53 protein-coding genes and 3 tRNA genes (2 of these 56 running past the window's edge) are annotated in these 57671 nt (G+C 55.9%); 18 read left to right on the top strand and 38 right to left on the bottom strand.

Going from position 1 to position 57671, the window contains the following annotated elements:
• The 5 genes from K8I84_RS14885 to K8I84_RS14865 all read left to right on the top strand — a co-directional run.
• Positions 1-450, top strand: partial view of an NAD(P)-dependent oxidoreductase gene (locus tag K8I84_RS14885; RefSeq protein WP_223795562.1) — the 3' portion only. It extends 423 nt beyond the left edge of the window; the window shows 450 of its 873 coding nt (coding positions 424-873); its start codon lies off the left edge, out of view; it ends in the stop codon at positions 448-450.
• 314 nt (positions 451-764) lie between these two features.
• The gene (locus K8I84_RS14880; RefSeq protein WP_223795561.1) at positions 765-2726 is read left to right on the top strand and encodes an FAD-dependent oxidoreductase; all 1962 of its coding nucleotides are present in this window, start codon (positions 765-767) and stop codon (positions 2724-2726) included.
• An 8-nt stretch (positions 2727-2734) separates the two neighbouring features.
• Positions 2735-4078 carry a cytochrome c3 family protein gene (locus K8I84_RS14875; RefSeq protein WP_223795560.1) on the top strand — a complete coding sequence of 448 codons (1344 nt, stop codon included), beginning with the start codon at positions 2735-2737 and terminating at the stop codon, positions 4076-4078.
• Between the two features lie 15 nt (positions 4079-4093).
• Positions 4094-4678, top strand: a complete 585-nt coding sequence (locus K8I84_RS14870) for a DUF3365 domain-containing protein (protein WP_223795559.1) — start codon at positions 4094-4096, stop codon at positions 4676-4678.
• A 27-nt stretch (positions 4679-4705) separates the two neighbouring features.
• Positions 4706-5119: a globin family protein gene (locus K8I84_RS14865; protein WP_223795558.1), complete on the top strand. Its 414-nt coding sequence runs from the start codon at positions 4706-4708 to the stop codon at positions 5117-5119.
• A 59-nt stretch (positions 5120-5178) separates the two neighbouring features.
• On the opposite strand, the gene topA is transcribed toward K8I84_RS14865, so the two are convergent.
• From topA to fadB, 3 genes are all read right to left on the bottom strand, one after another.
• On the bottom strand, positions 5179-7812 hold the full coding sequence (gene topA / locus K8I84_RS14860) for a type I DNA topoisomerase (protein ID WP_223795557.1): 2634 nt from the start codon (positions 7810-7812) through the stop codon (positions 5179-5181).
• 249 nt (positions 7813-8061) lie between these two features.
• Positions 8062-9237, bottom strand: coding sequence for an acetyl-CoA C-acyltransferase FadA (gene fadA / locus K8I84_RS14855; protein ID WP_223795556.1), 1176 nt, complete (start codon positions 9235-9237; stop codon positions 8062-8064).
• A gap of 33 nt (positions 9238-9270) precedes the next feature.
• Positions 9271-11418, bottom strand: a complete 2148-nt coding sequence (fadB, locus tag K8I84_RS14850; protein ID WP_223795555.1) for a fatty acid oxidation complex subunit alpha FadB — start codon at positions 11416-11418, stop codon at positions 9271-9273.
• Positions 11419-11897: 479 nt separating this feature from the next.
• On the opposite strand from fadB, the gene K8I84_RS14845 reads away from it, so the two are divergent.
• A complete protein-coding gene (locus K8I84_RS14845) occupies positions 11898-12716 on the top strand; it encodes a hypothetical protein (RefSeq protein ID WP_223795554.1) in 819 nt (272 codons plus the stop codon).
• A gap of 148 nt (positions 12717-12864) precedes the next feature.
• Complete coding sequence (locus tag K8I84_RS14840) at positions 12865-13302, top strand: universal stress protein (protein ID WP_223795553.1); 438 nt, start codon at positions 12865-12867, stop codon at positions 13300-13302.
• A 66-nt stretch (positions 13303-13368) separates the two neighbouring features.
• On the opposite strand, the gene K8I84_RS14835 is transcribed toward K8I84_RS14840, so the two are convergent.
• The 7 genes from K8I84_RS14835 to K8I84_RS14805 form a co-directional block, all read right to left on the bottom strand.
• Entirely contained in the window at positions 13369-14034 is a 666-nt protein-coding gene (locus tag K8I84_RS14835; RefSeq protein ID WP_223795552.1) for a DUF6901 family protein, read from the bottom strand.
• On the bottom strand, positions 14031-15968 hold the full coding sequence (locus K8I84_RS14830) for an ATP-binding cassette domain-containing protein (RefSeq protein ID WP_223795551.1): 1938 nt from the start codon (positions 15966-15968) through the stop codon (positions 14031-14033). Before K8I84_RS14830 ends, K8I84_RS14835 begins: the two co-directional genes overlap by 4 nt.
• 14 nt (positions 15969-15982) lie before the next feature.
• Positions 15983-16771 (bottom strand): MOSC domain-containing protein, encoded by a 789-nt coding sequence (locus K8I84_RS14825; RefSeq protein WP_223795550.1) that lies wholly within the window; start codon positions 16769-16771, stop codon positions 15983-15985.
• A gap of 127 nt (positions 16772-16898) precedes the next feature.
• Positions 16899-16974 (bottom strand) — tRNA-Gly (locus K8I84_RS14820).
• Positions 16975-17125: 151 nt separating this feature from the next.
• Positions 17126-17845 carry a murein L,D-transpeptidase catalytic domain family protein gene (locus K8I84_RS14815; RefSeq protein ID WP_223795549.1) on the bottom strand — a complete coding sequence of 240 codons (720 nt, stop codon included), beginning with the start codon at positions 17843-17845 and terminating at the stop codon, positions 17126-17128.
• Positions 17846-17985: 140 nt separating this feature from the next.
• Complete coding sequence (locus tag K8I84_RS14810; protein ID WP_223795548.1) at positions 17986-18714, bottom strand: TetR/AcrR family transcriptional regulator; 729 nt, start codon at positions 18712-18714, stop codon at positions 17986-17988.
• Positions 18715-18817: 103 nt separating this feature from the next.
• The gene (locus tag K8I84_RS14805; RefSeq protein WP_223795547.1) at positions 18818-19420 is read right to left on the bottom strand and encodes a DUF924 family protein; all 603 of its coding nucleotides are present in this window, start codon (positions 19418-19420) and stop codon (positions 18818-18820) included.
• A gap of 100 nt (positions 19421-19520) precedes the next feature.
• Between K8I84_RS14805 and K8I84_RS14800 the strand changes: the two genes are divergently transcribed.
• From K8I84_RS14800 to K8I84_RS14785, 4 genes are all read left to right on the top strand, one after another.
• Positions 19521-19892, top strand: coding sequence for a sirohydrochlorin chelatase (locus K8I84_RS14800; RefSeq protein ID WP_223795546.1), 372 nt, complete (start codon positions 19521-19523; stop codon positions 19890-19892).
• A gap of 53 nt (positions 19893-19945) precedes the next feature.
• The gene (locus K8I84_RS14795; RefSeq protein ID WP_223795545.1) at positions 19946-20857 is read left to right on the top strand and encodes a TIGR01777 family oxidoreductase; all 912 of its coding nucleotides are present in this window, start codon (positions 19946-19948) and stop codon (positions 20855-20857) included.
• 54 nt (positions 20858-20911) lie between these two features.
• Positions 20912-21430: a hypothetical protein gene (locus tag K8I84_RS14790; protein ID WP_223795544.1), complete on the top strand. Its 519-nt coding sequence runs from the start codon at positions 20912-20914 to the stop codon at positions 21428-21430.
• An 82-nt stretch (positions 21431-21512) separates the two neighbouring features.
• A tRNA-Glu gene (locus K8I84_RS14785) sits at positions 21513-21588 on the top strand.
• A 58-nt stretch (positions 21589-21646) separates the two neighbouring features.
• On the opposite strand, the gene ccoM is transcribed toward K8I84_RS14785, so the two are convergent.
• The gene (gene ccoM, locus K8I84_RS17020; RefSeq protein WP_317848222.1) at positions 21647-21793 is read right to left on the bottom strand and encodes a cytochrome c oxidase subunit CcoM; all 147 of its coding nucleotides are present in this window, start codon (positions 21791-21793) and stop codon (positions 21647-21649) included.
• A gap of 246 nt (positions 21794-22039) precedes the next feature.
• On the opposite strand from ccoM, the gene K8I84_RS14780 reads away from it, so the two are divergent.
• Genes K8I84_RS14780 through pta form a run of 3 tightly spaced genes read left to right on the top strand, consistent with a single transcriptional unit; the run spans position 22040 to position 27851 of the window.
• A complete protein-coding gene (locus tag K8I84_RS14780) occupies positions 22040-24454 on the top strand; it encodes an EAL domain-containing protein (RefSeq protein WP_223795543.1) in 2415 nt (804 codons plus the stop codon).
• Positions 24455-24474: 20 nt separating this feature from the next.
• Entirely contained in the window at positions 24475-25680 is a 1206-nt protein-coding gene (locus tag K8I84_RS14775) for an acetate/propionate family kinase (protein ID WP_223795542.1), read from the top strand.
• A gap of 17 nt (positions 25681-25697) precedes the next feature.
• Positions 25698-27851 (top strand): phosphate acetyltransferase, encoded by a 2154-nt coding sequence (pta, locus tag K8I84_RS14770; RefSeq protein WP_223795541.1) that lies wholly within the window; start codon positions 25698-25700, stop codon positions 27849-27851.
• Between the two features lie 24 nt (positions 27852-27875).
• Here the strand turns inward: pta and der are convergent, their stop codons facing one another.
• The 13 genes from der to trmJ all read right to left on the bottom strand — a co-directional run bounded on the left by der (position 27876) and on the right by trmJ (position 40872).
• The gene (gene der / locus K8I84_RS14765) at positions 27876-29297 is read right to left on the bottom strand and encodes a ribosome biogenesis GTPase Der (RefSeq protein WP_223795540.1); all 1422 of its coding nucleotides are present in this window, start codon (positions 29295-29297) and stop codon (positions 27876-27878) included.
• Between the two features lie 58 nt (positions 29298-29355).
• On the bottom strand, positions 29356-30525 hold the full coding sequence (bamB, locus tag K8I84_RS14760) for an outer membrane protein assembly factor BamB (protein ID WP_223795539.1): 1170 nt from the start codon (positions 30523-30525) through the stop codon (positions 29356-29358).
• Positions 30525-31178: a YfgM family protein gene (locus K8I84_RS14755; protein WP_223795538.1), complete on the bottom strand. Its 654-nt coding sequence runs from the start codon at positions 31176-31178 to the stop codon at positions 30525-30527. The genes bamB and K8I84_RS14755 overlap by 1 nt, the downstream gene beginning before the upstream one ends.
• Positions 31179-31221: 43 nt before the next feature.
• A complete protein-coding gene (gene hisS, locus K8I84_RS14750; RefSeq protein WP_223795537.1) occupies positions 31222-32502 on the bottom strand; it encodes a histidine--tRNA ligase in 1281 nt (426 codons plus the stop codon).
• 51 nt (positions 32503-32553) lie between these two features.
• A complete protein-coding gene (gene ispG, locus K8I84_RS14745; protein WP_223795536.1) occupies positions 32554-33672 on the bottom strand; it encodes a flavodoxin-dependent (E)-4-hydroxy-3-methylbut-2-enyl-diphosphate synthase in 1119 nt (372 codons plus the stop codon).
• Between the two features lie 34 nt (positions 33673-33706).
• The gene (locus K8I84_RS14740) at positions 33707-34978 is read right to left on the bottom strand and encodes a RodZ domain-containing protein (protein WP_223795535.1); all 1272 of its coding nucleotides are present in this window, start codon (positions 34976-34978) and stop codon (positions 33707-33709) included.
• The gene (gene pilW / locus K8I84_RS14735) at positions 34968-35732 is read right to left on the bottom strand and encodes a type IV pilus biogenesis/stability protein PilW (protein ID WP_223795602.1); all 765 of its coding nucleotides are present in this window, start codon (positions 35730-35732) and stop codon (positions 34968-34970) included. Before pilW ends, K8I84_RS14740 begins: the two co-directional genes overlap by 11 nt.
• 82 nt (positions 35733-35814) lie before the next feature.
• Complete coding sequence (gene rlmN / locus K8I84_RS14730; RefSeq protein WP_223795534.1) at positions 35815-36927, bottom strand: 23S rRNA (adenine(2503)-C(2))-methyltransferase RlmN; 1113 nt, start codon at positions 36925-36927, stop codon at positions 35815-35817.
• Between the two features lie 62 nt (positions 36928-36989).
• The gene (gene ndk, locus K8I84_RS14725) at positions 36990-37418 is read right to left on the bottom strand and encodes a nucleoside-diphosphate kinase (protein WP_223795533.1); all 429 of its coding nucleotides are present in this window, start codon (positions 37416-37418) and stop codon (positions 36990-36992) included.
• 68 nt (positions 37419-37486) lie between these two features.
• Positions 37487-38635, bottom strand: coding sequence for an IscS subfamily cysteine desulfurase (locus K8I84_RS14720; RefSeq protein WP_223795532.1), 1149 nt, complete (start codon positions 38633-38635; stop codon positions 37487-37489).
• Between the two features lie 20 nt (positions 38636-38655).
• On the bottom strand, positions 38656-39153 hold the full coding sequence (iscR, locus tag K8I84_RS14715) for a Fe-S cluster assembly transcriptional regulator IscR (RefSeq protein ID WP_223795531.1): 498 nt from the start codon (positions 39151-39153) through the stop codon (positions 38656-38658).
• 76 nt (positions 39154-39229) lie between these two features.
• Positions 39230-40012: a serine O-acetyltransferase gene (gene cysE / locus K8I84_RS14710; RefSeq protein WP_223795601.1), complete on the bottom strand. Its 783-nt coding sequence runs from the start codon at positions 40010-40012 to the stop codon at positions 39230-39232.
• An 8-nt stretch (positions 40013-40020) separates the two neighbouring features.
• Positions 40021-40872, bottom strand: coding sequence for a tRNA (cytosine(32)/uridine(32)-2'-O)-methyltransferase TrmJ (gene trmJ, locus K8I84_RS14705; protein WP_223795530.1), 852 nt, complete (start codon positions 40870-40872; stop codon positions 40021-40023).
• Positions 40873-41054: 182 nt separating this feature from the next.
• On the opposite strand from trmJ, the gene K8I84_RS14700 reads away from it, so the two are divergent.
• Positions 41055-41855, top strand: coding sequence for an inositol monophosphatase family protein (locus K8I84_RS14700; protein WP_223795529.1), 801 nt, complete (start codon positions 41055-41057; stop codon positions 41853-41855).
• A gap of 69 nt (positions 41856-41924) precedes the next feature.
• On the opposite strand, the gene secF is transcribed toward K8I84_RS14700, so the two are convergent.
• From secF to K8I84_RS14655, 9 genes are all read right to left on the bottom strand, one after another.
• Positions 41925-42881 (bottom strand): protein translocase subunit SecF, encoded by a 957-nt coding sequence (gene secF / locus K8I84_RS14695; RefSeq protein WP_223795528.1) that lies wholly within the window; start codon positions 42879-42881, stop codon positions 41925-41927.
• Positions 42874-44748, bottom strand: coding sequence for a protein translocase subunit SecD (secD, locus tag K8I84_RS14690; RefSeq protein WP_223795527.1), 1875 nt, complete (start codon positions 44746-44748; stop codon positions 42874-42876). Before secD ends, secF begins: the two co-directional genes overlap by 8 nt.
• A gap of 75 nt (positions 44749-44823) precedes the next feature.
• Positions 44824-45189, bottom strand: a complete 366-nt coding sequence (yajC, locus tag K8I84_RS14685) for a preprotein translocase subunit YajC (RefSeq protein ID WP_263283174.1) — start codon at positions 45187-45189, stop codon at positions 44824-44826.
• Positions 45190-45221: 32 nt separating this feature from the next.
• Positions 45222-46343, bottom strand: coding sequence for a tRNA guanosine(34) transglycosylase Tgt (gene tgt, locus K8I84_RS14680; protein WP_223795599.1), 1122 nt, complete (start codon positions 46341-46343; stop codon positions 45222-45224).
• Positions 46344-46375: 32 nt separating this feature from the next.
• Entirely contained in the window at positions 46376-47461 is a 1086-nt protein-coding gene (queA, locus tag K8I84_RS14675) for a tRNA preQ1(34) S-adenosylmethionine ribosyltransferase-isomerase QueA (protein ID WP_223795526.1), read from the bottom strand.
• Positions 47462-47548: 87 nt separating this feature from the next.
• On the bottom strand, positions 47549-48085 hold the full coding sequence (locus K8I84_RS14670; protein ID WP_223795525.1) for a hypothetical protein: 537 nt from the start codon (positions 48083-48085) through the stop codon (positions 47549-47551).
• 5 nt (positions 48086-48090) lie between these two features.
• Positions 48091-48729, bottom strand: coding sequence for a hypothetical protein (locus K8I84_RS14665; protein WP_223795524.1), 639 nt, complete (start codon positions 48727-48729; stop codon positions 48091-48093).
• A 197-nt stretch (positions 48730-48926) separates the two neighbouring features.
• Positions 48927-49013 (bottom strand) — tRNA-Leu (locus K8I84_RS14660).
• Positions 49014-49249: 236 nt separating this feature from the next.
• Positions 49250-49804, bottom strand: coding sequence for a nitroreductase (locus K8I84_RS14655; protein ID WP_223795523.1), 555 nt, complete (start codon positions 49802-49804; stop codon positions 49250-49252).
• A gap of 150 nt (positions 49805-49954) precedes the next feature.
• Here K8I84_RS14655 and K8I84_RS14650 point away from each other — a divergent pair, with 150 nt between their 5' ends.
• Both K8I84_RS14650 and K8I84_RS14645 read left to right on the top strand, forming a co-directional pair.
• The gene (locus K8I84_RS14650; RefSeq protein WP_223795522.1) at positions 49955-50266 is read left to right on the top strand and encodes a DUF962 domain-containing protein; all 312 of its coding nucleotides are present in this window, start codon (positions 49955-49957) and stop codon (positions 50264-50266) included.
• A 1-nt stretch (position 50267) separates the two neighbouring features.
• The gene (locus K8I84_RS14645; protein ID WP_223795521.1) at positions 50268-51704 is read left to right on the top strand and encodes an adenylate/guanylate cyclase domain-containing protein; all 1437 of its coding nucleotides are present in this window, start codon (positions 50268-50270) and stop codon (positions 51702-51704) included.
• Positions 51705-51738: 34 nt separating this feature from the next.
• Here the strand turns inward: K8I84_RS14645 and queF are convergent, their stop codons facing one another.
• From queF to K8I84_RS14630, 3 genes are read right to left on the bottom strand one after another with little or no spacing between them, the layout of a single operon-like run.
• Positions 51739-52557, bottom strand: coding sequence for an NADPH-dependent 7-cyano-7-deazaguanine reductase QueF (gene queF / locus K8I84_RS14640; protein ID WP_223795520.1), 819 nt, complete (start codon positions 52555-52557; stop codon positions 51739-51741).
• Between the two features lie 14 nt (positions 52558-52571).
• Positions 52572-53345 carry an ABC transporter permease gene (locus tag K8I84_RS14635; RefSeq protein WP_223795519.1) on the bottom strand — a complete coding sequence of 258 codons (774 nt, stop codon included), beginning with the start codon at positions 53343-53345 and terminating at the stop codon, positions 52572-52574.
• Positions 53342-54292 (bottom strand): ABC transporter ATP-binding protein, encoded by a 951-nt coding sequence (locus tag K8I84_RS14630; RefSeq protein ID WP_223795518.1) that lies wholly within the window; start codon positions 54290-54292, stop codon positions 53342-53344. Before K8I84_RS14630 ends, K8I84_RS14635 begins: the two co-directional genes overlap by 4 nt.
• A 256-nt stretch (positions 54293-54548) precedes the next feature.
• Between K8I84_RS14630 and K8I84_RS14625 the strand changes: the two genes are divergently transcribed.
• Complete coding sequence (locus K8I84_RS14625; protein ID WP_223795517.1) at positions 54549-55676, top strand: organic solvent ABC transporter permease; 1128 nt, start codon at positions 54549-54551, stop codon at positions 55674-55676.
• On the opposite strand, the gene K8I84_RS14620 is transcribed toward K8I84_RS14625, so the two are convergent.
• Both K8I84_RS14620 and K8I84_RS14615 read right to left on the bottom strand, forming a co-directional pair.
• Complete coding sequence (locus K8I84_RS14620; RefSeq protein ID WP_223795516.1) at positions 55677-56954, bottom strand: HD-GYP domain-containing protein; 1278 nt, start codon at positions 56952-56954, stop codon at positions 55677-55679.
• 194 nt (positions 56955-57148) lie between these two features.
• Positions 57149-57671, bottom strand: partial view of a hypothetical protein gene (locus K8I84_RS14615; RefSeq protein ID WP_223795515.1) — the 3' portion only. It continues 56 nt past the right edge of the window; the window shows 523 of its 579 coding nt (coding positions 57-579); its start codon lies beyond the right edge, outside the window; the stop codon is at positions 57149-57151.

Below are 57671 nucleotides of genomic sequence, written 5' to 3'. Positions count from 1 at the left end.
GACGAATCAAGCTTTGCCCGGGCAAGACCGGTAATGGATCACTACGCCAGAGCCGTCAACCTGATGGGGCCGGCAGGCAGCGGCCAGAAAACCAAAATGGTGAACCAAATTGCCATTGCCGGATTGGTACAAGGGCTGTCCGAGGCACTTCACTTCGCGGAACAGGCTGGACTGGATGCCGCGAAGGTGGTGGATGTTATCTCCAAGGGTGCCGCGCAGAGCTGGCAGATGGAAAATCGCTCCGGAACCATGATTGCGGGCGAGTTCGAACACGGTTTTGCGGTCGACTGGATGCGCAAGGATCTGGGAATCTGTCTCGATGAAGCACGCCGAATTCACGCCCGCCTTCCTGTCACCGCATTGGTAGACCAGTTTTACGGCGATGTACAAGAAATGGGGGGCAACCGGTGGGACACCTCCTCACTCATCCAGCGGCTACGCAAAAAGTAACCACACGCTCCAGGATAGCGCAGTCACTGCGCTATCTGCCCTATCCTGACTCCTCGGCGACGTAGCTCGCCTCTTTTTCCTCATGCCAACAATAATTCAAACCATTGATAGGTAATGGTTTTATTTCCCGTTGGCACGCACGCTGCTGTATACAAAATGTTCGCCAATGAAGGCGAACCAGAATTTTAACGAATGATTGAACCTGTGGCAGCTGCCACCTGAGTACCACGGACGATGAATCAGGGACAAAAGGGTCCATTCCGGAATACCGGAGTGGACCCTTTTTTTGTTTTGTTAGAACGAGAACCTAACACATGGGCACACAATTTCCTGCACAGCAGGCGCTGCACGCCCCGAATCGGTATCGGCCAGATGCGCCAGTCATCATCGTTGGTAACGGCCCGGTCGGCGTTCACCTGCTGACAGAGTTAAAGCGGCTGGGCTTCGATCGACCCATCGTCCAGTTCGGTCGGGAAGAAAGCCATCCCTATGACCGCGTCGCCCTATCGAGCCTGCTCCAGGGAAAAGTTACCCCAGACTCGTTAGTTTCCCCGCTGGGAAACCTCTCCAACGTCAGCTTCCAGTCCGGGACCGGAATCGTAGCCATTCACCCGGAACACCAGACAGTCACAGACCAGAATGGGCTGACGTATCAGTACAGCACCCTGGTACTTGCGCTGGGTTCCAGCCCCCACGTGCCCTCCATATCAGGCCGGGCATTACCGGGGGTTTACACGTTCCGAAGCATGAAGGACGTGGAGCGGCTTCGAACCAGACATTTTCGCAGTCGGCACTGCGTTGTACTTGGCGGGGGCCTACTGGGTATCGAAGCTGCCCTGGGCATGATGCGCTATGGCACACGGGTAACCCTGATCCATCACGCCCCCTTTCTGATGAACCGTCAACTGGAGTCTCGCAGCGCCGATCAGTTACACCGGGCGCTCGAAGCGAAGGGACTGAACCTTTGCCTGAACACGACCATCACTGAGATTGAGGGCGATTCTCGGGTGGAACGGATCCGCCTTCGTCTGGGCGAGGAAATGGATTGTGATACGGTCATTTTTTCAACCGGAATTCGCCCCAACATCAATCTCGCCCGAGAGGCTGGAATCGCCGTCGGCCGGGGCATCCAAGTAAACGACAGCCTGCAGACCTCATTCGACGACATCTACGCCGTCGGGGAATGTTGCGAGCACAACGGCGAGGTATATGGTCTTGTATCTCCCGGCCTGGAGCAGGCGGCCACCCTGGCCAGACGACTCACCGGAACCGATATCAGCTACCGGGGGTCAGTACTCAGCAGCTCCCTCAAGGTCTCAGACCTTCCCGTTAAAAGCATCGGATCCGTGAGTGATTACGGGCCGGCACTGATCGACTGCACCCTTCATCACACCTCCGACAAACATTCCAGGGTTATCACCTTGCACCGCGGAAAACTGGTTGGTGCCGCAGGAACGGGAGAATGGCCAGAATTTCATCAACTTCAGGATGCGGTGTCAAAACAGGCGCGAATCTACCCCTGGCAACGCAGGCGCTTTCTCAGGGAGGGTCGACTGCTAGCACAAGAGAACCAGACGTTTCCAGATAATGCCGTTCTCTGCAATTGCCGTCGCCTGAGTGCCGCAGACATTCGCTGCCACCTGCAACACGGGATGACTGCGCAGGAGCTTTGCAATGCCTCAGGTGCGGCCCAGGTATGCGGAACCTGCGAACCTCTGATTGCAAAACTGACCGCAACCCCAACCGAAGCGGGAGCGGTCAGCAAACTTCCCCTCGTCGCCGGGCTCACAGCGCTGATCTATGCCGTTCTGTATTCCTTTCTGCCAGCTTTCCCCGTTCAGCAAAGCGTACTCGACCCGGCATGGCCGAAACTCTGGACCAGCGGTATTGCACGCCAATGGACAGGTTACAGCCTCCTGAGCCTGATTGCGCTCAGTATGGTCGTAAGCCTTGCCAAACGAGGCCCCAACCGTCTTGTTCGGGGTTTCAGGCTCGCCCGAAATCTGCACCTGATCCTGACGCTCTCCATGGCCTTGCTTCTGTTAGTTCATACCGGTCTGCAACCGAGTACCAACCTGAACTTTACCCTGCTTTCCTGTGCCATTGCGCTGATCACACTGGGCGGTATCACGTCCCTGCTGGTCGCACTTGAGCCTCGCGTTCAGAGCGTTCACTTCAAGGCCTGGAAACGCCGGTTAGCTGGCCTGCATCTATACCTTGCATGGCCTCTACCTGTGTTGCTCGGATTCCACATTGTGTCGGTGTATTACTTCTAGGGCGCGATATGAGTACAAAATCACTTTGGTTCCTCTGGCTAATCTCCACCCTCGTACTGTCGGGGGTGCTGGGTTACGAGTTGTTTGCGGAAAGCCAAAAACCACACTTCCTGCCGGGTCAGACGTCTCTCGGCCACTTCCAGATTGAACTGGAGTGCTCGGCGTGCCACACCGAGTCTTTTGCCGACCAGCAAGCCATTCAGCAATCCTGTGTCGATTGTCATGGGGCCGAACTGGATGCTGTCCGGGACAGCCATCCCAGGAGCAAGTTCACCGACCCACGAAATGCCGATCGGCTTGCCCGGATTGATGCCCGCTACTGCGTGAGCTGTCACAGCGAGCACACCCCGGAAACCACCCGACTCATGGGCGTAACGCAGCCACAAGACTTTTGCGCCTACTGCCACGAAGACATCGCCGATGAACGCCCTAGCCATGAAGGTATGGGCTTCCAAACCTGTGCATCCTCTGGTTGCCATAACTACCACGATAACCAGGCCCTTTATGAGGACTTCCTGCTGGAACACGCAAGTGAACCTGCCCTCATCGTTGCCGGAAAGCTCCCGTTGACCAGCATGGAGGAACTGATACAGGTGTCGGGTGTTTCCTGGTCGCCTTATCAACCTGCGTCAGGGGAAACGTTAAAGCAACAAGGCTGGCAGGAAGCTCATGAACAATGGACGAGCAGCGCTCACGGTGCCGCGGACGTTGGCTGCGTCAACTGCCATCAACCCGATACTGACGAAGCCTGGGCGGACCAGCCAGGCACCGAGGTCTGCGCCACCTGCCACGAATCAGAGGCCAAGGGTTTTCTGGCAGGACGACACGGAATGAGGCTGGCCCAGGACCTGCCTCCCATGACACCAGCCCAGGCCCGGCTCCCCATGAAAGAAAATGCGTCACATAAGGAACTGACGTGCAACAGCTGCCATTCCCCACACGAGCAAAACACCACCACTGCCGCCGTTGAGGCGTGTCTTGGCTGCCACAACGACGATCACACACTGGCCTTTGAGCAGTCGCCCCATCACGACACGTGGGTCAGTTTCCTTGAGGGCGGGGTTTCCCGGGAAGAAGCGGTCAGCTGTGCCACCTGCCACCTGCCGCGAACCGAATACAAGCAGTTCAGTAACACCATCGTTCGGGTAGACCACAACCAGAACAATACCCTGCGCCCCAACGAAAAAATGATCCGAACCACGTGCATGCATTGCCACGGTTTGGGCTTCTCCCTCGATGCACTGGCATCCGAGGATCTTATTCAGTCCAACTTCACAGGCCTGCCGGCAACCCACATTCAGAGCATCGACATGGCCCTGGATCGGATTGAACCAAGCAACACCACCCCGTAAAAATGGAGAGAGACCATGAAGAAAGGATTAACCGCCAGCGCCCTGCTCGCAACCTCACTGCTCGGAGGTTGCGGAGGCTCGGAGGAGCCAGCCAAAACCGGCATTGCCCCGGAGGTGTTCACAGATTCCCTGTTTGCTGTGATGAACTCGGACCGGGCAAACTACACCAAACTTATCGTTCAGCGCCTCGGCCCTAATGGGGCTGACGCCATCAAGCCCAATGAGCACTGGGAGGATATGGAAGGTTCCGCACCTCTGCCCGCACAGATGTTCCGTTACGGTGCGGAAGGCGTTGCCGAGGTAACCGACACCTTCACATACTCACTGCAGTCTCTGTGGCCAGTGAACAAGCAGAACGCCCCAAAAACCGATGTAGAAAAGGAGGGCCTCCAGTTCATCGCCGATAATCCGGGCCAGAACTTCTACGGTGAGGAAACCCTGGGTGACACCACGTACTTCACCGCCGTCTATCCAGACGTCGCCGTATCGCCGGCATGCACCTCGTGCCATAACGATCACAAAGACTCGCCTCGCAGTGACTTTGAAATCGGCGAGGTCATGGGCGGCGTCGTTATCCGTCTGCCGTTACCGAAAACCTAAACGCTCGCCCAACCAAGAGGCATAGATATGAACGCACAGCAAATCACACTCGTTCAGGAGTCTTTTGCAAAGGTCGCTCCGATAGCCGATCAGGCAGCGGCGATGTTCTACAGCAAACTGTTCGAAATGGACCCGCAGCTTAAGCCACTGTTTAAAGGTGACATGACGGAACAGGGCCAGAAACTGATGAAAATGATCGGGGTGGCCGTCAACAGTCTTGGTCGACTGGACGACATTGTGCCAGCCGTACAGCAACTGGGTGTACGACATGTCGGTTATGGTGTTAAGGACGCGGACTACGACACAGTCGGCGGCGCCTTGCTCTGGACTCTGGAACAGGGCCTTGGTGACGACTTCACACCCGAGTGTAAAGAGGCCTGGACGCAAACCTATACTGTTCTGGCCAGCACGATGAAGGACTCGGCAAAAGCGCCTGTCTGAATTCCGATGTAATAAAAAAGGGGGGGCAGTCACCTGCCCCCTTTTCTATGACACATCAATTATTTGCTCTTGGGAACCCACTTACCGTCACGGTAGTGCGCTGTCCAACCGGTGGCCTTGCCATCCTTCTCGGACATGACGTACTGCTCCTTGAGCTTCCGGCTGTAGCGAATCACCGTGGGATTTCCCTCGGGATCCGCCGCAGGCGCCTCGAACAGGAACGAGTACTTGGGATCAATCTCCTTCCGGTGCGGCAGAATTTCCTTCACCAGTGGCGGTCGAGTCTCCCGATTCTTCGGAAACTTACTCGCGGCCAGGAACAGCCCGGACGCACCGTCTCGCAGCACGTAGGTATCGTCCACTTTCTGACATTGCAGCTCAGGCATGGGTACCGGATCCATTTTGGGCGGTGCAGGCTCGCCATTTTTCAGAAGCTTGCGAGTATTTTTGCAGTCTGCGTTGGTACAGCCAAAATACTTGCCGAAACGCCCGGTTTTCAGCTGCATTTCAGATCCGCACTTATCGCAATCGAGCGTGGGGCCGTCGTAGCCTTTTATGCGGAAGGTGCCTTTCTCCACCTCGTAACCCGAACAGTCCGGGTTATTACCACAGATGTGCAGCTTGCGCCCCTCATCCACCAGATAACTGTCCATGGCCGTACCGCACTTTGGACACCGCCGTTTCATGCGCAGCAAACGAGTCTCGCCCTCGCCTTCCACGTCATCATCAGCAGCCACAACATCATCGCCTGAGACAAGATTAATGGTGGTCTTGCAGCGCTCTTTGGGCGGCAACGCATAGCCGGAGCAACCCAGGAATACACCCGTGCTGGCAACCCGAATCTGCATGTTACGACCACAGGTAGGACACGGAATATCGGTTTCGGTCGGGGTATTGGCCCGCATTCCACCGTCACCAGCACCTTCAGCCGTTTCAAGTTGAGAGCGGAACTTTCCGTAGAAGTCGTTGAGCACCTTTTTCCAGTCAACATCCCCCTCGGCGATCTCGTCCAGCTCATCTTCCATTTTGGCGGTGAAATCGTAATCCATCAGATTCGGGAAGGACTCCGACAGGCGCTCATTGACGATCTCACCCATCTTCTCCGCGTAGAAACGGCGACTTTCAAGTCGAACGTAACCGCGATCCTGAATGGTTGAGATGATGGACGCGTAAGTAGACGGCCGGCCGATGCCCTGCTTTTCCAGCTCCTTGACGAGACTGGCTTCCGTGTAACGGGGCGCTGGCTTGGTAAAGTGCTGGCTTGGTTCCAGTTTTTCCAGACCAAGGACCTCATCGACCTTGATGTCAGGCAAGGCGATATCTTCGTCTTTCTTGGCTTGCGGAGCGGCCTTCAAGAAACCATCAAATTTGATGATGCGACCGCGTGTGCGCAATTCGTAATCACCATTGGCAACCATGATCGAGGTGCTTAAGAATTCCGCATCCGCCATCTGGCAGGCGACAAACTGACGCCAGATCAACTCATAGAGCTTCTCTGCGTCCTTTTCCAAACCAGTGATGTCAGCGGATCGCCGGCTCACGTCCGTTGGACGAATCGCCTCGTGGGCCTCCTGTGCGCCCTCCTTGCTGCCGTAGACGCGTGGCGTTTCCGGAAGGTACCGGTCGCCAAACTGGTCTTTAATGAAATCCCGACATCCGGTTACAGCATCCTGGCTCAGGTTGGTGGAGTCAGTACGCATGTAGGTAATGAAACCCGCTTCATACAGGCGCTGGGCCAGCATCATTGTCTTCTTGACGCTGAAACCCATCCGGTTGCTCGCTGCCTGCTGCAGGGTTGAGGTGATGAACGGCGCTGACGGACGTGAGCGGGTCGGCTTATCCTCTCGCTTTGCTACCTTGAAGTCACCGGCTTTGAGGCGCTCCAGGTGCGCGGTACTCTCGGCTTCATTAGTAGGCCGATAGGCCTTGTCACTGTATTTGGTGACCTCGAAGCGAACCGGGCGATTTCCCTGCTTCGAGGCCAGATCCGCGTGCATCTGCCAGAATTCTTCCGGAACGAATTTCCGGATCTCTTTTTCCCGCTCAACGATCAGGCGAACGGCGACAGACTGCACCCGGCCGGCCGAAAGGCCCCGAGCGATTTTGGCCCACAGCAGTGGCGATACCATGTACCCCACGACCCGATCGAGGAACCGGCGAGCCTGCTGGGCGTTCACACGGTTAACGTCCACCGAACCCGGATCATTGAACGCTTCCTTGATAGCTCGCTTGGTGATTTCGTTAAACACGACACGACGATACTTGTCGGGCTCACCACCGATGGTCTGCTGAAGGTGCCACGCAATGGCCTCCCCCTCGCGGTCCAAATCCGTTGCGAGATAGACGTGATCGGCAGACTTTGCCAGACGCTTGAGCTCGCTGACGACTTTTTCCTTGCCAGGCAGAATCTCGTATCGGGCGGACCAGTCCTGGTCCGGGTCAACCCCCATCCGGGCTACCAGCTGCTCACGGGCCTTACGCTTCTTGTGAGCTTCCTTTTCTTCGGGACTCATCTTGCGCGTCAGCGCCGCCTGGCGGGCTCGTTCCTTCGGGTCTGTCTGGGATCCACCGCCGCTGACAGGAAGATCCCGAATGTGGCCCACACTGGACTTAACAATAAAATCTGAGCCCAGGTACTTATTGATGGTCTTCGCTTTCGCTGGCGACTCGACAATTACGAGACTTTTACCCATAGCAGAGATCTGTATCCTTGGCGAAAAACAGTCGGCAAATCAGCGGACCGTAAACTCGTTGAAAAATCAATCGGCTAGAAAACAAACAGCTTGCCAACATCATATAGGCCCCCTGTTTTACAGGGTCAAGAATAGCAAGACAACCCATTCTTTCACTTACGATCGGCTTTTTTTCGCAATTCCCAAATAAAGAAGGCCCGGCTTTATGCCGGGCCTTCTTTTAACATATCACCACTACCGCCGGGAGACTTAAACCAGTTCCCAAACGGTGGCGATACCCTGCCCAAGGCCGATACACATGGTGGAAACACCAAGCTTACCGCCCTTGTCACGCATAACGTTCAGCAGGGTTGTGGAGATACGTGCACCGGAACAGCCCAGCGGATGCCCCAGGGCAATCGCACCGCCATTCAGGTTAACCTTCTCTTCCATAACGTCCAGCAGCTTCAGGTCCTTCAGAACCGGCAGGGACTGACCCGCAAACGCTTCGTTCAGTTCCCAGAAGTCGATGTCTTCAACTTTCAGGCCTGCACGCTTGAGCGCTTTTTTGGTCGCCGGAACCGGGCCATAACCCATGATCGCGGGATCGCAACCAGCCACAGCCATGGAGCGGATCTTGGCGATCGGCTTCAGGCCCAGGGCTTCAGCGCGCTCTGCGGACATCAGCAGCATGGCCGCCGCGCCGTCTGTCAACTGGGAGGATGTACCGGCAGTTACGGTACCGTTCTTCGGATCGAACGCCGGACGCAGCTGCCCCAGAGACTCAACCGTAGTCTCCGGACGAATGGTCTCGTCCTGCTCGATCAACACCTTGAAGCCATTCTCGTCGTGACCTTCGATGGGCACGATTTCATTCTTGAAACGGCCTTCCAGGGTCGCTTCGTGGGCTTTCTGGTGAGACCGTGCGCCAAACTCATCCTGCTGCTGACGGCTGATGCCGTGCATTTTGGCCAGCATTTCTGCGGTCAGGCCCATCATGTTGGACGCCTTGGCAGAGTACTTGGACGCAGCCGGGTTGTGGTCAAAGCCTTCGGTCATGGGTACATGACCCATGTGCTCAACACCACCGACCATGAACACATCACCGTTGCCGGTCATGATGGCCTGGGCGGCAGTGTGGATAGCCGTCATGGCAGAGCCACAAAGACGGTTGACGGTCTGGGCTGCAGACTCGTGAGGAATCTTGGTCAGCAATGAAATCTGCCGCGCCACGTTGAAGCCCTGCTCTTTAGTCTGGTTTACACAGCCCCAGATCACGTCTTCTACTTCTTTCGGGTTGAGCTCAGGGTTGCGCTCGAACAGTGCATCGATAAGCGCGGCGGACAGAGTCTCTGCACGCACATTACGGAAGCAACCATTCTTGGCACGACCCATCGGAGTCCGCACGCAATCGACGACGACAACGTCTCTCGGATTAAGGCTCATAGATCTTTCTCCGTTCGGAAATCTCGTTCAGGGTTAGCCAAAGAACTTTTTGCCAGTCTTGGCCATTTCACGCAGCTTCTCGGTCGGGTGGTACAGAGGACCCAGATCTGCATACTTGTCTGCCAGTTCGACGAACTTGTCGACACCCATGTCGTCGATGTAACGCAGGGCGCCACCACGGAACGGAGGGAATCCGATGCCGTAGATCAGACCCATATCCGCATCGGCCGGGTCTTCAACAATGCCGTCTTCCAGGCAGCGTACGGTTTCCAGACACAGAGGAATCATCATGCGAGCGATAATGTCTTCTTCCTCGAAGTCCTTCTTACCCTGAACCACAGGCTCAATCAGCTTGTAGGTTTCTTCGTCGACAACCTTCTTCGGCTTGCCACGCTTGTCGGTCTCGTACTTGTAGAAACCAACGTTGTTCTTCTGACCGTAACGGTTATTCTCGAACATCACATCGATAGCGGACTTGTTCTCGTCCTTCATGCGATCCGGGAAGCCTTCGGCCATCACTTCGTTGGCGTGCTTGGCGGTATCCATGCCGACAACGTCAAGCAGGTACGCAGGACCCATCGGCCAGCCAAACTTTTCCATTACCTTGTCGATCTTCTGGAAGTCCGCGCCGTCACGAACCAGGCCGGCAAAGCCGCCGAAGTAAGGGAACAGAACACGGTTAACCAGGAAGCCCGGGCAGTCGTTAACAACGATCGGAGTCTTGCCCATCGCCTTGGCGTAAGCCACGGTGGTAGCAATGGCGCGATCGGAGGTCTTCTCGCCACGAATAACCTCAACCAGCGGCATCATGTGCACCGGGTTGAAGAAGTGCATACCACAGAAGTTTTCCGGACGCTTCAGGTTCTTCGCCAGCAGATTGATGGAAATAGTAGAGGTGTTGGAGGTCAGGATAGCGTCTTCGCGAACCGCATCTTCGGTTTCACGCAGGACAGCGTCTTTAACCTTCGGGTTCTCAACAACCGCCTCAACAACCAGGTCGACACTCTTGAAGTCGCCGTAGTTGAGGGTCGGAGTAATGTTGTTGAGCACGTCCGCCATCTTGTTGGCGTCCATCTTACCCTTGGACACACGCTTGGCCAGCAGCTTCTTGGCCTCATTCAGGCCGAGCTTGATGCCGTCCTGGTTGATGTCCTTCATGACAATCGGGGTGCCTTTCAGTGCGGACTGATATGCCACACCACCACCCATGATGCCAGCACCCAGTACGGCAGCCAGATCAACCTTGGAAGCTTCTTTTTCCCACGCAGAGGCCTTCTTCTTGAGCGCCTGGTCGTTCAGGAACAGGCCAACCAGACACGCCGCAACGTTGGTCTTGGCCATCTTGGCAAAGCCCTTGGCTTCCACTTCGATCGCCTTGTCGCGAGTCATGCCGGCATGCTTCTGCATGACCTTGATGGCCTCTACCGGAGCCGGATAGTTACGACCCGCTTTGCCAGCAACAAACGCCTTTGAAATTTCGAACGCCATCATGCTTTCCATGGCATTCAGCTTGATCTTGCCCTTCTTCTCTTCACGGCGAGCTTCGTTGTCAAGCTTGCCTTCGTTGCACTGGTTAATAATGGCAACGGCGGCGTCCAACAGCTTGTCAGATTCAACAACCGCATCGACAGCGCCTACCTTCAGAGCGGCGTCAGCACGGTTTTCGGTGCCGCCACAGATCCACTCAACAGCGTTATCCACGCCAACCAGACGGGACAGGCGGACAGTACCGCCAAAACCCGGGAAGATGCCCAGCTTCACTTCCGGCAGACCAACCTTGGCCTTCTTGTCCATCACCCGGTAGTCGGTGGACAGGCACATTTCAAAGCCACCGCCCAGCGCGATGCCGTTAATAGCGGTCACGGTCGGGAACGGCAGGTCTTCAACTGCGCTGAACACCTCGTTGGCCTTGAGGTTGTTTGCAACGAGATCCTCTTCGGAACCGGCAAACAACTCGGTGAATTCAGTAATGTCAGCACCAACAATGAAGCTGTCCTTTGAGCTGGTTACCACCAGACCCTTCAGGTTCTTCTGTGCTTTAAGTGCGTCAGTCGCGGCGCCGAGCTCTTCAATAGTGAGACGGTTGAACTTGTTCACTGACTCGCCCTGCAAGTCAAAGTTCAACTGAGCGATCCCGCCTTCGATCTCTTTAACCGTGATGGCTTTACCTTCGTAAATCATCAACTGATCTCCAGTCTGTGTTTGGAACTGCTTCCAGCTTCCCCGACTACGGTTCCAGGTCGCAGCCAGGGAGGTGTCTGTGCAGCGAGAATTCTGTCACTGCCCGATTATCCGACCCAAAATTCATACAGTCGTTTGAATCGCGATGGCACACGATGAAAAAAAATCGGCCATTTGTCAATTTGTTTCTTCAGGGAAATTTGTGATTTGAGAGTATTCCGGTAACCCTCCCGCTGGCCCCAGAGGCCGGATTGGAAGCTCTGGCATCAGCACCTCTGGACAGGCAATCTACCGAGCTCGAAGGAGTGTAACAGAGTAAACCTGAATAAAATCCACTCAATGGTCCTTCTTCTTATACTTGTTGACTACTCACAAGGGTTGAGGCGGCAAAATTGCTTGATTGGCCAGCCCAGTTACTTTAACTTCGGAGAACGAGTTGTGGTTCACAATAATAAAACAGCATTACGGAGACTTATCCGATGAAAGACTCTCGCCTCCAGGTCCGCTCCCTGGTTGTTGCCTTGGTACTGCTTGTATTTGCATCCATGGGCGCCCGTGCTCAGGAAACCGCTGGTAACTTCCTTGCCAATCTTCATGAATTCCGGATTAACAACTATATGGCGATGGACGCTTACTACCGGTTCAGCGCCAGCGGAGATACCGAAACCCTGAATGAAATCGTTGCTGCCATCAATGGTGCCAACGATGCCATGAACGCCGTTATCGAAAGCACCAGCGGCATTCTGACCGAAGAGCAGATTGAGTCTTTGAATCAGGAGTTTGACAGCTTCAAGAATCTGATGCGAAGCAATGTGAATGATGTTCGGAAAACCGGCTACCCGGACCTCCGCCTGGTGTCAGACATGGCCAACCAGGCCCTGACAATGAATGACATCGCCACGGAGCTGTATTCCATTTCCCAGGAAAGCACTCAAACCGGGAACAACCCTCGCGTCGAAGCTGCACGGTCAGCGTCCGTCATGATGGCACAAATGATGGCGAAGTATTCGGCCCGCTCCAACTCCTCGGTGTACCAGACATTCCAGGGTGCCGAAACCGAGAAGCCCCTCGATGAGCAAGCCCGCGAATTCGACCAACTGTTGGCAGTGGTCACCCGCGGAGACAACGAAGACGCCGTAGAGGAAACCATCCAGAATGTTTCCTCTAAGTGGGAATTCATTCGCGGCTCCTACATCAACTTCAACGACCGTAACGTCAGCTTTATTATCGATCGCTATTCAAAAGGCATTATCGAAGGCCTCTCAACCACGATCGAACTGCTACAGAACAAAGCCTGATCCTTGCAAGCCTGACGGCCCTAACTACCCGTCAGGCTTGATTTCCATCACCCATCTTTATTGATACGCATCAGTTTCCCGCTACACTTTCTGAGATACATTGGACGTATTATCCAGAGCCTATCCACGCAGACGAAGGAGTGACGCGATGTCCACCTACAAAAACATTCTGGTTGCCATCGACCTGACCGAAGAAGCTCCACAGGTTCTCAAAAAAGCGCAGTCACTGGCACAGACCCACGGCGCCCAGCTTACCCTGGTTCATGTGGTCGAGCCGGTTGGCTATGCTTACGGCGGCGATATCCCCATGGACCTCACAGAACTCCAGGACCAGCTGGACAAGGCCGCGCACGACCAACTGGCCGCCTACGGCGAGGAATACGGCGTTGGCAAGGATCAGCAAATCGTGACGGTAGGCCGTCCGGAATCAGAAATCCACCGGCTTGCCAAGGAAATGGACGGCGACCTGGTCGTGGTTGGAAGTCATGGAAGGAAGGGGTTTCAGTTATTGCTGGGATCGACAGCGAACGGCGTATTGCATGGCAGCGAATGCGATGTACTGGCCGTGAGAATCGAGCAGGAATAAAGAAAAAGCCGGAGCGCCCATATGGGTACCCCGGCTCATCATTACCTAACGCCGGGCAAACTCTGATCACCCTTCCACGGTCATCTTCCCCTCAAGCTTCCTAAGCTGGGTTTCCAGCGAGAAACTGACGCTCGAAGCCATCGAGAAAAAGTTAAGCAGTGCCTTCAGGTTACTGTCCCCCTTGCAGACCGAGTGAATGCGCTGCCACAAAGCCTGGTTAACCAACTGTAATCGCCGGTTGCGCTCAACCAGACCTCTGAGCTCCCAATCGGGCTCACGGTGGTTCCGCTTGGCAAAATATTGCTGCAACAGGTAATGGGAAACACTGCGCGCAATAAATTCATCGGAGCTGGCGAAAGGCAGGTGATGAATGGCCATGGGTTTGAGCTCACTCAGCACCGGGCACCCACTGGTTGCCATCTTTAGCCCCATGAGGGACCGAAGAGCCTCTTCAAGCGTGGTGTCCTTGGAATAGCTGCGGCGATCATCAGTAACTTCAACATGAACCTTGTCGAACGCATTGTCGGCCTGGAAGGCCTCGACGACTGGCTGAATCTCCGCTGCGGCCGGACAGTATTCCATGGCGCCAGACTTAAGAGGGCAATTTGAGCACTTGCAATGCTCCAGCCTGGCCCACGCCGGCTGCTTGCCGGGAGGAACTTCGGGATGATCGGAAACAGCGAATTCAACGGTCCGGCCACCCTGAAACTCAAAGCGGTACTTTACATTCATTTATTCTGTTGCTCCTCGAGCTCCATCCACCTTTCGATCGCCGCCTCCAGAGATACCTGCTTTTCTGTCAGGTTTTCAAGAGTCCCAGACACCTCATCCGGTGGCCCTGAATAGAAATCAGCCTTGGCGATTGTACCTTCAAGTTCAGCGACTTCCTGTTCCAATGCCTCAATTTTGGCGGGCAGTTGCTCGAGCTCCAGTTTCAGTTTGTAACTAAGTTTTCCAGTTGCCGGCTTTGTGCGCTTTTGCTCAGAACCGGACTTGATATCGGCCTTTTTAGGCTGCGTTTTTTCAGTCTTCGCCACGTCCTGACGATCAGGACGATTGCCACTGCTCTCTGAGGGGAACCGTCCTCCCTGATGACGCCAGTCACTGTAGCCACCGACAAACGACCGGACCTCGCCGGAACCATCCAGAAAGAGCGTTTCCGTCACCACGTTATCCAGAAATTCCCGGTCGTGACTGATAACAATGACCGTGCCCTTGAATTCAGCCAACTGCTCTTCAAGCAACTCCAGGGTTTCCACGTCAAGATCGTTGGTTGGCTCGTCGAGAACCAGCACATTAGCCGGTTTACTGAACAGTTTTGCAAGCAGCAACCGGGCCCTCTCCCCGCCCGAGAACACGCGGACCGGAGAGCGCGCCCGCTCCGGTGTAAACAGGAACTCCTGCAGGTAGCCGAGGACATGCTTGTTACGCCCATTGATTTCGATGAACTCCCGGCCTTCGGACAGGTTATCCAGGGCGTTTCTGGTTAAATCCAGTTCCTCCCGGAGCTGATCGAAATAGGCAACCTCCAGATTGGTACCCAGCCGAATCCGACCTTCGGTGGGCTCCAGGCCGCCCAACAGGAGCCTCACCAGGGTCGTCTTACCAGTCCCGTTTTCACCTACCAGGCCGATCTTGTCGCCCCGACGAACTGGCAACTCCAGATTGCGGATGATGGTGGTTTGGCCGGCATAACCAAAACCTGCGCCGTGAGCTTCGACCACCAGATTGCCTGAGCGCGAGGCATCCTCAACCGCAAAGCTGGCGTTACCGGTACGTTCCCGACGCTGGCGCCGCTCCTCGCGCATGGCTCTCAATGCGCGAACACGCCCCATATTCCGGGTGCGCCGGGCCTTGATTCCCTGCCGGATCCACGCCTCCTCCTGCTTGAGACGCTTATCAAAGAGCGCGTTCTGTCGCTCTTCCTCCTCAAGCGCCTTCGCTTTGAGGTCGAGATACCGGTCATAGGTTGCGGCAAAACTGACCAACTGCCCGCGGTCCAGCTCCACTATCCGGGTCGCGATTCGACGGATAAACGCCCGGTCGTGACTCACGAACAGGATCGCTCCGCGAAACTGACTTAACGCGTCCTCGAGCCAGGCGATGGCGGGTACGTCGAGATGGTTCGTAGGCTCATCCAGCAGCAGGATGTCAGGTTCAGCAACCAGTGCACGGGCAAGTAACACCCGGCGCTGCCAGCCACCTGACAGTGTGTCAAGGGTCCGGTCCGGATCAATCCCGTACTGGCCGAGAATAGTCGTCACTTTCTGATCCAGCCGCCAGCCGTCCAGTGCCTCGAGGCGCTCCTGAACCCTCATGAGACGATCAAGACTGGCTTCGTCCGCCTTTTGTGAAAGGCCGTGGAATTCCGCGAGCAGATCGCCGGTTTCCGGAAAGGCACCCGCAACAACGTCGTAGGCGCTTCGCGTGTCGTCCGACGGAAGATTCTGTGGCAATACCGACAGCACCGCGCCATCTTCCAGCCTGACCACACCGCCGTCCGGAACCACTTCGCCGCCCACCACCTTCAGCAGAGTCGACTTTCCTTCACCATTCCTGCCGAGCAGACAGACTCGCTCCCCCTGCTCTACGGTCAGGCTGGCCTGATCCAGAAGCGGATGCATCCCGAAAGAAAGCGATATTGACTCAAGCGTTAACAAAGGCACGGACGCCTTACTCCTTATGCAATGACTGAAACCGGATCGCCAACCGACAGGCAACCCCTGCTCTGATGAATAGCGTTCATGCCGAAGATCACACCTTCCTTTTGCCGCCGATAGCCACTCAACGTTTTCAGAGGCTGACCATCACTGTCCTTTACCCCAACCTCCGGATCGACAGTCGTCATGACGCAGCGAGAACAGGGTTTCGCCAGACTAAGACGGACAGTTCCGACGCTGAGCTCCCGCCAATGCTCTTCCTGCCAAGCGGTGAAGCCGGAAACCACCACATTGGGCCGAAAACGCCGCATCTCGACCGGATCCCGGAGTCGCCCATTAAGCTCTTCCAGCGAACCCTGGTTGGCAATAAGGAGCGGATAACCATCGGCAAAGCCAACACGGCGCCGTGACGTTACGTAATCGGGATCAATCTGGCGAAACGAATCTTCGGGCATAAACACGAAACGAAGTGATCTCTGGCAAAACGCACTTACTGCAGCGCTGGCCTCCTCTGCACCCAATACCGTGTTGACCCGATCGCCCCAAACCTCCGCCTCCAATCGCCTTTCAGTCGGCTCAAGAGCAAAGCTCCCATAACCCGGTATCTCAACACCAACCTCGCCGGCAGCAAGGGATGTTTTGATTTTCGCGAGCTCGGGATGAGCGCGCTGGGTGACAAAACGCCCATTGTCGTCCACCAGCATCCAGCGACGGTCATGAGCTGGACCGAAATCATCGAGGTCCAACGCCTCAACACGGATACCGGCCAGTGACTTTACGGGGTAGACCCATAGAGACTGTACATTCATAGCGAGCTCATCCACTCCGATGGATTTCAGGGAGCATGATTATATCCGACGTCAACACACCCCGCCGATTCCTGCACGCCAAAAACGAAAAAAACCCGGCTTCATACGAAGCCGGGTTTCAAAAATCTGGAGCGGGAAACGAGATTCGAACTCGCGACCCCAACCTTGGCAAGGTTGTGCTCTACCAACTGAGCTATTCCCGCAAATCGTGTCGGTTGATGCCGACAACGGAGGCGTATTCTACGGATCACAGGCCGGTCGTCAACCACTTTTCTCAAAGTTTTTTTCGTTTTCTTCCAGGGGCCGCAAACACTTGATGAAAAAGCCAGCAAACTGATCAAACACCAATCAACCTCAGCCCGAGTTGCCGTCCTCGACGGTTGCTTCGGCAACCTCATTGCCCGAACAATTCAGCAACGATGACTCCGCCATCCACTGCTCATCCGGGTAATATTTGAACACCAGTTGCCCACCTTTGAGGTTATCGACCACCTGCTGGATAACCTGTCTGTCAACGGCCGGACAGCCATGACTTCGCCCGACTCGCCCGTACTGACCGACCCACGCGTCACTTACATAATCCGCACCGTGAATAACGATCGCCCTCTCCCGGGCACGATGGTTGAAACCCTGCTCCAGCCCATCGAGTCTCAGAGAGTATCCATGCTTACCGTAGTACGACTCGCTACCCAGAAAGAGACCAATGCTGGACTGGTGACTCCCTTCCACGTTGGAAAATGAGGTGGAATCGAACAGCCCCGAGTTTTTGCCGTGAGCCACAAGGTCACGAAGCAGGAGTCGGCCATCCGCCAGGTCAAAGATCCACAAACGCTCTTCACTGGAGGGGCGGGAGAAATCGATCACCGCCAAACGCTCGGGAACAGCAAGACCGTTGCGGATCGCGCATTGAGTGGCGGTTACCGCACGCCTTAATACAATGGGGTTCAGGTCTGGGGCGGAATCGGACAGAAGCTCAAGCAGTGATGGGGCATGAGATGTGCCAAAAGAAGCAACAGGAAAAAGCGAACCGACTATAGCCAGAAGAAATGAACGAACAACGTTGCCAGCCAGCATTCAGAATCCTCGGTCGTTTACTGCCGGCACGCGTGGTACCAGCTCAAATTTTCGACGCGGATTCTATCAATCGAATGGAAGGCCAGGACCCTCAGGTACACTTTTCATACAAAACACAATAAGCGGAAAGGTTTTCAGCGCTACTCGTAACCGACACCGAGGATCAGATTGACCATCCGGTCAACGCCCCGCTTGAGGGAAACCGCCTCTCCCCCGGGCAAGCCGAGCAACTGGTCATAACCCATACCGAACGCCAGATCGATCACGAGGGTTGCGTCTTCATGGGGGTGAGGCGATTCCAATCTCTCCAGAACACCCCTGAGACCCGCAATCCACGAATGACGATAACGGCGGGCCATTTCCGCCAGATGGGGCTCTCGCAGGGCTTCAATCAAAAAAACCTGCTCGACCAACATCCGGTCCCGCCCCCCGTTGACATGACTCTCAATAAACGCATTGGCAATGGTCCCCAGTCGACGAGCTAAAAGACCACGGCGCGGACTCTTCCTCGCCAGGTCTTCTGGCGGCTGATTGTCCAGAACCAGGCCAAGTGTGTCACAGAATGACTGAATATCGTGGCTGGCGCGTTCGGCAAACAGCAGAAAGGCATCGCTGATCAGTTCGTTGATATCACGAAAATAATAGGTGGTGGCAGCCAGGGGGACGCCGGCCTCTTGAGCGACAGAACGATGCTTTATGCCCCGAACCCCATCCCGTGCAGCAATTCGCAGAGCAGCCTCAAGAATAGCCTTTCGGCGGGCAGCGCTTTTTGCTCTCGCCACTTTTCGCCCCTGATAGGCGGGAAAGGCATCAACCAGCTCTGCCTGTGGTTTGACCTTGGTTCCTGTCGTCGGCTCCATTTGTCCCATGCTGGCGCTCCATCCTTGGTAACGGAAAACTGAAGGCCAGTATGAATAACCGGAGACCGTCAAACATTGATGAACTCGTCAAAAAGTGGGTACTCCTTTAGTCTTACTGCCCGAAACGACGGGCCTTTTTCAGGTACTCATTCTCCTCTGGTCGGGAGACGCGCCCCAAAGCAGCATTCCGATGGGGGAACCGACCAAAACGGTCAACGATATCCCGGTGATCACGCGCCGATTGGGCGAAGCTGGCCATCAACTCTTTCAGTACACCCTGAGTTGATGCAAACAGTTGTTCATAACAGTCCACCGACTCGCTCTGATCGTCGATACGTTCAGAGTGTTTCAACGGCATATAAAGGAATGCCCTCTGTACCGGCGGCAATTCCATATCATGCCCTGCGCGCATGGCCTGGTGACAGAGTTTCCTGGCCAGGGAGTCCTGTTCGAAAGCCAACGCAGAGCCACGAAAAACATTCCGGGAAAACTGATCCAGCAGGAGAATTTCTGCCAGCCTGCCCCCTGCTTCGACGCGCCAGTGCGAGAGGCCGCCCTCGGAGGCAAGCACAATCATGGACATGAACCGGCGGCGGAGCTCCTGGTCAAACTTTCGGTCGGCATGAAACCACCTGCTTCGGTGAAAGTGGTCCGGCAAGCCATGGTCATCAAGTTCACCAAACCAGAAATCCAGAATCTCTTTCCAATCGAACATTTACACACACCCTGCTATCTTAGAAGCCAGTGATTTCGGGAACTGAGCGCGCACTGGCTGTTACGACACGCCGATCGAAGTTGATTAACCTGGAGGAGCAATGAGCAACCGCATTATTCTGTTGGCACACGGCAGCAGTGACAAGCACTGGTGCCAGACCTTTGAAAAGCTCGCACAGCCAACACTGGATGCCGTCAGCGGTTCGAAAATCGCCTATATGGAACTGGCCAGCCCGTCCCTCGATGACGTGATAGCAGAGGAAGCCTCCGCGGGATTCACTTCCTTCACCATTGTGCCTCTCTTCCTGGCCGCCGGCAGACACCTGAGGAAGGACGTTCCAGCCATGGTCAGAGGCCTGGAATCCACACATAATGTAGAAATCCAACTAGCACCTCCAATCGGCGAGAGCCCCGAGATTGGCAATGCGATCCGAGATGCCGTTGTCAGCCATTTAGGTACGGATACCGGTTAAAGCGCGACTTTAAGCCAACCTCCCACAAGGAACGTCAATCGGAGGAAAACCCGATGTCTCAGCGAATACTTCTCACAGGTGGCACAGGCTTCATTGGCCAACGGCTCTGCCCTACGCTTCTCGAGCAGGGGTATGAGCTAACCGTACTGAGCCGCCAGCCAGCCAAAAGCGTTATGTCCCTGTGCGGTCCGGTAGAAACCACCCGGGACCTGAACCAACTGAGGAACCACCGCGGTTTCAACGCGATCATCAATCTGGCCGGCGAAGGCATCGCCGACAAACGATGGAGCGATGCCCGGAAGAAGGCACTCCGCGACAGCCGAATCGGCCTGACCGAAACACTGGTGGACGTTGCCCGCAGCTGGGAAACACCGCCGGCCGTCATGGTTTCCGGCTCTGCGGTGGGCTTTTACGGTAATCAGGATGACCAGGCCGTAACCGAAGACACACCACCCCGGGATGAATTTACCCACCAACTCTGCCGGGATTGGGAAAATGCCGCTCTTCAGCTTTCCGAACAAGGGGTCAGGGTTTGTTTGTCGCGCACAGGTATAGTCGCCGGACCCGGTGGCGGTTTTCTGCAACGCATGGTCCTGCCGTTCAAACTCGGCCTGGGCGGGAAACTGGGTCACGGGCAGCAGTACATGCCATGGATTCACCGGGCCGATGTGGTGGCTGCCTTAGTCTGGATGCTGGATAACCCCGATGCCAGCGGCCCCTATAACGTCGTGAGTCCTAATCCGGTCACTAACGAAGAATTTACCCGGACCCTCGGCGATGCCCTTAACAGGCCGACCGTGATTCCTGCGCCCGCCGTGGCGCTGAAACTCGGCCTTGGTGAAATGTCTAGGCTTCTGTTGACAGGCCAGAAGGCTTTACCAGAGAGATTGCTTAAGGAGGGGTTCTCATTCCAGTTCCCAGAACTGGGGGCCGCGTTAGCAGACTGCCTGAGGAAGGAGAGCTAGGATGGTGACGTCGCGCCGACGTCCTTTGTGACTTTCATCCTGGCGCCACTTCTCGTGACCCAGCCAAGTTTGGCCGGGGAAGCTTTTGCGTCACAGAGCTACGAATCCTGCAGCCTGGTTACCAGCGAGTATCTCACCGTATTGCAATTAGCAGACCGCGGCCTCGATCTCGAAACACTCAGTACCTCGCTTCTGGATCTGAGCGACCCGGGCGCCCAGCGGCTTGAGGCGATACTGGCGCTTGCCAACCGGGAAGGCATTGTGGAAGCCCACTCTGCGGTTCATTCCGAGTATGCCCGGTGCGCAAGAGGCATGTACGAATACAGGGGCATCCCCGCCGCTGGCAGCCGCGAACATCATTTCCATCAGTGTGCCGGTGAAAACAAATCGCGATATGAAGTCGGGCTCGCTGCGACCCTCCAGGCAAATCCGGCAAACGTAGCCGCACAGCTTTCACCAGAGCATAAGGATGCCGTTACCAAAATTTTCGACACCTTCGAAAGTCAGGGTGCAGGAGTGCTGTTTGACGCACTTGCGTCCGAACTAAAGCGCTGTCTGAAAAATTCGGGATAATTTTTAAAAAAGGCGTTGACAGGCCCGAGGCGCTTCCCTAATATACGCGCCACCTCGACGAGGCAAGGTTTGAAAACGTTGCGTCCCCTTCGTCTAGTGGCCTAGGACTCCGCCCTTTCACGGCGGCAACAGGGGTTCGAACCCCCTAGGGGACGCCATTTTCTTTCTTGTTCCTTCCCTGGAATTCTTTCTTCGAATACTCGTCTCGCAAGCTGCTTAAAGCCTCTGCCCTGCGTGATCTGATTTTGTCCGGGTTTCTGGACCGTGCTCTCTCTGGTCCTTGGCCACGAACAGCGCAACGCCACCAAAAAATCCAACCACCAACAGCACAACCACCAATCCCGCGATAACGACCGCATCCATATACATAAAGCACCTCCGAAAGTATCGAAATCTGATGCGTTCAGACTAAGCCTGCCCTCGAATGCCCGTATTGACCCACGTCAAACAACGAACGCCCTGCCCGTTATACAAAAACTCTGAACCTCGGCACACTTTTCCCCAGATTTCGGATATTTGCAGGACACTGGTAAAGCACTGCTGTTATATTCGGTTATCGGATAATACCTACTCCCGACACTGACCGGACCTAATAAAGCAGTTACAGGTATGCCAACACTGTCGAACCGATTCCAACGTTTCCGCCAGGCCTCCCCGCTTTCGTTCAGACTCCTTGCCTGGATTCTGCTTTTCAGTTCCGCGTTCTCGCTGATCGCCTCTGCGATCCAGATTTATTCCGACTATCGTGAGGACCTGAACCAGATTGAACGTCACCTGGAGGTCGTTGAATCCGGTTACGCATCCAGCCTTTCCAAAAGTCTCTGGTCCCTCGACAGCGCACTACTGCGAACCCAGATGGAGGGTATCCTGAGCCTGCCAGACATCGTTCACCTGCGACTTCGCCAGCCAGATTCCGAACTGGTGCTGGGCGACATGCCCCGGAACGCCAAAACCCGTTCCCATAGTTTTAAACTCACTCACGAAGGCGATCAGTCCATCAAGCTCGGAGAACTGACGGTTACCGCCGACCTCACCCGACTCCACCTGGAACTGAAGCGCAAGGTGGGTGTTATCCTGGCAACTCAGTTTCTGAAGACCTTTTTCGTATCCATTCTGATCATCTGGATATTCCGGCACTTTGTTACACGCCACCTGTCCGACATGGCCGATTACGCCCGGAAACTCTCTCTCAGTACCGCCTCGGAGCCCTTGCAGCTTCAACGGGCCGATACGCCGACCAATCGTATGGATGAACTCGGCCAGGTTACCGATGCGATCAACCAAATGCGCGAGCGCTTGCATGAAGACGTTAAGCGACAGGAACGGGATGCCGCGGAGATCCGCAAATTTTCAAAGGTCATCGAGCAGAGCCCATCTTCCGTGCTTATTTGTGATCGTCAGTGGCGGATCGAATTCGCCAACCACAAATTCATGCAGCTAACCGGCTACAAACCCGAGTCAATCCGGGGCAGGCACCCGGGCTCTCTTGATCCAAGTGCGTTCAACAGCCGTGAAAACCAGCAACTGTGGCAGTCCATCCGGCTTCAGGTGCAACGAGTGGGTGTCTGGCAGGGCGAAGTAAATAGCACGCGGAAGAATGGCGAGCGCTTCTGGGAGCAGCTCATTGTCACCCCCATCAAGGATAACGAGGGTAACACCAGCGGCTTCCTCATCCTTGGCGAGGACATCAGCATCCGGAAACGGTACGAACAGCAACTTTTACGCCAGGCAAACTACGATGTACTGACCGGCCTGCCCAACCGCATGCTGGCACTCGATCGCCTGAAACTGGCCCTGGCGCAGGCTCAGCGCGAACGTTCTATGGTCGGGGTAATGTTCCTCGACCTCGATAATTTCAAGCATATTAACGACACCCTCGGCCACGATGCCGGGGACAGCTTGCTGGTGGAAGCCGCTCGTCGCATATCGAGCTGCCTTCGGGGAACCAGTACCGTTGCCCGTCTGGGCGGGGATGAGTTCCTGGTAATCCTGCCCGGACTCCCCGAAAAAGAGTCCGCCGATCAGGTCGCTGAACGCATTCTGCAAACCTTTACACCGCCCTATGTGCTCAACGGGCAGGAAGTGTTCGTCACGACCAGCATCGGCATCGCGACCTTCCCAGACGATTCAAAGAATTGTGGCACCCTCCTCCAGCATGCCGACGCCGCGATGTACCAGGCCAAGCACAAAGGTAAGAGTGCCTTTGCCCACTTCACGCCTGAAATGACCGAGGTCTCCCAGGATCGACTGCAAATGGAATCGCGGTTGCGTCGGGCACTGGAGCTCCGGGAACTGGAGCTGAATTTCCAACCCATTGTTCACACCAAATCCGGTCACCTGTGTGCTGTCGAAGCCTTGTTGCGTTGGCGAAATCCGGCCATGGGCATGGTAATGCCTGACAGGTTCATCCCACTTGCGGAAGAAACGGGGCTGATCATTCCAATCGGCGAATGGGTGCTGGAAAACGCCTGCCGTGCCGCCGTGCGGTGGAAACAAATTAGCGGCCAGGACATTGCCATTTCCGTGAACGTGTCGCCCAGGCAGTTCCGTGATCCAAGTTTCCCGGAAGTGGTGATGCGAATTCTTGCCGAGTGCGGACTGGCTCCGGAACTGCTGGAACTGGAAATCACCGAACGGCTTCTTCTGGACAACTCCATCGAAACCGCAGAGATCCTAAGGGAGCTCGACCGTGCGGGCGTGCGGCTGTCAGTGGATGATTTTGGCACCGGCTATTCAGCCTTGAGCTACCTAAAGAGCTATCCTTTCGATACCCTGAAAATCGATAAGTCCTTCGTGCAGGATGTCATGAAGGAGCCTGAAGATGCCTCCCTCGTTAAAGCCATTATCAATATGGCTCACAGCCTCGGCCTTCGGGTGATCGCTGAAGGCGTTGAGGAGGAAGCACAGACCCATTTCCTCAGGCAGGAAGGGTGCGATTTCTCCCAAGGCTTTTTCTACAGTCATCCTTTGCCCAATCAGGACTTCGAAGAATGGCTCAGAACCAATGAGCGCGTTCAGGCCTGACCATCAGGAACCACAAGCCTATGCAAGCTAATACGCTCGTCGTTAACTGCGGCAGTTCGTCCATCAAGCTCGCACTCTTTGACCATCAGGAACAGAAGATTTCCTCCGCCCTGGTTGAGCGACTCAACACTGCGGATGCCTTCGCCCGTATTGAGGGAATCGATGCCCCCCTGCCGATTGAGCCCGAAGCTCGTTACGAGCAAGCCCTCAAAGTTGTGTTGTCCGCATTCGAGGAACTGGGTCTGCTTGATTCGGCACCGTCCGCCATCGGGCATCGGGTAGTACATGGGGGCGAGACGTTCCGGGAAGCCGTGCTGATCGACGACGATGTCATCGAAGGTATCCAGGCGTGTTCGGGACTTGCACCATTGCACAACCCGGTGAACCTTGCAGGTATTGAGGCCATGCGCAAGCTCTACCCACGGGTTCCGCAGGTTGCGGTATTCGACACTGCCTTTCACCAGACGCTACCACCCAAAGCCTACATGTACGCTGTTCCAGAGAGCTACTACCGGGATTGGGCTGTGCGTCGATACGGCTTTCATGGGACCAGCCATTATTTTATGTCCCGGGAAACCGCCCGACGACTGGACCGGACCCCCGCCACGACGTCTCTGATTTCTGCCCATCTTGGAAACGGCTGCAGCATAACCGCCATCCGCGATGGCCTGAGCGTTGACACCAGCATGGGGCTGACCCCTCTGGAAGGTTTGGTGATGGGCACCCGCAGTGGAGATGTAGATCCGGGGCTGTTTGACTACCTCGATGGCAAAGGCATCACCGCAGCGGCACTTAACGACGTACTGAACCAGCAAAGTGGTTTGCTTGGCCTGTCCGGACAAACCAATGACATGCGCACCCTGTGCGATCTGGCAGATCATGGCCACGAGCCCTCCCGATTAGCCATCGATGTATTTTGTTTCCGACTGGCCAGGTACATTGGTGCCATGATGGCCTCACTGAACCGGATCGATGCTCTGGTATTCACCGGTGGCATTGGTGAAAACAGCAGCCGTATCCGGGAGCAAACCTGTAATCACCTTGGACTGCTTGGCTTCGAACTGGAAGCGGATCTCAATTCCGCGCACGGTGGATTCAGCGACGGTATCATCAGCTCTCCCGAATCGCGCTTTCCGGTGATGGTGATCCCCACCAATGAAGAACTGGTCATTGCCAGTGAAGCCAAACGTTTGGCGGAAACCCCTACCCCCAGTGAACGCCCCTGACAGTAAGGATCGCCATTATGGCCAAAAGCCTGTTCATCGCCCCAACCTCCATGCATTCCGGCCTCACTTCCGTGTGCCTTGGCTTGCACCGGGCCCTGGAGCGGGTCGGGGTGAGCGTTGGCTTTTATAAACCCTTTCGCCAGGCAGTTCACCACGGCGAATCGGTGCACAACGATGGCAAAGACGCCTCGGTGGAGTTTGTCCGCGAGCACAGCCGGGTAGAACCACCTGAACCGATCAGCCTGAAGGAGGCCCAGCAACTCCTGAATCGGGGCAAATCCAATTACCTGATGGAACGCATAGTCGGCGAATACCAGAAAGTCGCGGAGCAGGTGGATGTCGTTGTAATTGAAGGCCTGGTACCTGACCGGAGCGAAGCCTATATCGCCAGACTGAATGTTGAGGTGGCCCGCAACCTGGCCTCCGACGTGATTCTGGTGGCCGCTCCAAGCGACGCTGAGCCTGCAATGCTGGATGACGAACTGGATTTTTCTGCGAGGCTGTATGCCGATCCTTCAGACCCTGATGTGATCGCCGTCATCCTGAATAAAGTGGGCCAGCCGGATGATTCCAATCTGTTCCTGAAAGGCATACCGGATCAGCCAACATCCGAACCGGACTACCGCCGGGCCTGCAATGTATTTCGCCAGAACCGCTTCAAATTACTGGCCGAAATCCCCTGGCTACCGGAACTTCTGGCACCCAGGGTTTCCGATATCGCCAGGGAACTGGACATACACGTCCTGTACGATGGGCAGATGAAGGTTCGCCGCATCCAGAAAGTTGCCGTGGTTGCCCAGAGCCTGAGAAACGTGGTGGAAACGTTGACCGCCGGAACGCTCATTGTGACTCCCGGAGACCGGGAAGACATCCTTGTTGCAACCGCCGTGGCCGCGCTCAACGGTGTTCCGCTGGCAGGGCTGATGCTGACCGGCGGCCTGATGCCCGATCACCAGGTTATCGACCTGTGCCGGCGAGCGGTTGAAACCGGTCTCCCGGTGCTCTCCGCGCAGAGCAACACCTACGAAACCGCCAATCGACTGGCTAACCTGTCAGCCGCCATACCGGTGGACGACAAGGAACGAATCGAACTGGCCATGGAAACCGTGGCGACGCGAATTGACACCGACTGGCTGCAGGACCATCTGAAAGTCCAACGTCAACGTCGTCTCTCGCCACCGGCTTTCCGCCATCAACTGTCAGAAAGGGCGCGTGCCGCCGACAAGCGCATTGTTTTGCCTGAAGGGAATGAACCCAGAACCGTCCAGGCCGCCATCATCTGCCACCAGCGTCGCCTGGCCCGATGCGTTCTGATCGGTCATCGCAACGATATTCAGGAAGTGGCGCGTTCCCAGGGACTCGAAGTGCCCGAGGATCTTGAAGTTATTGAACCTTCAGAGGTTCGGCCCAACTACGTCCAACCAATGGTGGAGTTGCGCAAACACAAAGGGCTAGCGCCGGACATGGCAGAAGCCATGCTGGAAGACAACGTCGTACTCGGAACCATGATGGTTGCGCGAGATGAGGCAGACGGCCTCGTGTCCGGAGCGATACACACCACCGCCAACACAGTCCGCCCTGCCCTTCAGCTGATCAAGACCCACGAGCACGCGAAGGTGGTTTCGTCGGTATTCTTTATGCTGCTACCCGAGCAGGTCGTGGTCTACGGTGACTGCGCCATCAATCCAGATCCAAATGCCGAGGAACTGGCAGACATTGCCATTCAGAGCGCCGAGTCTGCGGAAGCGTTTGGCATCGAGCCATTGGTGGCGATGATCAGTTACAGCACCGGGGAATCCGGGAGTGGACAGGATGTCGACAAGGTTCGGGAAGCCACCCGGATTGCCCGCGAGCGCCGGCCGGACCTGCTGATTGACGGACCGCTGCAGTACGATGCCGCTGCCATTGAAAGCGTGGCAAAAAGCAAAGCCCCCCACAGCAAGGTGGCGGGCAAAGCCACCGTGTTTGTGTTCCCTGACCTGAACACTGGGAACACGACCTACAAGGCGGTTCAGCGTAGCGCCAACGTGGTCAGCATCGGCCCCATGCTGCAGGGCTTGCGAAAGCCGGTGAATGACTTGTCGCGGGGCGCACTGGTGGACGATATTGTGTTTACCATTGCCCTGACCGCGGTTCAGGCCAGGCAAGCAGAGGACGTCAAACGGGGTTAATCCCCGTTTGACGAAAGACAGTAATCAGCGTTTGATGCTCTTCTGTCGGGTCTTCTTGACCCGACGTCCCTTCTTCAGGTCGTTGTCCTTTTTGACCCGCTGGCGAGGTGTCATTCGTTCCACCTTGTTCGCATAGGGGTTTTCGCCGGACTTGAATTCGAAGCGAATGGGTGAACCGGTCACATCGAGCACTTTCCGGAAGGTATTTTCCAGATAGCGCTTGTAGGAACCTGGCAGTGCCTCTACCTGGTTGCCATGAACGACAATTCTCGGCGGATTCGAGCCTCCCTGGTGAGCAAAGCGCAATTTTATCCGCCTGCCCTGCACCATCGGTGGCTGATGCTGGGCAACCGCGTCCTGAAGGATTGCCGTCAAGCGATTGGTCGGCCACTTGGCCATGGCTGAGTCGTAACAGGCTTGTACCGATTCGTACATAACACCCACGCCCGAGCCGTGCAGCGCAGAAATATAATGCTTGTCCGCGTAATCCAGAAAGTCCAGGCGCCGCTGCACTTGTTCCTTCACCCTGGCGCGCTCTTCGGGATCCATACCGTCCCACTTGTTGACGGCAATCACCAGCGATCGGCCGGCATCCAGAACAAACCCAATCAGGTGGAGATCCTGATCAACCAGACCCTCACGGGCATCAATGACCAGAAGAACAACGTGAGCATCTTCTATGGCCTGAAGGGTCTTGATAATGGAAAACTTTTCGACCGCCTCACGCACATTCTTACGACGTCGCACCCCGGCGGTATCAATGAGTGTGTACTCTTTCCCCTGCCGTTCATAGGGAATATACACGCTGTCTCGGGTGGTTCCCGGCATGTCGTAGACCACGACCCGGTCTTCCCCCAGCATTCGATTGACGAGTGTCGATTTACCGACATTCGGCCGACCAACAACGCCGATCCGAATACCGGGATACTTGCTGGCGCTATCCTGCTCGGCCCCTTCCTCGGGCGTCGGGAGCAGCTCTTCCAGCAGGGAGCGGATACCCCGGTTGTGGGACGCAGCAATCAGGAAAGTAGATTCGAAGCCGAGTTGGTAAAAGTCTGCGGCGGCAATATCCGGATCCTGGCCGTCTGTTTTGTTCACCACCAGGTGGGCCTGTTTGCCAGAACGGCGGAGGTGGTTAGCGATGGTTTCGTCACCGGCAGTGAGCCCGGCACGGGCATCCACCAGAAACAGGACGATATCCGCTTCTTCCACCGCTTGCAGAGACTGGCGCGCCATTTCGGCATCCAGCCCCTCTTCATCACCGGTCAGACCGCCGGTGTCGATCACGATAAACCTTTGGCCCTCGTAATTGCCGTCGCCGTATTTCCTGTCCCGGGTCAGACCGGGAAAGTCTGCCACCAGGGCATCACGGGACCGGGTCATCTGGTTGAACAGGGTCGACTTACCAACATTGGGACGGCCGACAAGGGCAATTACTGGGGTCATAGTGCTTCGCTACTTGAGATAGAAAACAGCCCGGTGTGGAAGCCGGGCTGATGGTCAGTTATTCGACGGGCTGGATTTGCAGGACCGACATCCTGCCGCCATTACCATAGATCAACAGGTTACCATTCTCCAGCCGCTGTGCCGGTACGCGGATACCGTCATCATCGAAATCGAGCTGGCCCAACAAACTGCCATCCTCTCTTGACAAAACGTGCAGGTAACCTTCGTAATCACCGGCCACCAGGTAGTCATCGGAAACAATTGGCCGGGTCAGTTGGCGCCACGCCAGACGCTCCTGGGTCCACAACTCCCGGCGATCCGAACCTCGCAGAGCAACAACATCGCCATTGGCCTCGGCCAGGTAAATATTGCCGCCCCCGATGGACGGCGAATAAAGGCTGGACGCCTTCTTGCTCCAGATTTCCTGGCCTGTTCGAACATCCACCAGGGCCAGCTTGCCCTGGTAGCCCACCACCATGATCGCGGTATCGATCACCAGGGGCTGACCGGTAATGTCCACCAGGCGTTCAAGCTCGGTGCGCCCCTGAGGCTCACCCACCGCATACTGCCAGAGCGGCTGGCCGTTCTCTGCCGACAGTGCAATCAGTTTGCCATTGGAGAACGATGAAATAACGACATCAGCCCCGACCAGCGGCGTCGCAGCCGCTCGCATGGAGAGAACCGGAACCACGCCATCATACTGCCAACGTTGAGCGCCACTTTCCGCGTCGAAGGCCAGTACGCGCCCATCGGTTGTTTGAGCCACGACCAGTCGGCCGTTGGACTGCGGGATCGACAGCACTTCAGTCGGAAGCTCCGCACGCCACAGTTCGGAACCATCTTCACGGGACAGCGCCAGCAGGTCGGCTTCCCGGGTTGTCAGGTATAGCTGTTCGCCATCACCACCCACGCCGGAGAAAATCCTATCATCCAGGGTTTTCTTCCAAACAACCTTGCCCTGCTCTGCCTCGACCGCATACACGGTGCCATCCGCAGAGGCTGCGTAAAGAATGTCACCCGCATTCAGCGGCGTGAGATACAGGTAATCCCCGTCATGACCATCACCCACTGACATGCTCCAGACCGAATCCAGCTCGACCGTAGCCTCGATGTCGGGAACCGGACGGGGCTGTTCAAAGGTATCTGGCGTACTGCAGCCAGCCGCCCCAACTAGGACAGCCAGACTCATCAGTCCGTGCTTTAGAAGCCTGTTGCGAGTTACCCGCATCAGGCGTCCCCTCCGACACCTAGGTCAGACAGTTTCAATTCCAGAATGCCACTTCGCCCTTCGGGACTCGCTTCACGAGCCGCCAGATAGGCCTTCTTGGCACCTTCTGAATCACCTTTCGCCAGCAGGATATCGCCCCGCAACTCAGAGAAAATGGGGGCAAAAGTCCCGGCTTCGTCTACCCCATCAATAGTAGCGAGCGCCTCGTCATATTGCCCGGCGTCAAATTGTGCACGGGCAAGACGGTTTTCAATGACCAGTTTCAGAGCCTGGTGATCCCCGGCCTGATCTTTCGCCCAGGTCAGCGAATCAATCGCCGACTCCGTCTCGCCATCCAGCAGATACTGCTTGGCCAAAATCAGGTTGCCATAGACAGCATACGCGCTGTCACCGTGCTCCTCACGGAGCGACTTGGCAACGAACTCGACGGTTTCACCAGCGGTTTCATCGGCCTGATTGCCGAAGGTATTCAACAAATTGGCAAACTGGGCAGCAGCCTCAGCCCGTTGCTGTGTCTGGTGGTTTTGCCAGGCTTGCCAGCCAAAGACAATTGCCAGGGCGGCACCGACACCAATCAGCAGCGAACTGCCATTATTCTTCCACCAGTCCTTGATTGCCTGGACCTGTTCTTCTTCGGTGCGCAATTCAGCCATTGTGACTCCTGTAATTCGATTTCGCGTTGTTGTTCGATTTGATTTAAAGATTGAAGGCTCGGGCCAGTGCTGACGCCAATTCGGCCTGGGCAATGTCCTGCTGGGGTTCGTCCGCACGCAGCGGTTTCAGGGCAGCGGTACCACTTGCCACTTCGTTTTCACCGAGGATGAGCGCATACCGTGCACCACTCTTGTCGGCCTTTTTCATCTGGCTCTTGAAGCTACCGCCTCCGCAGTGGGAGACAATGGTAAGCCCTGGCAACGCGTCCCTGAGAGTTTCAGCCAGGGCCATCGCCACCGGTATTGCGCTGTCTCCCATGGCCGTGACGTAGACATCCGCATCAGTGGTGACATGCGCAGGAATCAGATCCAGGGTCTCGAGCAACAGGATGAGACGTTCCAGCCCCATCGCGAAGCCCACCGCCGGTGTTGGCTTGCCCCCCAGTTGTTCTACCAAACCGTCATATCGCCCTCCGGCACAAACGGTTCCCTGAGCGCCAAGACTGTCGGTCACCCACTCGAAGACGGTCTTACCGTAGTAGTCGAGCCCCCGAACCAGCGCCGGATTGACCGTGTACTCTACACCAGCCTCTTCCAGAAGGGACTTGAGGTGTTCAAAGTGCTCCCTGGAATCGTCATCCAGGTAGTCGTCGAAGCTTGGTGCACCTTCCAGGATTTTCCGCGTTTCCGAAACCTTGCTGTCCAGAATCCGCAGGGGGTTGGTGCCGAGACGACGCTTGCTGTCTTCATCCAGTTCTTCTTTGTACTCCTCGAGGTAGGCAACGAGGGCCTCACGGTAGACTTTGCGCGCATCGGACGTACCGAGTGAGTTGATCTCCAGGCGAGTATGCCCGGCAAGCCCAAGAGCTTTCCAGAGACGCGCGGTAAGAACCAATAACTCGGCGTCGATGTCCGGGCCGGTCATACCAAAGCATTCCACACCAATCTGGTGGAACTGGCGATATCGGCCTTTCTGCGGACGTTCGTGACGGAACATGGGGCCGGTGTACCAGAGCCGGCGTGTCTGGTTGAACAGCAGTCCGTGCTCTTCCGCCGCCCGCACGCATCCGGCGGTGCCTTCCGGCCGAAGCGTCAGACTGTCGCCGTTGCGGTCTTCAAAGGTGTACATTTCCTTTTCAACGATGTCGGTCACTTCACCGATAGAGCGCTTGAAAAGATCGGTCTGTTCAACGATGGGCATACGGATTTCTTGATAACCGTACTGCCCGAGCACCTTGCGAACGGTGTCTTCAACAAACTGCCAGACCGGCGACTGGTCCGGCAGGATATCGTTCATTCCACGAATTGCCTGAATCTTAGCCAAGTGAAACCCTTAAACGTAACTCTATGAACTTAATCGGATAGCGGCCGGCGATCAGCCTTCGGATCGGGCAATAACTGCCTCGTCCTGCTCCTGTCTGCGAGCAACCTCGTCTCGAATCAGGCGCTCGAGATCGTCGGTCAACGTGGCGTTATCAAGCTTCTGGTTGGGCTTGCCGGACAGGTAAAACAGGTTTTTGGGGCTGCCGCCGGTCAGACCGATATCGGCCTCCTTCGCTTCACCAGGTCCATTCACCACGCAACCTATGATTGCCACGTCCATTGCGGTGTTAACGTCTTCCAGACGAGCCTCAAGATCATTCATGGTCTGAATCACATCGAAGTTCTGACGCGAACAGCTTGGACAGGCGATGAAGTTGATACCCCGACTGCGCAGACGCAGGCTCTTGAGGATATCGTAGCCAACTTTAATTTCCTGAACGGGATCTGCAGCCAGAGAGACCCGGATGGTGTCACCAATTCCGTCCATAAGCAGCATGCCGAGTCCAATGGAGGACTTGACGGTACCAGAGCGGAAGCCGCCCGCTTCGGTAATACCCAGGTGCAGCGGTTGTTCGATCTGGCTGGCGATCTTGCGATAGGCAGCCACCGTCATGAACACTTCCGATGCCTTCAGACTTACCTTGAAGTCCTGAAAATCATGGCGATCCAAAATATCGATGTGGCGCATGGCGGATTCAACCAACGCGTCTGGCGTTGGTTCGCCGTACTTACGCTGAAGTTCTTTCTCCAACGAACCTGCGTTCACTCCAATCCGGATCGGGATGTTGCGATCTCGGGCAGCACTGATCACCGCACTGACCCGATCTTCACGACCGATATTGCCCGGATTGATGCGCAGGCAATCCACACCGAGTTCTGCGACACGCAAAGCTATCTTGTAATCAAAATGGATGTCCGCCACCAGCGGAAGCCCCACTTTCTGCCGAATCTGCCCGAAGGCTTCCGCAGCGTCCATCGTCGGTACGGATACCCGAACAATATCCGCTCCGGCTTCTTCCAGTGCCTTGATCTGACCCACCGTTGCGTCAACATCGCAGGTATTGGTGTTGGTCATACTCTGCACGGCAATCGGCGCATCGCCACCGACGGGCACATTGCCGACCATGATTTGACGGGACTTGCGTCTTACGATCGGAGATTCCTGTTTCATAGGGTATTGACCAATAACTCTGAGTTAATGAAGTTCACTGGGGCAACGTAAATTCGGAACGGTTGTTAACAATACGGAAACCGTCAAGATCGACAGGCCGGCCCTCGAACTGGATGGCACTGACGGCATCCACAGCACCAATCACTACGCGCAACGGGGCTTCCCCCGCGACCTGTAACCGGTCTCCGCTGCGTTGGAGCGAGCTCGCCAGACGATTTCCCGACGCGTCAGTAACCTGAACCCAGCAATCGCCAACAAAACTGATATCAAGGTTTGCCGTCGACGCTTCAGGTGCTTCTTGAGTTGCCGTAGGGCCAGCCTCGACCGCGTCGCCGGAATTGTCAGTAGTCGGCGCCTCCGAAATACTGTCCCCGGCCACCGGCTCATCTTGAACGCCAGCCTCATCAGCAAAAACCGGAGCCTGATCAGCGGATTGCACGTCCGACTCCGGCTGTTCATCGGCGGTCAACTGCACTTGGGACTGACCACTGGCCAACGGTTCCTGCGCACCGGAGACATCAGAAGACGATTCGGCGTCAGCACGGCCCTCTTCAATGCCCTGCTCTTCCAGGGCCTCATCATCGGCGCTCTCTGCCACATCTGGTGACGGCGATTCACCGAGGGTCGGAACATCCTCTTCAACAACCGCGGTTGAATCTTCTTCGGCAAGGCTCGATGTGTCAGGCGCAAAAACAGTGGCGCCATCGACGGCGGGTTCTTCAAGACCTGCGGCGGTATCCGGTTGCTGCCGTTCTGCATCCGGACTCGGTGCACTGCTTGCTGGCTCTTCCGTTTCGACAGTGGCACCGGAGTCGGACACGCCGGTTGGCTCACTCTCCTCAATCGAGGACGTAGTGAAGAGATTCCCGGGCAATTCAAAATCAGTCTTTGGCAGGACGAACGTAAACGCGAGATACCCGGCAAGACCGACCAGGGCGGTATAGAACACGCCTCGAGCTACCCGGCGCTTTTGCTCCCGTCGCCGCTCAATGCTCACCAGGGGATTGGCTTCCACAGCCTGCTTTTCGGCGACCCTCATGGGCTCCAGTTCTTCATCGAGGCCGGCGATGATCTCATCCGCATTCAAGCCAACCATCCGGGCGTAGGCCCGAACGTACCCCTTCAGGAAGATTTCACTGTCAACCTTGCTGTATTCACCGGCCTCAATGGCCTGGATAACGCCGGTCCGCAGGTGTTGTGCGTTGGCAACATCGGTCTCTGTCAGGCCTCGCTGTTCGCGAGCCCGCTTAAGAGTTTGACCGATTGGCTCTTTGGTCTCTGGCTGAACTACTTCATCACTGGCCATTAGAAATCAGCACCTTATATTGTTCGTATTCGACTGACTCTGGATAATTATTCTTAAGCTGCAAGGCCAGGCTGGCCTCTTTGTCACGGTCGTTCAGATTATGGGCAATGCGGATGCCGGTAAGAAGGCTTTCCGGGGAATGGCGAAGACGCTGATTTCTCTGCATGACCGACATAAGACGCGAGTAGTACCGCGATGCCGCGCTGTAGTCTCCCTGATCCGCCAGAACACGGGAAAGCGCCAGCAACGAACGGGCATCTCCGCGAGAAAGCTCTACCGCCCGACGATAAGCGCTTTCAGCCTGGACCGGATCATTGAGTCGTTCTTCGGTCATGCCAAGGTTATAGAAAACCGAGCCCCGGTCTTTGTAGTCCGTGTCGCGGGAAGCCGACTTGAACTGATCCCGGGCGTCTTCATAGCGATCCTGGCCAAACAGGAAGGCGCCATAGTAAACCCGGCCCCGTGTGTATCCGCCATCGGAGTCGATCGCATCCTGAAAGCTCTCTTCGGCGAGTTCAGGTTCGCCTTCCGAGTTGTAGACCAGCCCCATGGCCGCCAGTGCTGAGGCGCTGTCTTCATCCAGCTCTAGAGCCCGGTCCAGATGGTGACGCGCACGCTCCATGTTGCCCTGCCCTATGTAGGCGGTAGCAAGTTGAACGTAGTCTTCAATAGCTTCCTGACGATCTGCTTCCCGGGAGAACCGGCTGTCTACCGTGGTCACACAACCTGTGACAAAAAAAGCAGCCAGCAACATGGCTACAGCCCCAATACGCCAATTTGCCTTTCCGGATGTCACAGTGTCACCTACCTCTTACAGGCTTTCTCGCTTGTTCAGATCAGGGGTTTACCTGCTGAACTTGAATGTATCGTTGACTTCGACGGGTACGGTCTTCGACCCGGCCAACGAGCTGACCGCAGGCCGCATCGATGTCGTCACCCCGCGTGGTCCGAATCGTGGTCACGTACCCTGCCTCATTCAGAACCGTCTGGAAACGTCGCGTGGCGTTCATGCTTGGGCGCTTGAAATCGCTCTCCGGGAACGGGTTAAAGGGTATCAGATTTATCTTGCACGGCAGGCCTCGCAACAGACCAACCAGCTGCCTGGCGTGTTCGGGCTGGTCGTTCACACCCTCAATCACGGTGTACTCGATGGTTGCCTTGCGCTTGTCAGGAAGGCCTGAGAGGTAACGGCGAGTAGCCGCCAACAACTCTGAGATCGGATACTTCTTGTTAAGCGGCACCAACTGGTTACGCAGTTCGTCGTTCGGCGCATGCAGGGATATGGCGATCGACACGTCAGTGACTTCGCCCAGTCGATCGAGAGCGGGAACCACGCCTGAGGTGCTCAATGTAACCCGGCGCTTGGAGATTCCGTAGGCCAGGTCTTCCATCATCAGGTTCATGGCGTCAACAACGTTGTCGAAGTTAAGGAGCGGCTCGCCCATTCCCATCATCACGACATTGGTGATCGGGCGATCGGAGCCATTATCAAACGGCATAAACGCCTTACGGGCTACCCAGACCTGACCAATAATTTCCGCTGCCGTCAGGTTACGGTTAAAGCCCCGCTTGCCCGTCGAGCAGAACGTGCAGTCCAGGCTGCACCCTATCTGTGACGACACGCACAGTGTGCCGCGCTCTCCGTCTGGAATCAGGACGGTTTCTACACTGTTGCCGTTATCCATGCGCATGACCCACTTCCGGGTACCGTCCTTGGAGGTTTCATCGTACACAACCTCCGGACCACGAATTTCGGCAACAACTTTAAGCTTTTCACGCAAGGCCTTGCTGACATTACTCATTTGATCGAAGTCATCGATACCCCGCTGATGAATCCACTGCAGGATCTGAGTGGCACGAAAACGTTTTTCCCCCAGGGATTCAAAAAAAGCCTCCAGCTTTGACTTGGGCATCCCTAGCAGATTCGTTTTTTCAGCAGCCGCTGTCATTACATAACCTCGAACAAATAACCAATGCGGAGGCGGCTGAACGCCGCCTCCTGACAACCGAATTAGCCGCGCGGGCAGATTTCGTTGTCATTGAAGAAGTACGCCACTTCACGCTCAGCAGAAGCTGCGGAGTCGGAACCGTGAACAGCGTTCGCGTCGATGGAAGAAGCGAAATCCGCACGGATCGTGCCGGCATCGGCTTCTTTCGGGTTGGTGGCGCCCATCAGGTCGCGGTTTTTCAGGATCGCGCCCTCGCCTTCCAGAACCTGAACCACAACCGGACCAGAAGTCATGAAAGCAACCAGGTCGTTGAAGAACGGACGCTCTTTGTGCTCAGCGTAGAAGCCTTCCGCCTGCTCCTGGGTCAGGTGCATCATCTTGGCAGCAACAATTTTCAGGCCCGCTTTCTCGAAGCGGCTGTAGATTTCGCCGATCACGTTCTTTGCTACTGCGTCGGGCTTGATGATCGAGAGCGTACGCTCAGTTGCCATGGTATTTCTCCATTAAGTTCAGGGTTAAAATTCAGGCCTGCGATTATACGCAGTCCAAGGCCGGCTGCCTACCGCACTGAGCGCAGGCGGGATACAACATCAATGATGTGCTTCCCGGCAAATTCCACGTCATCGGCGGAGGTAAAACGGCCAAATGAAAAACGAAGTGCGCGGTGGGCCTGCTCGTCATTCAGGCCGATACCACGAAGAACAAACGACGGCTCCATCGTGGCAGATGCACAGGCGGAGCCGGAAGAAACAGCCAGCTCGCGCAGGCCAAGCATCAGGGATTCGGCTTCAACACCGTCAAACGAGAGGTTTACGATGCCCGGCACACGGTGGTCTTGACTTCCGTTGAGGCGAACGCCCTCCAGCGCAGACAACCCCGTCAGAAAACCGGAGCGCAACTGTTCGAGCCTCTCGATTTCCTCACCAAGGCGCTCCCGGGCAATCGCAAATGCCCTGCCCATACCCGCAATCTGATGAGTGGGCAGAGTACCCGAACGCATTCCGCGCTCGTGCCCACCACCATGAATCTGTGCCTCAATACGAACCTCGGGCGAGCGGCGAACGTACAAGGCCCCCACCCCTTTCGGGCCGTATACCTTATGACCGGACACTGACATCAGATCCACAGACATCTCACTGACATCCACCGGTAGCTTGCCGGCGGCCTGGGCAGCATCCACGTGAAACAGAATCCCCCGCTCCCTCAGCATGGCCCCAATGGTAGCCACGTCGGTCACACAACCAAGCTCGTTGTTCACCATCATCAGGCTGACCAGGACGGTATTGTCCCGCAAGGCTTCCGCCACCTGCCCCGGCAGCACCCGACCATCTCCCTGCGGCACCAGCCAGGTGACGTCGACACCCTGCTGCTCAAGCCACTTGCAGGTATCGAGAACCGCTTTATGCTCAATAATCGAGGTGATGATATGAGGATTATCGTGCCCGGCAACCGCGCCCTTGATTGCCAGGTTATCCGATTCGGTGGCACCCGATGTCCAGACAATTTCCCGCGGGTCCGCTCCAATCAGCTGTGCAACCTGGCGGCGGGCATTTTCCACTGCCGCCTCCGCCTGCCAACCGTACATATGGGAGCGCGATGCCGGGTTGCCAAATACGCCATCCATCGTCAGGTACTTCGACATTTCTTCAGCAACAGCAGGATCAACGGGCGTCGTGGCCGCGTAGTCAAGGTAGACGGGCTTCTTCATGGTATGTTTGGGCTTGAATTTCAGGCCGGCGCCTGGCTCGACAGGCGGTCGGTATTGATCGTATCAGAGTCGCTGTCTGACTGACGGCGATTCTGGCGGTCCGCAACCTGGCGGATTTCATGTTTTTTCATCAGATCCTTCAGACTGATTTCGCTCAGGAACTGATGAATCTGGTCGCTCAGATCAGACCAGAGGTGATGCGTGAGGCACTTCTCGCCCTTCTGGCAGTCACCCTTGTTGCCACAGCGCGTGGTATCGAGGGACTCACTCACCGCATCGACCACCTCGGCAATGTACACATCACCGGCGTCCCGACTGAGACGATATCCACCTCCGGGACCACGGATGCTGATCACGAGATTTTCTCGACGAAGGCGCGCGAACAACTGCTCCAGATAGGACAGGGAAATTTCCTGGCGGGCTGAAATATCTGCGAGACTCACCGGCCCCTGGTCTGCGTGCAGAGCCAGATCCAGCATTGCCGTTACGGCATAGCGGCCTTTGGTCGTGAGTTTCATTACGTCAGCCCGAGCTTGGATATGAGTCCCGTAAAACAGCTGCGAGTATGAATTGACCCACTAAAACAGTCAAGTATTACCCCTGCCGTTGACTGGGCTCATCCCTCACGCAATCGAAGTCCTCTTCTGCCAGCGGAGGCAGCTCGCCGTTGGGATAATCGGCATTTAGCTTCTTCAGAGCCTGACACATGTTTTCAATACGGTCGTCCACCGCATGCATGTGATCCAGGAGCGCGCGAACGGAACGCGCCACCGGGTCCGGCATTTCCTCAGTTACACCGTAGGCATCGAATCCCATTCGCTCTTCCATTTCCTTCCGGCGCTGATTATCACCCTCCTCTTCCGGTCGCTTGACAATGACGCGACCCGGAATACCGACCACGGTCGCACCTGCCGGAACCTCTTTGGTAACCACGGAATTGGAACCTACCTTGGCCCCCTCGCCTACTTCAAACGGCCCCAGGATCTTGGCGCCAGCACCCACAACCACCCCGTTGCCTATGGTTGGATGCCGCTTACCTTTGTTCCAGCTGGTGCCACCCAGCGTGACACCCTGATAAAGGGTTACGTCATCACCGATAATGGTGGTTTCGCCGATCACCACCCCCATGCCGTGATCGATAAAAAACCGGCGACCGATCTTGGCGCCCGGGTGAATCTCAACCCCGGTAAACCACCTTGCAAGAGTGGAAATGGTCCGCGCAATCCACTTTAGGCCGAGCCCCCAGAGCCAATGGGACATCCGATGGAACAGCAGTGCATGCAAGCCTGGATAGTTGGTCAGAACCTCGAACGTGTTCCGGGCCGCCGGATCACGATGAAAAACGCTGTTAATGTCTTCCCTTAAACGCTCGAAAATGGCCATCTTTATTCCTTTTTCTGGGCCCCGGAATCCGCCGAAGCTGATTTTACAGATCCCTTGGTACCGACTGCTTTCTGGATGGATGACAAGATGCCCCGGAGGATATTCACTTCCATCTGATCCAGTTTTGCCCGCTGGAACAGACGTCGCAAGCGAGTCATCAACTGCCTCGGGTTCTCCCTTCGATGAAAAGAGACATCCACCAGAACCTGCTCGAGATGGCTGAAAAAGCCCTCGACATCGTTAACCGATGCGAGCTCAACATCCCAGCCTTCATCTCCGGGCATCGTCATAGGCTTAAGATTGGGGTTCTCCTCACCCCCTTCAAGACCTCGCAGGTAATGCATTCTTAATTCATAGCATATCACCTGCACCGCCATCGCCAGATTCAGCGAGCTGTAGTCCGGATTCGAAGGGATATGAATATGGAAATGACAACGTTGCAACTCTTCATTGTTCAGACCGGAGCTCTCACGGCCGAACACCAGCGCAACCGTCCCTTTCGCGGCATGTGCTCCGGCGGTCGCTGCCGCTTCGGGCGGTGCAATGACCGGCCAGGGCACCTTTCGACCCCGGGCACTGGTCCCCATGACCAGGACGCAATCGGAAATCGCTTCATCCAGGGACCCGACAACCTGCGCATTATCGAGAACATCCGATGCGCCCGACGAACGGGCATAGGAGGCTTCATCGGGGAAGGAACCGGGGTTAACCAACCAGAGATTTCCCAACCCCATATTTTTCATCGCACGGGCAACCGCGCCAATGTTGCCGGAGTGGGAGGTTTCGACCAGGACAATCCGAACCTGATCCTGAAACGTGTCAGTGCTTTCCTGAGGAAGCGCCGGTTTATGCATCGCTACGACATCCAGACCTGATGAGAAAGCGGCAATGGTACCAGAAAAGCAACCGGTGCCGGTTATTGTAAGTTGCCGTAATCCATTGCTATCCGTGCTATTGCTGAGTCAAAAAACATACAAGCCACAGTAAGTTTTGCTATGATAGCCGGCCTTCACACACTCGGACATTGAACACTCAGATGCAACCAGCGATCAAAATGGCCCTGCGCGTTGCGCGCCAGGGTTCAGACTATCTGAAAGCCCACTTCGAGCGTCAGGAACCCAACACCAAGAATGATGGCGAACTCCGCCGTCAGCTGGACCGGGTTGAACAGTCTATTTACGACAATTTCAGCGAGCAGTTGGAAAAGGCCTACAAGGACCACGCCATCGCGCCGCTGAACGAGGCTGATGCAGGTTCCAACGAGCGTAGCTGGCACATCTTTCCGCTGCTCGGAAGCGAGAACTTCCTGCGGGGCATCCCTGACTTTGTCATCGCCCTGGCGCAGAAAAAGAACAACCGCACCGAAAACCTGCTGATCATTAACCCGGTTACCGGCGAGGAGTACTCTGCCAGCCGGGGGCACGGCGCAGCGCTAAACAGCCGCCGCGTTCGGGCATCCCAGGTCAAGACACTCGATCAGGCCGCGATTGCTTCCAACCTTCTGGCACAAGCGAAGAAAAGTGACGACGCCCAGCTCTGGGGTGAGATGTCTGCAGCTCTGGCCAGTGAGGCCGCCATGATGCGTACCTCCGGTTGCCCGGTACTGGATATCGCTCGCGTGTCCGCCGGCCATCTCGACTCCGCCGTACTCTTCCGCCCGCAAGCGGTGGATCTGGATCTTGGTGGCACCCTGGCGATGGAGTCCGGCGCATTGGTTGGGGACTTCTCCGGAAACCCGTCTACCAGCAATGCCCGGCAGCTGGTCGTTGCCAATCCGAAGCTGTTCCGTGAAGTCCTGAAAGCGCTTCACCCGTTCCGGGGTCGCCTGCCCCGCTGATAAAACAGCAGCCATAAAAAAACCGCCAGTCCCGAGGGATGGCGGTTTTTTTGTGCCGGAACGGCTGAATCACATCCGATTCAGCCACTCGGGTGGCTCTTCTTCCTCCACCTCTTCACCAACAGCCCCCTCTTTCTGCGGCAACTGCAGGTCCTCACGGGAAATGTGCAGCGCAAGCAGCATATTGGCCGCTACGTAGATAGAGGAATAGGTACCCACGACAACACCAATGATCAGCGCCAGTGAGAAGTTGTTGATGGCCTCACCCCCGAACAGGTAAAGGGCCAGCAACACCACCAACGTGGTACCGGAGGTGTTGATCGTCCGACGGATCGTCTGGTGGATCGAGGCATTAATGATGTGCCAGGAGTCGCCCTCACGCATCTTGCGGAAATTCTCCCGGATGCGGTCAGCCACAACGATGGTGTCATTCAGCGAGTAACCGATAACCGCGAGCAAGGCCGCGAGTACGGACAGGTCAAACGTCCACTGGAACAGTGCGAACACCCCGAGAACAATGATGACATCGTGGGCCAGCGGAACCACCGAAGCGATACCAAACTTGAACTGGAAGCGCATACCAACGTAAATCAGCACCACCGCCAGCGCCAGGAGCATGCCCAGGCCACCGTCCTCGCGTAACTCTTCCCCCACCTGGGAGCCGATAAACTCGGAACTGATGAGCTCAAGCTCGGCACCACTGGCTTTCAATGCCTCAGCGACTTCAAGACCTACCTTGTCGTTATCCGCTTCGGCAAGGCGCACCAGGACCGTGGTGTCTGAACCGAAATTCTGAACCACAAACTGTTCATAACCCGCCTCTGTCAGAGTGGTCCGAACGTCCTCCAGCGCAGGAGCCTCCGTGTACTCGAACTCCACCGATGTACCGCCGGTGAAATCGAGCCCCAGATTCAGGCCGCGAACCGCCAGCAACAGGATCGAGGCGACGACCAGCGCGATCGAAAGCACGGAAGCAGCCTTCCGAAGCCCCATAAAATCAAATGGCTTTTTCTCTTGATCAGACATTTGCCAGCTTTCCTCCGATCGACAGCTTTTCGACCTTTCGACCACCGTATACCAGATTCACAATCGCCCGGCTGACCATCAGGCCAGAGAACATGGACGTCAGGATACCGAGGCACAGAGTGACGGCGAAGCCCTTCACCGGGCCGGAGCCCATGGCAAACAGAATCACGGCCACCAGCAAGGTGGTGATGTTCGCATCAAAGATTGAGACGAAGGCGCGGGAATAACCAGCGTTAATGGCCGACTGAGGGGGGGCCCCGCCCTGCAATTCTTCACGGATCCGCTCGAATATAAGAACGTTGGCGTCAACCGCCATACCCACGGTAAGAACAATGCCGGCAATACCGGGCAGCGTGAGCGTGGCCGACAGAATCGACATGCAAGCTACCAGCAACATCAGATTGAGGGTCAACGCCACATTGGCGATCAGGCCAAAACCGCGATAATTCACCAGCATGTAGGCCAGAACCAGAGCAAAGCCAAGTGCAACCGACATGACGCCCGCATCGATGTTTTTCTGACCCAGGCTCGGGCCGATGGTCCGTTCCTGCACAAAGTACATCGGTGCCGCCAGCGCACCTGCCCGCAGCAAGAGCGCCAGCTCTGCTGCTTCCGGAATGGAATCCAGACCGGTGATCCGGAAACTGCTTCCAAGCGCCGACTGAATGGTCGCCAGGCTGATAATGCTCTTCTCGACCACCCGCTTATCAACTTCCGTCATTTCTCCGTCAACCATGCGGTTTTCGGTCTCGGTACGGAACTCAATAAACAGCACGGCCATCCGGCGGCCAACGGCGCTGCGTGTTGCCCGGTGCATCTGATCACCACCAATGGAATCCATGGTGATATTGACCTGAGGCTGACCATTTTCGTCGAACGCCTGCTGGGCATTGGACACGTTGTTACCGGTGGTGATCACCTCTTTCTCAAGGCGAGCGGTTCGACGGAGATTGTCCCGGAAACCGAACTCTTCCACTTCGCTGGCGTTGGCATCAGAGCGTGCTTCCAGACGGAATTCCAGGTTGGCAGTCGCGCCAAGAACACGCTTGGCCTGAGCGGTATCCTGCACACCCGGCAGCTCAACGATAATTCGATCGGCACCCTGGCGCTGGACCAGCGGCTCAGCGACACCCAGTTCGTTAACCCGGTTGCGGATGGTGGTGAGGTTTTGCTCCAGGGCGTATTCCTGGATGGATTTCACTTCGATCTCAGACAGGGACAGAACAATCTGCCGTTCGTCATCAACGGTACGCTCGTTCATCAGGAACTGATTGTAGCGATCGCGAATCAGATCAAACGCTTCCGAGCGCTGGGCTTCATCGCGAAAGCTGAGAACAATCTGTCGGCGACCTTCGACGTCACCGCCCCGGTAACGAATGCGTTCTTCACGAAGCTCTCGCTTGATCTGGCTCGACATCGCCTCAAGGCGCTGATTGACGGCCGTATCCATATCCACTTCAAGTAGGAAGTGAACACCACCGCGCAGGTCCAGACCCAGTTTCATGGGGCCGGCACCCAGACTCTTCAGCCAGTCGGGAGTGGAAGGCGCCATATTCAGGGCGACCAGGTAATCTCCGCCCAGTGCTGACTGAACCACAGGCCGGGCCTGCAGCTGGTCTTCCGCACCGGTCAGACGAATCAGGGCATCCCGATCCTGGAGAGAACTGTCTTTAACCTCAATTCCTTCAGATTCCAGCGCCTTCACGGCTCGCTCGAGAACCGAGGCATCCACCTCGGTGCTGCTGCGGGAACCGGTAATCTGGATGGCGTAGTCGTCCGGAAAGAGATTGGGGAGTGCATAAATAAACCCGACCACCAGGGCGATCAGGATTATCAGATTTTTCCAAAGCGGGTACTTGTTCAGCATGGGATCCTTCAAGCCGGCCGGCTGGCCGGCCGTGGTGTTTCAGCCAGTTAGACTTGTTATCGGCAAGGACCTGGCTCAGATGTCCTTCAGGGTGCCTTTCGGCAGAGCGGCGGCAACGGCGACCTTCTGAACCTTGATTTCGACGTTGTCAGCAACTTCAACAACAATGAAGTCATCGGTGACCTTGGTGATCTTGCCGGCTACGCCACCGGAGGTAACCACTTCGTCACCCTTGTTCAGGCCAGACATCAGAGCCTTGTGCTCCTTCGCACGCTTGGACTGGGGACGCCAGATCAGGAAGTAGAAAATCAGGATAAAGCCGGCAAAGAAGATGATCTGTCCCATGGCGCCCATACCCTGAGGAGCCGCCGGATCCTGAGCCATAGCGAGTGCAGGCACCAGGGCCATCAGGCCAGCGATGAGCGTTTTCATTGCTTTCATTGATATTCTCCGTTGGTTTTTTTCTGGATTTTTCAGGCGGCCCCCAGCGGTGGAACGGATTCCCCGCGCAGGGCATAGAAGTCGGCTACAAAGTCGGACAATGTACCTGCTTCAATGGCTCCACGCAATCCGGCCATCAGGTTCTGATAGAACCTCAGGTTGTGGATCGTATTAAGCTGGGAACCAAGCATTTCTCCACATTTATCCAGATGATGCAGGTAACTTCTCGAAAAGTTCTTGCAGGTATAACAGTCGCAACGTTGGTCCACCGGGCCCGTATCGTGGCGATGCTTGGCGTTGCGGATTTTGACGATACCCTCGGAATTAAACAGATACCCGTTACGGGCGTTCCGCGTGGGCATGACGCAGTCAAACATGTCGACACCGCGCCGGACCGCCTCGACGATGTCTTCCGGCCGCCCTACCCCCATCAGATAACGGGGCTTGTCCTCGGGCATCTTCGGCGGAAGATGGTCCAGGATCCGAATCATGTCTTCCTTGGGCTCTCCCACGGACAGCCCGCCGATCGCGAAACCATCGAAGCCAATGTCGGTCAGACCTGCCAGGGACTCATCGCGCAGTTGCTCGTACATGCCGCCCTGGACGATGCCAAAGAGCGCTGCAGGGTTACCCTCGTGAGCCTTTTTGCTCCGCGCTGCCCAACGCAGCGATAACTCCATGGACTGCCTGGCTTCTTTCTCCGTTGCCGGGTACGGCGTGCACTCGTCAAAGATCATCACGATGTCCGAACCCAGGTCACGCTGAACCTGTATAGCGATTTCCGGATTCAACTTGACCGGAGAACCATCCACCGGCGATCGGAAGGTTACCCCTTCTTCTGTGATCTTGCGCATTTCCCCGAGACTGAACACCTGAAAGCCACCGGAGTCGGTGAGAATCGGACCCTTCCACTGGGTGAAGTCGTGGAGATCGCCGTGGGCCTTAATGACCTCCGTCCCCGGCCGAAGCATCAGGTGAAAGGTGTTGCCCAGGATAATCTGGGCCCCAATTTCGTGAATGTCCCGCGGCAGCATGCCTTTTACGGTGCCGTAGGTGCCCACCGGCATGAACGCTGGAGTTTCGACGGTGCCACGGGGAAAGGTCAGCCGACCACGACGGGCCCGGCCGTCTTCCCCGAGCTTTTCAAAGGACATGAAGCAGGATTCGCTCAAAATAGTTCCCCGACTCAATCTCTGTTGACGTTGTCAGCGGCATTCGCCGGGCCGATCAGCATTCCGCGACTGGGCTCCTGACAAGTGATAAACATGGCATCGCCATAACTGAAGAAGCGGTACTGCTCGGCAACGGCCTCACGATACGCCCCCATGACGTTTTCATAACCGGCAAAGGCACTGACCAGCATGATCAGCGTGGATTCCGGAAGGTGGAAATTGGTGATCAGGGCATCCACCGTTTCGAACCGGTAGCCCGGACTAATGAAAATGTCGGTCTCGCCCTGGAACTCCCGCAGCCGCCCTCCCCGGCTGGCAGACTCCAGGGAACGAACCGATGTCGTGCCGACGGCGATGACACGGCCACCGCGGTGCCGGGCATGCTCGACAGCCTCAACGGTCGCTTGCGGGACATTGACCACCTCACTGTGCATGACGTGATCCTCCACCCGATCCACCCGAACCGGCTGGAAGGTGCCCGCTCCCACGTGCAGGGTTACGAACGCCGTTTCCACGCCCATGGCACCGATTTTTTCCAGCAAGGCATCATCGAAATGCAAGCCAGCTGTGGGCGCTGCCACTGCGCCAGGCTCCCGGGCGTAAACGGTCTGATAGCGTTCCCGGTCGGTGGACTCATCCGGACGGTCGACGTAAGGCGGCAATGGCATGTGCCCGATTCGCTCAAGAACGTCCAGCACGGGCTCGGTTGCCATACAGGTCAGATGGAACAGCGCATCGTTCCGGCTAGTCATCCGCATCTGGGTGCCATCCTCGAGGGTAATCATCTGACCCTCTTTAGGGGACTTCGAGGCCCGGACATGAGCCAGAATCTCATGTTCACCCAGTACACGCTCCACCAGAATTTCGACCTTGCCGCCGGTCTCCTTGGTGCCAAACAAACGGGCTGGAATAACCCGCGTGTCGTTGAACACCAGCAGGTCGCCCGGCTGAAGCAGGTCAGTGATATCGGAAAACTGCCGGTGCGCTGTCTCGCCCGACATGCCGTCGAGGCACAATAACCTTGATGCGGACCGTTCAGTCAGCGGGTAGCGGGCAATGAGTTCGTCGGGTAATTCAAAATGGAAGTCAGAAACGTTCATAGACAAGGCGAGGTCTGGGCACCGCGTTGATTAAAAAGTGGTGCGGAATTTACCACGGAATGCCCCGTGCCTAAAGCGCAAGAGCGTTTAATCGGGTGCCGGCGTTTTCTGTGCGGAGCCGATGTAGAGGTAGTTGCTGCGCAAAGAACGGTATGACCCTGGCGGCACGATGTTCTGTACCGAAATCGCGAGTCCGGGGTGAGCATCAGAGGAAAAGCCCGTGGCCACACCAAGATAACGCCCGTCCCGCTCCCGGGTAACAGAATCTTCCTGCCAGGAATCCCCCAGGCATTGCTGCACGGTCTTCAGGCTGTTGCGATACCGCTGGGCTGCAATCTCACCATCCGGTGTATTGGCAGAGCAAACGTAGGCACTGTCGCCGTCGTTCCACACCCAGATTTCACAATGACCTTTCACCAATTCCTCTTTGGCAGCGTAAACCGTGAGCGACGCAAAGTCATTGCGCTTGCCCCGAAAGCTCTCAAACCCGCTGCCGAAATCCGCAATGATGCCTTTCATAGTGGTACACGGATCATCCGTGCCTGCTTTCAGGTTGGCATCAGTGGCACAACCGGTACCCAGGGCCATCGCAACACCTGCAACCCAGAGCCCCCTCCTGTTCATGCTGATCATTCTTCAGCTGGCCTCGGCAGGGTTTTCCGTAAGGCACTTACAACCGCTTCACCAAATTCTTTAGCGGCTTTGTCCAGCGACTCCGGATCCACTGTTGTGGAATACATCTGCCAGACAGGGTTCGTGGATTCGGTGTCGAACAGGGTCGATTTCAGCACGTAACTGGTGGATTCCTGATAGGTCTGGGGAACGACGGTCGTATCCATGTAGGTTGTGGACGCGAGGGGACCGACCGAAGTAGTGATGGGCTGATACACCACCTGTTCAGGGACATAACGAGCTTCGCGGTCTTTGCTCACCAGGGAAACCACCAGAACGCCATCGTACTGGCCCGCAACGGCACTCTCTGCAACCAGAGTTTGCAGCTGTTCAGCATCTTCCCAGGGAACATCCGCATTGGCCATACCGAAGCGCCCGGACTCGAATTCGCTCTCGTTCATCTCGGCGACAATCTGGCGTTCCACCACGTCCCGGACGGTTTGCTTGGCACTCACCACGAACACCAGCACCTTTTCATAACTCTTGCTGACCGTAGGCGCGGCCTCGATCCGGTCAACCCTTGTGCCGGACGATCCCCCACACCCGATCATAAGCAGTGGAAGTAAAAGGCAGGCCAATCTCAAACTGGTCCCCATGGTGTTCCCTCTGGCACGTTTGCTGACAAATCCCTTGGCTAACACCAATTTAAGATAGATCAATTCAAACAACGCGCAACGCAAGCAAAAGCGTCACATCGCGCCAAGAGAGGTATCAATGGGAAACAGACAAAGGTTCCGAAGGCATGTCAGACGCTACGCCGTAACGGATGCAGAAACCAAAATAAGGGAAAGGATGGTAGCGGCGGGCGGACTCGAACCGCCACGGGTTTTACCCCAACGGATTTTGAATCCGTCGTGTCTACCAATTTCACCACGCCGCCATGGGAAAGTGTGGGCGATTATACTGAGCCTGCGGATGAAAGCAACTGGCCGGCGGACGATTTGTCCAGCCGGTTTAGGCGATTAAAGCGGGCTGGATAAGAGCAGTCCGACCACCAGGGAGATGATGACCGGAAATAGGCCAACCTACCTAAGATGCGAACTACTCTGGCCAGCAACTCCATTACCAGCCGTCAGCAGATGGTAGCCTGGGCATAATCCACAGTACAAAAATGCTTTATTGCGGCCAACGGCGGACGAACTCAGCCACCTCCGGACGTGGCACCCGCGGTTTCTCAGACACAATTGAGCCGGTATACAGAAAACCGATGATAGATTCTCCCTCTGCCAAACCAAGACCCTGAGCAACAGATTGGTTGTACGCAACATCCCCTGTCCGCCACATCACACCGAACCCGGCGTCCTGCAGTGCCAGAGCCAGAAAACTCATGCTCGCCGCCGCCGACATCACCTGCTCTATTTCAGGAACCTTAGGATGAACTTTCGGAGATGCAATCCCTACGATCACCATTGGCGCACGCATGGGCGCTTTACGCAGCTTTTCCCATTTCTGGTTATCGGCCTCGTCGGCACAGGAACGGGCAAACAACTCCCCGAGAGCATCAAGCCCCTCGCCCTCGACGATCAGGTAACGCCAGGGGCGCAACAAAGCGTGGTCCGGCGCCCTGGCCGCGCACGCCAGGGCGGTGTCCAGCACATGCTGGTCAGGTGCCGGTGCCTGCAAACGCGGTTCCGACGATCGGTTGAGGAGAAAATCGGTCACTGAATTCATATGACTCCACCGTTTACTTTTCGATCAAAATCAGCAACACGACAACACATGAATGCCGATTCCCTTAATTGTCGCTTACCCTTAATGCTGTTAATCTTTAAGTAATACAATGGTCAAACCAAAAAACTATAAGAGCATCCTGAAAGCACCATGAGTGATCTCCAGAGTTTTCGCAATTTTGCTGAATTCTACCCGTACTACCTGGAAGAACACAGTGACGTTACCTGCCGTCGACTGCACTTCGTCGGTAGCCTCCTGGTTCTGATTGTCGGTGCCTGGGCCCTGCTATCGGGCAAGTTCGTCTGGCTGCTCAGCTTGCCGGTGATCGGTTACGGCTTTGCCTGGATTGGCCACTTCAAGTTTGAGAAAAACCGACCAGCGACCTTTAAATATCCCTTTTACAGCCTGATGGGCGACTGGGTGATGTTCAAAGATATGCTGGTCGGCAGGATCCGCTTCTAACATGCTCAGTGTACCGGCAGAATTACGCGCCACAACCGGCTCATCCGGCAAGGCTCCAGCTTCCGATAACCACCCGGTTGTTATTCCCCCTATGCCGGATTTTAACGGCAGGGCTCTAGCCTACACGGCCGTGGCCGCCATGCTCATCACGGGCGTTCTGCAGGGTGTTTTCCAACAATGGCAGCTGTGGCTGGTGGTTGCGGCGTTCATCTGGCCCTACACCGCCTATGTATTGACCCGCCGCACCTTTTTACGAAAATCCCCTCGCATCCGGCAAAAAATGCTGATCTTCGATTGCGTGGTCGGTGGAGCCTTCATCGGCTGCATTGGTCTCGTGGCTATCCCCTCGGCGTCCGTTGTCCTGATGCTAATGTTCAGCTGCCTCATCGTTGGCGGCATACGCCAGTGGATGCTGGGTACCGGTTTTCTCGCAGCCACCACCTCAGCAGCACTGGCAGTTGCAGGTGGTCCGGCGGAAAGTTTCCACGCCCCCCTGATCACCAGCATCATCTCTATCCTCGCCACGGGCATTTATATCTGTGTTACAGCCTATTACTCCCACCAGCAGGCCCAGGCCCTGATGCTGGCAAAAACCCAGATACAGAATCAGCGCGAACAATCCATTGCTCTCTCGCACAAACTGTCCAAGTACCTGTCACCACAGGTCTGGCAATCCATTTTTACCGGCGAGCGGGACGTTCGACTTGAAACCCAGCGTAAAAAACTGGTGGTATTTTTCTCGGACATCAAAGGTTTCACCGAACTGTCGGAAGAAATGGAGCCAGAAGCGCTGACCGAGCTTCTGAACCACTACTTTAACGAAATGTCCGAGGTGGCCCTGAAATACGGCGGCACGATCGACAAGTTCGTGGGCGACTCCATCATGGTATTTTTCGGGGATCCTACGAGTCGGGGGCAACGAGAAGACGCCATGGCGTGTGTCTCAATGGCCATCGAGATGCGCAAGCATATGAAGATCATGCGCCAGAAATGGCGTAGCCAGGGCATCAAAACGCCGCTGGAAATCCGCATGGGCATCAGCACCGGCTACACTACCGTCGGCAACTTTGGCGCGGAAAACCGGATGGACTACACCATCATTGGCAAGGAGGTTAACCTCGCCAGCCGACTGGAATCCCTGGCGGAACCCGGCGAAATCCTGGTTTCCTATGAAACTTTCTCCCTGATCAAGGACCGCATTATGTGTCGGGACAAGGGAGAAATTACGGTCAAGGGGTTTGGCAAGCCCGTTCCCATCTACGAAGTTGTAGATTTCCGGCGTGACATGGGACCGAACCGCAGTTTCCTCGAACATGAACACAGCGGCTTTGCCATGTACCTGGACTCTGACAAAATCACCGAGAAAGAACGAAAGGCCATTCTGTCAGCCCTGGAAGATGCCGCCGACCGGCTCCGCCAGGAAGAAGACGCAACCTGACGTTGCCCCCTCCCACCAGCGCCAGCCCTTTACCCTATTGCCGTACCAGGCGAGGACCAGCCCCCCCGTCGGGCTCGGTACTGCGCCAGGGGTTAATATCCAGCCCGCCACGACGAGTGTAACGGGCACAAACCGTCAGCCGGCTTGGCTGACAGGCTTCCATCAAATCAGTAAACAGCGTCTCTACGCAATGCTCATGGAAGTCCTGCTTCTGGCGGAAACCGACGATGTACTTCAGCAGCCCGGACCTATCTATCTTCGGCCCCGTATAGCTGACCAGGACCGTCGCCCAATCAGGCTGCCCCGTCACCGGACAGTTACTTTTCAGCAGATGAGAACATAGCTGCTCCGTTACCAGGTCGCCGCCCGCCTGCAGCGAGTCGGAGGAATATTCGTACACCACATCCGATACAGGCTCGTCATCTATTAACTCAAACCCTTCCGGGCGCCCCTCTGCCTCACCGGCAACGTCCACGCTGTGCATCACCACCTGAACCGCCGCGCCGCAGGCACTGGAAAGATCCCGCGCAATGGTTTCCTTCACCTGCTCAGAGGAGGAAAAAACCGTCTGATTAAATGAATTCAGGTAAAGCTTGAGAGACTTGGACTCAACGATGGCCGGCGATGCAGCGGGAAACCGCAGCTCCGCCCAGGCTACCGCCGGCACACCGCTGTGCCGGAGCCACGACACCTCCCAGGCCTGCCAGAGGTCTTCCCCGAACCAGGGCCAGCGCCCATCAGCCAAGCCCAGCCTACGCCGGTTTTCGTCCCGGGCCACTGGGAACAGCAATCCGGCATCGTACCGTTCGGGGTATTCGCTGGCCTTGCCCAGCGGAGCATCGTGTAGTGCCATATTGGTTCCTGTAATCAGTGTCGAATGCCCTTGCCACGGGCAAGCATTGTCAAAGCAACGAACACAAGACCCGCGATAAACACGAGAATCATACCCAATGAAACGTAGGGGTTGACGTCCGAAACCCCCAGTATTCCAAATCGAAATCCATTGACCATGTATAGAATCGGGTTCAACAAAGACACGCCCTGCCAGAAATTCGGAAGCAAATCGATGCTGTAAAAGACGCCTCCCAGGTAGGTCAACGGTGTCAGAACGAAGGTAGGCACGATCGAGATATCGTCGAACTTGGTGGCCAGCATGGCATTAATGAAACCTCCCAGAGAGAACAGTGCGGAGGTCAACACCACTGTCACGATCATCATCGGCAGACTGTGTATCGACAGGTTCGTAAAGGCCAGGGAAAGCAGAGTCACGAGCAAGCCAATACTCAGGCCCCGGGCCATACCGCCACTCACATACCCGGCGAGAATGACCCAATTGGGAACCGGTGATACCAGCAACTCCTCAATGCTTCTCTGAAACTTCATGGAGAAAAACGATGACACCACATTGGCATAGGAGTTGGTAATCACCGCCATCATGATCAGCCCGGGGACGATAAACGCCATGTAATCAAAACCACCCATTTCACCGATTCGGGAACCAATCAGATTGCCGAAAATAATGAAATAGAGAGTCATGGTAACGACCGGCGGGAGCAGGGTCTGGGCCCAAATTCGGGTGAACCGGCGGATCTCGCGAATAACGATCGTATAGTAGGCGGTTAGTATGGCTCGGCTCGTCATTCCGCTACCCCCTCTGCCGGTTTGGCGGACGACGCATTTTCTTCCACCATCCGGATGAACAGCTCTTCAAGCCGGTTCGCTTTGGTTCTCATACTGACGACCTTAATGCCCATGTCTTCCAGCTGGACAAACACCTGATTCAATCCCTGCCCTTTTTCGACATCCACCTCCAGGGCACCTTCACCATCAAGACGGCAAACGAAACCAGGGAGTTCAGGCGGAGAGTTGAGGGCTACCTCTGTATCGAGCACAAAGGTTTCAAGGCTCAGTTCCTGGAGCAAGTCCCGTTTGCTGGTATTTTTCAGGATTCGGCCATGATCGATAATGGCGATGTTACGGCAAAGAGCCTCTGCCTCTTCGAGGTAGTGAGTGGTCAGAATGATCGTGGTCCCCTGACGATTCATTTCCTCCAGAAAAGACCACATAGACCGACGGAGCTCAATGTCTACTCCTGCCGTTGGTTCGTCAAGAATCAGCAAACGGGGTTCGTGGACCAGAGCCCGGGCAATCATCAACCGGCGCTTCATGCCCCCGGAAAGCATTCGTGCAGGGGAATTACGCTTATCCCACAAGCCAAGCTTTTTCAGGTATTTTTCCGCGGATTCAGAGGCCCTCCTGAGGGGAATCCCGTAATAGCCAGCCTGGGTGGTAACGATATCGAATACTTTTTCAAACTGGTTAAAGTTGAACTCCTGGGGCACAACACCCAGATTCATTTTGGCTTCCGAAAGATTCGTATCGATATCAAAGCCAAACACTTTGACCTCACCGTCGCTTTTGTTGACCAGCGACGAGACGATCCCCAACGTGGTTGACTTGCCGGCACCATTTGGCCCGAGGAGCGCGAAAAAATCCCCTTCGGCAACCGACAGATCGATCCCTTTCAGCGCCTGAAAGCCGTCACCATAGGTTTTGGTCAGGCCCCGAATATCTAATGCTTGGGTCATAGAAAGTCCTGAACTCGTCATACGGGAACACCAGGGCTACCCCGCCAGATTGGATTCAAACCTTCAACAATGGTGGCAAGCTAACGAATTTCAAGGTTCAGCATGACTGAGAGCGAAGCCGACGAACATCAGAACTGCGACAGGTTTCCCGATATACCGGCCACCCTGCCTTTATAATCCCGTTACAACAACTTACAAAGCAACGAGCCAACTGGCTTGGTTCATTGGCTCACTCGAAGGAAGCGTGCGACCCACCATGAGAATTGTTCAGTCGAACCGTTTTTCTCTAACACTGGTTTCCACTCTGCTCCTGGCGGGCTGCCTGGATATAAGCGGCTCGGACGACGCCACCGACGACAGAAGTGTCGGACGACTTAATTTTAACGGCATCAGCGGACTTACCTACCAAACCCAGAGCCAGCGGGGCCAGGTCACCGAGAACGGTGAGTTCAAATATTATCCCGGCGAAACACTGACCTTTTGGGTTGGCGATCTGAAACTTGCGGACGTTGTCCCTGCACAGGAATTTGTGACACTCCTGGAGTTTCTTCCGGAAGTCCGATCGCAACTAACCAATATCGCACCAGACTCAGACGGGCTGTCGACACACAAAATCGCGGAACAGCAACTGCTGGAAAATAACGCCCAAATGAATCTGAATAGATTCATTCTGGCGTTGAACTGGAACACGAGTGCAGCCGAGGATGAGGGCCTCGACATCCGTGACCGAGTCATTGAGCAGCTTAACGAAGCCCTGCCACAGGTCGGAGGCACAATCGATTTTAATGTAAGCCAAGGCGAGTTTGCGCTGGACGAAGATGGAGAACTATCACCGGCAAACCAACTCCTTGGCGAGATCTGTTTTCATCCAGAAGACGATGAGCGTTGCGAGACGCCTCCAACGCAATCAGAAATTGACGCTGCAGAATCGCGCCCAATTGACGAAGAGGAGATCGAAGACGATGTGCTTTATAAGGAAGACCTTCAGGCAAAACGGGACAGAATTTTAGGAGCGATACGGTCAATTGACGATATAGCCCCCAGATCAGCGGCAGACTTCATGACGCGGGAGCTGAATGACATCACAACATTGATTGGGAATCGCTATTATCTCGACGCTTACGTCGCCAATCATCCCGCCACAGACACCGCCATCAAGAGCCTTGAGATAAAACGCATTAATGGGAGCGCAAGGATAAGCGACCTGGATGCGATAAGTACTCGCACCCAAGACATCGTCCTTCACTCCACCAGTTGGCAGGACGCCGAGGTCGAATACTTCGTGGCTGGCGAGCCGGGAGGGGAATCCGAGCTGATCCTCAGCTTCCGTCCGGAGGACACCTACCGGTGGATCAGGAAGCAGCTCAGAGTTGTGATCGAATAATCAGCCGCTGAGGAGCCGAGAAAGGCTCCATCGGGATTCACCACCCGTTACATCGTAGCGGGACGGATCGAGATCTTTGGTGCCATTGGGCAGGCACTCTCGAACCGTCAGTGATTCATCCGCCATGCGCTGCTCATTGAATTTGGCCAGATCAATGACCTTGGCGGTTTTGAGCGCCTTGTGTTTTTCGTCAGTCATCACCATGACGCGCGGCCAGAGTCGACGCTCCGGCGAATGCGACATAACGATACCCCGACGCCCATCGCTCAGCTCAACCAGACTCCCGGTCGGATAAATGCCAATGGCGCGGATAAAGCCCTCGACCAGATCTTCCTGAAATTCGATATTGCGCATTTCATAAAGCATGGCCACCGCCTTGGCAGGGGTCATGGGTTCAGCAACACCACGAGGAGCGATCAGTGACTCGAAGAACTCGCCGATGCCAGCCACCTTGGCCAACAAAGGAATCCGATCGCCTCTTACCCCCTCGGGAAAGCCAGAGCCATTGTGGCGCTCGCGATGACTCTGAACCACACTCAGAACAGCACGGGACAAACCACAATCGGCAAGCGCGGCGACGCCGCGAGATACATACTGCCGATACTCAGCATACTCTTCGGCGCTCATCCGACCTTCCTGCTCGAGCAGTGCCTTCGGCAGATAACATTTACCAACCTGGGAAAGCAGGCAACCAAGCCCGAGATGGTTCAGCAACGTTTCGTTGAGACCAAGATGCCGCCCGCACACCAGCGCCCAGACGGCCGTATTCAGCGAGTGCCGATAAATGTAGTCGTCGTGTTCACGAATCCGGCTCAGCCACAGCAAAGCATCCGGTTGACGGACGACACTGGCAACCATTCTGCGTGTTATTTCGGCCACAGGCCGAACATCCGCCACACCCTCATGGCGAATCGTGTCGAACAGGCGCTGCAGAGCCATCTCGGCATCATCAAGCAATTTACGGGAGGTCTTGATCTCTTTGTTGAGAGGAGTTTCCCTGGAGTAGCTCACCGGCTCGCGAATGTTCAGCGGCGGCAACTGAATTTCATTCCGCCCTTTTTGCTTGGCACGGCGCCCAAAGATAGGTTGCTTGCTATCCGGTAGCGCCTTTGGCTGCCGGGCTTCAGAAACGTCGACCATCACCCATTTGCAATGGGACGACAGAGCCCGTATATCATCCTGAGAGCGGATATAGAAGCCCTGGATGGGAAATGGGGTCTGGTGCCATGGCCGATCCAGATCCGACACGAACATGCCCGCTTCCAGATCCTGGACCATGATTTTTCGCTGCTGGACGCCCACAAGTCACCTCATTAAGAAATTTTCCTCATTTAACATTGTGAGCGATCCACAGGAAGAATCCATAACAGTTCAGTAGCGCAAGGTAACGGCCGAGCTACAAAGCGTACTCCTATTGTTTCCCGGGAAACAAATTGTAGCAATGTGATCTCGGTCACACGCGAGAGCCAACGTCATTCATCGTCGCAAACCGATTCATCGAACTCGGGCAATCGAGCCCTGAGAGAGCCCCGGGGCGCCGTTCGAACATAGACCCTATAGGGAACAGGCGATGCGCGGAGATAGTCAATGCCTTGCTCTTCTTCACCATCTGGCAGGCTCACTACGACCGGCAAGCATGAAACGAGAAGATCCATTTCATTCTTCAACTGGGGGATGACGATATCGCCATTACCGGGCTCAATTGCCATACACCGCACCCCATGACCAGCCACCGGCTCACCTGTGGGCGCATAGGCGTCGAGGCCGGGCTCTCCACAAGCTCGGATACCAGCACCACAGGCGCCCACATCCGGATCTCTATCATCCCTTAACCGCCAGACACGATCGCTGCACTGAGTTTCAAGCTTGATAGGCGTTGCCCTGTCATCGACAAACCACCAGTCCGGATAGTCGGCTGTTTGCCAGGACAGGCGGATTTGACGGTTCTCACCCGCTGAAACCTCAGCAGGGAACATAGCGTAGTGGGAGTAGTAG

Origin of the sequence: Marinobacter sp. F4216 (assembly GCF_019931195.1) — a bacterium.
Taxonomy (GTDB): Bacteria; Pseudomonadota; Gammaproteobacteria; order Pseudomonadales; family Oleiphilaceae; genus Marinobacter; species Marinobacter suaedae.
This window is presented reverse-complemented; position numbering and strand designations above follow the sequence as displayed.

What these genes read in the sequence shown, in the direction of transcription:
- der (WP_223795540.1), bottom strand. Translation starts at nt 29,297, where the DNA reads ATGACCCCAGTAATTGCCCTTGTCGGCCGTCCCAATGTTGGTAAGTCG.
- K8I84_RS14630 (WP_223795518.1), bottom strand. Translation starts at nt 54,292, where the DNA reads ATGACCCAAGCATTAGATATTCGGGGCCTGACCAAAACCTATGGTGAC.
- K8I84_RS14775 (WP_223795542.1), top strand. Translation starts at nt 24,475, where the DNA reads ATGCAAGCTAATACGCTCGTCGTTAACTGCGGCAGTTCGTCCATCAAG.
- K8I84_RS14740 (WP_223795535.1), bottom strand. Translation starts at nt 34,978, where the DNA reads ATGGCCAGTGATGAAGTAGTTCAGCCAGAGACCAAAGAGCCAATCGGT.
- iscR (WP_223795531.1), bottom strand. Translation starts at nt 39,153, where the DNA reads ATGAAACTCACGACCAAAGGCCGCTATGCCGTAACGGCAATGCTGGAT.
- K8I84_RS14665 (WP_223795524.1), bottom strand. Translation starts at nt 48,729, where the DNA reads ATGGGGACCAGTTTGAGATTGGCCTGCCTTTTACTTCCACTGCTTATG.
- ndk (WP_223795533.1), bottom strand. Translation starts at nt 37,418, where the DNA reads ATGGCAACTGAGCGTACGCTCTCGATCATCAAGCCCGACGCAGTAGCA.
- K8I84_RS14815 (WP_223795549.1), bottom strand. Translation starts at nt 17,845, where the DNA reads ATGCTGGCTGGCAACGTTGTTCGTTCATTTCTTCTGGCTATAGTCGGT.
- trmJ (WP_223795530.1), bottom strand. Translation starts at nt 40,872, where the DNA reads ATGCATAAACCGGCGCTTCCTCAGGAAAGCACTGACACGTTTCAGGAT.
- K8I84_RS14655 (WP_223795523.1), bottom strand. Translation starts at nt 49,804, where the DNA reads ATGAATTCAGTGACCGATTTTCTCCTCAACCGATCGTCGGAACCGCGT.
- yajC (WP_263283174.1), bottom strand. Translation starts at nt 45,189, where the DNA reads ATGAAAGCAATGAAAACGCTCATCGCTGGCCTGATGGCCCTGGTGCCT.
- pilW (WP_223795602.1), bottom strand. Translation starts at nt 35,732, where the DNA reads ATGTTGCTGGCTGCTTTTTTTGTCACAGGTTGTGTGACCACGGTAGAC.
- K8I84_RS14650 (WP_223795522.1), top strand. Translation starts at nt 49,955, where the DNA reads ATGAGTGATCTCCAGAGTTTTCGCAATTTTGCTGAATTCTACCCGTAC.
- K8I84_RS14825 (WP_223795550.1), bottom strand. Translation starts at nt 16,771, where the DNA reads ATGAATGTACAGTCTCTATGGGTCTACCCCGTAAAGTCACTGGCCGGT.
- queA (WP_223795526.1), bottom strand. Translation starts at nt 47,461, where the DNA reads ATGAACGTTTCTGACTTCCATTTTGAATTACCCGACGAACTCATTGCC.
- K8I84_RS14620 (WP_223795516.1), bottom strand. Translation starts at nt 56,954, where the DNA reads ATGGTCCAGGATCTGGAAGCGGGCATGTTCGTGTCGGATCTGGATCGG.
- K8I84_RS14645 (WP_223795521.1), top strand. Translation starts at nt 50,268, where the DNA reads ATGCTCAGTGTACCGGCAGAATTACGCGCCACAACCGGCTCATCCGGC.
- secD (WP_223795527.1), bottom strand. Translation starts at nt 44,748, where the DNA reads ATGCTGAACAAGTACCCGCTTTGGAAAAATCTGATAATCCTGATCGCC.
- queF (WP_223795520.1), bottom strand. Translation starts at nt 52,557, where the DNA reads ATGGCACTACACGATGCTCCGCTGGGCAAGGCCAGCGAATACCCCGAA.
- fadA (WP_223795556.1), bottom strand. Translation starts at nt 9,237, where the DNA reads ATGAGCCTTAATCCGAGAGACGTTGTCGTCGTCGATTGCGTGCGGACT.
- tgt (WP_223795599.1), bottom strand. Translation starts at nt 46,343, where the DNA reads ATGTCCTTTGAAAAGCTCGGGGAAGACGGCCGGGCCCGTCGTGGTCGG.
- secF (WP_223795528.1), bottom strand. Translation starts at nt 42,881, where the DNA reads ATGTCTGATCAAGAGAAAAAGCCATTTGATTTTATGGGGCTTCGGAAG.
- fadB (WP_223795555.1), bottom strand. Translation starts at nt 11,418, where the DNA reads ATGATTTACGAAGGTAAAGCCATCACGGTTAAAGAGATCGAAGGCGGG.
- K8I84_RS14720 (WP_223795532.1), bottom strand. Translation starts at nt 38,635, where the DNA reads ATGAAGAAGCCCGTCTACCTTGACTACGCGGCCACGACGCCCGTTGAT.
- K8I84_RS14700 (WP_223795529.1), top strand. Translation starts at nt 41,055, where the DNA reads ATGCAACCAGCGATCAAAATGGCCCTGCGCGTTGCGCGCCAGGGTTCA.
- K8I84_RS14670 (WP_223795525.1), bottom strand. Translation starts at nt 48,085, where the DNA reads ATGAACAGGAGGGGGCTCTGGGTTGCAGGTGTTGCGATGGCCCTGGGT.
- K8I84_RS14835 (WP_223795552.1), bottom strand. Translation starts at nt 14,034, where the DNA reads ATGAATGTAAAGTACCGCTTTGAGTTTCAGGGTGGCCGGACCGTTGAA.
- K8I84_RS14625 (WP_223795517.1), top strand. Translation starts at nt 54,549, where the DNA reads ATGAGAATTGTTCAGTCGAACCGTTTTTCTCTAACACTGGTTTCCACT.
- topA (WP_223795557.1), bottom strand. Translation starts at nt 7,812, where the DNA reads ATGGGTAAAAGTCTCGTAATTGTCGAGTCGCCAGCGAAAGCGAAGACC.
- K8I84_RS14810 (WP_223795548.1), bottom strand. Translation starts at nt 18,714, where the DNA reads ATGGGACAAATGGAGCCGACGACAGGAACCAAGGTCAAACCACAGGCA.
- K8I84_RS14755 (WP_223795538.1), bottom strand. Translation starts at nt 31,178, where the DNA reads ATGGCTGAATTGCGCACCGAAGAAGAACAGGTCCAGGCAATCAAGGAC.
- K8I84_RS14845 (WP_223795554.1), top strand. Translation starts at nt 11,898, where the DNA reads ATGAAAGACTCTCGCCTCCAGGTCCGCTCCCTGGTTGTTGCCTTGGTA.
- pta (WP_223795541.1), top strand. Translation starts at nt 25,698, where the DNA reads ATGGCCAAAAGCCTGTTCATCGCCCCAACCTCCATGCATTCCGGCCTC.
- bamB (WP_223795539.1), bottom strand. Translation starts at nt 30,525, where the DNA reads ATGCGGGTAACTCGCAACAGGCTTCTAAAGCACGGACTGATGAGTCTG.
- rlmN (WP_223795534.1), bottom strand. Translation starts at nt 36,927, where the DNA reads ATGACAGCGGCTGCTGAAAAAACGAATCTGCTAGGGATGCCCAAGTCA.
- K8I84_RS14840 (WP_223795553.1), top strand. Translation starts at nt 12,865, where the DNA reads ATGTCCACCTACAAAAACATTCTGGTTGCCATCGACCTGACCGAAGAA.
- K8I84_RS14635 (WP_223795519.1), bottom strand. Translation starts at nt 53,345, where the DNA reads ATGACGAGCCGAGCCATACTAACCGCCTACTATACGATCGTTATTCGC.
- K8I84_RS14870 (WP_223795559.1), top strand. Translation starts at nt 4,094, where the DNA reads ATGAAGAAAGGATTAACCGCCAGCGCCCTGCTCGCAACCTCACTGCTC.
- K8I84_RS14880 (WP_223795561.1), top strand. Translation starts at nt 765, where the DNA reads ATGGGCACACAATTTCCTGCACAGCAGGCGCTGCACGCCCCGAATCGG.
- K8I84_RS14805 (WP_223795547.1), bottom strand. Translation starts at nt 19,420, where the DNA reads ATGTTCGATTGGAAAGAGATTCTGGATTTCTGGTTTGGTGAACTTGAT.
- ccoM (WP_317848222.1), bottom strand. Translation starts at nt 21,793, where the DNA reads ATGGATGCGGTCGTTATCGCGGGATTGGTGGTTGTGCTGTTGGTGGTT.
- K8I84_RS14795 (WP_223795545.1), top strand. Translation starts at nt 19,946, where the DNA reads ATGTCTCAGCGAATACTTCTCACAGGTGGCACAGGCTTCATTGGCCAA.
- K8I84_RS14800 (WP_223795546.1), top strand. Translation starts at nt 19,521, where the DNA reads ATGAGCAACCGCATTATTCTGTTGGCACACGGCAGCAGTGACAAGCAC.
- K8I84_RS14875 (WP_223795560.1), top strand. Translation starts at nt 2,735, where the DNA reads ATGAGTACAAAATCACTTTGGTTCCTCTGGCTAATCTCCACCCTCGTA.
- K8I84_RS14865 (WP_223795558.1), top strand. Translation starts at nt 4,706, where the DNA reads ATGAACGCACAGCAAATCACACTCGTTCAGGAGTCTTTTGCAAAGGTC.
- K8I84_RS14780 (WP_223795543.1), top strand. Translation starts at nt 22,040, where the DNA reads ATGCCAACACTGTCGAACCGATTCCAACGTTTCCGCCAGGCCTCCCCG.
- ispG (WP_223795536.1), bottom strand. Translation starts at nt 33,672, where the DNA reads ATGAAACAGGAATCTCCGATCGTAAGACGCAAGTCCCGTCAAATCATG.